Raw genomic sequence first — 57,671 nt, forward strand, 5'->3', positions numbered from 1 at the left:
TTAGGTGTATCTTGCTGCAAAACAAGTATTAAATAGCTACATAAATAGCATTTCCCAATAATAATTAAGACATTGATTGGAGTAAGCTGAAATTCTTAAATTCAACAAGTTGAATTTAATTACAAAATTACGGCTAAACTAACTACAGAAATATAAAATAATACTATTAAAGTATATTTTTAAATAAAATAGTTGACAATATGTACTTGGAAAATGCTAATTTTAGCTGGAGAATAATAATTTTGTAGTAAGTAGATGTACAAAGTTAATAGAAATGCTAAGATGGTAGAAATAGTAAAAAGCTATTGCTACCATTTTCTTTTGTAGCTACAATTTTATTTCTAAGGAAGCGGGTAAACCTAATAATATAGATTTATCTAGACTTAACAGAGCAAGCAGTACTAAACTACCAAAGAGACCATGGGTTGTTGGTGGATGGAGTAGTAGGAAAGCAGACCTGGGATGAGCTTGGAAGTAAGAGTAGATCACAGAGTTCGAGTATGTGCGAGGGCTTACCAGAAATAGGTAGTCAAGAGATGGGTACAACTGTGACTCCAACAACTATTATGTATAACTTTTTTAAAGGTATAGTAGAAGCTGGTAAAGAAAATATAGATGGGATATGGAATTTTATTAAAAATCCAATAAAATCAGCTATAGAAATGGCACAAGGCATTGCATTTTTAAAAAGGGCAGCTACTGCTGGAACAGAAGAAAATATAGCTTTTATGTCTGGAATTGCAAGGGAAATTGCTAATTTTGCAATTGGAGATGGTAATGAGAAAGCAAGAATAATAGGAAAAATTGCTGGTGAAATATTAATAACAGTCCTTGCTACCAAGGGAATGAGCGCATTAAAAAATATAATACAGGATTCAGCAAAAGCAGGAAATTTAGCAGAACTGATAGAAATAGGAAAGAATCGGAAGATAGGTTCTGCAGAGGTTGGCTCCATATTTGAGAGGGTGGGTAATGCTGTTGGTAAGAGTACTGAAATTACCAATCTATTAGACAATATGCCTGAATTAACTGGCTCTACTAGAGATAAGTTGTTATCTATTACGCAAAATTCAAAATTAAGAAATATAGTGGATCAACTTTATAGACCAGGTGCAACAGTTGGAGATGGTGGAACTGCCTCTATGCTAGAGGAGGAGTTTTCCCAAGGTTCTTCAAAACATCTACAAAAAGCACAAGAGAGACTAACACAGTTAAACAATCTAGCAAAGTCTGAAAAGTTAAGTCTTAATGACTCGGATATTCTTGATGCTTTAAGAAATGACTTAAATGATGCAATAAATTTGTTTAAATAGAGGAGTTTGTAGATATGAGCAAAAGATCAGAAGAATTTTTTGGAGTAATGCTAGACTTTTTTCCTTCTTTGAATAGTGCGTATAGAAAATCAATAGAAGATAACGGGGAGGTGTTAGAAACAGTCATAATAGAGGACATCTTTATGCCAGAAATAATTAGGTTATTAAGAGAGGATAAAAATATCAAGTTATTAAAGGATATCTTTAATTATTTTGAAGAAATATCTGAATGTGAAGATAAGCACTTGATTAAAATCTTATCTATTACAGTACTTGAAATATTAGGCAATGATAAAACGGTTCTAAGTGTGGCACAAAAGTATATGGGACCTAAAATCATACAACTACAAAGAGAGGCTGATATAGGATTGGGTAGAATCTAATCAATTTAATGATTAAAATTTGCGCGAGCTTGACAACATTGGTTTTATTAGTGTCGATTTAGTGAAGAAAAGTTCAGAAGCTATTTGAGATATGTACAAGTCATGCATCTGGTGGTAAAAGGATGGTTGCCGCTAAAAATGAAACTACAGTTTCGGCCTAAGGGGGTTGCAAGGGGGCGGGTGATGCTAACTTATTAGATGAATTGGCAAGTTAGGTTCTGCAGAGGTTGGCTCCATATTTGAGGGGTCTACACAAGCTGGAAAGTTGACAGGTTCTTTAACAGGCTTAACCCAAGCAGAAAGAACTGTTGTAAATGATTTATTAAGTAGTGGTAAGAATGTTGAAATTATACCACGTTCAGCAGCACAAGGAGTTAAAACACCAGATTTCTTAATAAATGGTGTTAAAACAGAACTGAAGACATTAACTGGAACAAGCTTAAATACTCCTGTAACTAGAATTCAAGAGGCCTTTAAACAAGGTGCAGAAGCTGTTATTATAGATGGAAGAGGTGTGGGAATTACAGCTGAACCAAGCCAATACCATATTAAATAGGGCTACAGGAGTATACAAGGTAAATTTACCAGGGAATGTACAAATATGGACAGTAGATGGAATTATAGGGAGGTAAAAACTATGGCTAAAATGACATGTAGATGTGGAGAATTGTTATCAAACAATGATGCACCAAATGATATTGAATTAAAAGTGTACACTGATAAAGAATGGGATGATATTTTAAATGTAGATTCCATTGACCCAATTATGATTCCATCTCCAAAATATAATGTATGGAGATGTCCAAAATGCGAGAGATTGTACTTTTTTGAAGATGGAAAGGATACTGCTATAAAGATATACAGCATTGAGGAATAAATAATTATGAAAGAATCTGATGTATACAAATTTATTTAAAATCCACATAAATTTCTGGATGCAATATAGTCTCGCTACAATATTAAGATACGATTAACTTCATAAAAATGAGATAATAGAAAATATAGTTGAACCAATAAAACTAAAGATAAAATACACTGCATAATTGTAATAATGCAGTGAGAAAAAGACTAAATGAACTAGCTGAAAAATGAGTAAGCTAGTTCATTAATTTTTATAGTGATAAAATAGCAGTAGATGTTGAAAATGCTAAACTATGCCGATGAAAAATAATAAGACAGACTCTGCCCCAGGGAACGGGTAATCCTAAGGTATCAATGGCTTTTGGTTCTGTGGAATTAGGTACTGGAAACGTTGGAGATTTCTCCAACCTTGAAGGGGCATCAATTAAAGAGATTTTTTCAAGAATACCAGCGGATGCAGTCGATGTAGGATTTAAACCTGAGCCAGGTAGGATAGAGGCAGGATATAAATTTAGATGGACGGATGCTTCAGGGATAAAGTATGAGATTCATGGACATAGTGCTGATGCAAATGCACCAACTGGTAGCAATGGTGCAAATGGATGGACTGTTAGAATTCAAAAGTCTGGAGGTGGTATAGGCGGAAAATGGTGGCTAAGCAAGGATGGTACAACATGGTATAAGGATAATGTAGGCAATGAAAGAAGTCCAGCTTATAATTCTAGCGCCTGGAATGATACACATATTCCAACACAAGACCTAGATGATGATGATTTTAATGGAGGTGGTTCAGGTGGCGGAGGTTCTAAAGGAAAATTTGAACCTAACACCTTTCTTGAAGAAACGCTAAATAAAATAGTTCCGATGAAAGAATGGTGGCAGAGACCAAGGGGAGAAGTAATATCTGTAAGTAATTGGTATGAATATGGTACAAGGGTTTCATTTCTTGAGAAAAATGGCACGATAAGTAACTATATGATGCGGGGAAAGATGTTTAAACCCATGGGAAATGAAAATGGAGTTTATATAATGCCGGTTAATCCATCAGGACTACCATCAATTGTTCCTTATCCTAGTGTATCACCAGCATTAGTATATTAATTAGTGAGGAGGTTTATTATGTGTGAAATTTTTAATAAATTGAATGAGGAGTTGACTGCTAAAAACATAGATGATTTTAGAATTATAGGGTTTTCAGACAATGATACACTAATAATTGCTGGCAGTCTTGATTTCGGATACTATCATGATATCGAGATATATTTTCATGAAACGACTTATATTTCATGTCCAACTAGCTTTAATTACGCAAAATTTAGATTTGCAACAGGTGAGGAGCGGAAAGAGTTATTACCTAAACTTTTTGATGGATTTGAAGATTTAGTTATTTGTATAGTTTTGGATGAGGGGTTTGATAAAAATCCAGTTAAGCACTATATTGTTGCAAAAAATATAGAGTTTAGAGTAGGGACGGTATTTTATTATAAAAGAGATGGTCTTAAAGAAGGGGAACGAATAGCAGAATGGGTAAAATAGAATTATATTAATCAATGAACCTAACTGCATAATATTTGGAAAATTGACTCCAAAATAAGTTACAGATATATACATTACAACCTAATAAGCAAATCAAATATAGTTGTAATACAGCAATTTTAAAAGTGAATGCATAATTTGAATTCTGCAGTAAGTGCAACAAAACAAGTTAAAATTTAAAGGTTAACCTGGGATAAAAACTCCTGTGTTAGCCTTTTTTCTATGCCTAAAATAGTGAAAGGAGAGAAAGTATGATAAAGATATTAGAAGGCTTCAAAGTGAATCTAATGGAGGATGGCAAAAGTCCTAAGATAATTCAAAGTTACGTTGGAGACTACAGGAATTCAATCTTTCAATAGATACCTGGTGGACAATGGCTGTACACAAGATATTGTAGTAGATAATACTATAGATAGAGTTAAGCTGGCATACAGTGCTGAAAGGTAGATTAAGGTGCTAATAGATAGGCATGTAGATAAGATTCAGTTCTACATTTAGGAGGATGAGAAGGAAAGTAAAAAGGATAGGATGATAGTTCTCATGTCATGCTTCACTGGACAACGTAAGCAGTTATGAGATAATAAATTATGTAAATGATGTGTCCTTAAATAATGCAGAGGTACTAATGACATCGGATAAGGATGGAAATTACACTCAGGCATATACTTATGGACTAGATAGAATATCTGCTGATAGTCTTGCATCGGACGAAACAACAAAGAGAGATCCGCTGTACTATATGTATGATGGACGTGGAAGTGTAGCTCAATTAACTAACAGTTTAGGACAGGTAAAAGATAAGTATAGCTACGATCCATTTGGAAATACAAATCATGGAGGACCACTAGGAAACAGTGAGGCTCATTTCCAAAGCTTCTTTGGCTTCAATGGAGAAGAGTATAATAACATCAGTGGACTTCAATATCTAAGAGCGAGATATTATGAAGCAGACACAGGAAGATTCCTAACTAGGGACAGCTACTTAGGAAGTTTAGACGAACCATTAAGCTTAAATAGATATGCATACACAAGCAACAACCCAGTAATGAACATAGACCCAAGCGGACACAGAAGGTTATCTATGACAGGTGATGAGGAGTATGACTTAGCTTCAAGCTCAAGCAGTTATGGAATGCTAAGGAATGGTGCCAGTGGCAGCGATGTAACAAAGTTACAGCAGCTTTTATCAGGTGCGGGCTTTAATCCTGGAACGATAGACGGTATATTCGGAACTAACACCGAGAAAGCAGTACGAGCATATCAGTCAAGGAAAGGCTTAGCAGTAGATGGTATTGTAGGAAATCAAACCTGGGGTTCGCTATTATCCGGTGGAACATCCAGCTCTTCAAGCTCAAGCAGCAGCTCACTGCCAAGTGAAATATTAAGAAAGGGCTCCAGTGGTTCAGCTGTTCAACAGTTGCAACAAAGACTTATAGCACTACATTATGATTTAGGTTCATCAGGTGCAGATGGTATATTCGGAAACAAGACAGAGCAAGCAGTACTAAACTACCAAAGAGACCATGGGTTGCTGGTGGATGGAGTAGTAGGAAAGCAGACCTGGGCTGAGCTTGGAAGTAAGAGTAGATCACAGAGTTCGAGTATGTGCGATGACTTACCAGAAATAGGTAGTCAGGAAACGAGTGACTCTAATTACGGTGGAGCATTAAAAGACTTTGGTCTTGGAGTACTTGCAGCATTTTTAGATAACGGCATAGATAATTTTAATGTTGTAAATACAATTCTTTATGGGTTTTTTGGTCAAAATGCAGCAACAAGATCATATTTACAGACCGCACAAGCAAAAGGAAATTTAGAATCCAGTATAATGGGACTTGTAAATTCAAAAACTGCTTATTATGCAGGTAAAGTAGTAACAGACGCAGTGTTTATGCTTGGTGGAATTGCGAGCGCAATTCGTGGAGTTAGTGATTTCATGAGCGGTGCGGGTATCGGCCTAGGATCAATATTGGGTGCAGGTCCATCAGGTGGTACTTCATTGCTAGCCTTTGGAGTGGGAATAGCAACAGCAGCTGTAGGTGTTGGCGAGATAGGTATAGGGCTATCGTTGATTGCAAGTGGCTGGAGCAATGGACGAGAAGATATGGCTAACCTTAAGAGGGCTATAAGTCAGAGGACGGCTAAAGCTCCAGATTATATAAAGGATAATCGTGTACCAATAGATAAGGAGACCGTATTAAGCAGTAAAGATTATATAAAGACTAATATTAAGGTTAAAGGTGCTCAAGTTTACAAAAAAGGTGATAATTATTATTACCGTGATACTTTCCACACAGGAGAGGCATCACATTTGGAGGTATTTGATAAGAGGGGAAATCATATTGGTGAAGCTAATCCACAAACTGGAGAGCTAATACCAGGAACTGCAGACCCAACAAAAAAGATTAATGTAAAATAATATCTTCAGTAGAAAGGTATTGTGTTGTACACATGCCTTTCTACTAAATATTTATTTTGGAGGTGCGTCAAGTGCTTATAAAGACAAAAGAATTTAAGCAGAACGATATATATTTTATGGAGGTTTTATCGGATAAAATAATCATTAATGATAACTATGATGGTATACTAATACTTGATAACAATCTTGATTTAATAAAAAGATTAAATATTTTTGAAGGCATAACAGTATACTCCTCTTTCATTAATAATAGTGAAGAAATGTTACTATTTTGCCCAGATAACGAGTGTATGGTGTATATTGATATTGCAAACTATGAATATAAAGTAATTTATCTAAATAATGGATTAGAGAGTTTAGTTTTTTCAAATTTATATGAATGGAATGAGAAGGGCTTAGTTTTAACAACATATAAGGGTGAGTTCTATAGGGTTTGTGCATATGAAAAGACAATACAAAAAATTGATTATAAAGAAATTGAAAAGTTATATCCTGATTTATGTAAATTTCATCAGGAGTCAATAAAACACAAGGTTATTAGAGCATTTCCACATGAGTACATTGCAATTATAGATGATGAGAAACGTAATATTAATTTGCTCAACGTTAAGGACCAAACTAAATATGTCCTTAATAATGCCACTATTAATTTTCTTGATATCGAATTTCGAGGGGGAACATTTGCTATAGTAAATGAAAATATGATAGAAATAATTACAACTCAAGATAAAAGCGTACTGCATCCGAATAAAAACTATATATTTCTAAAGGCAAGATTTCTAAGCATACCAAATGATATTTGCCTTGTTACATTGAGTAGCAGTCAATCAAATGTTAATTACTCTAATATTGATATGTTTCAACTAAGTACCTTATAGTATAATAAAAAGCTATCTTCAAAGTGGTGAGCTCTGACTTCAAAATTAGAAAAGTATTGGCTGCAAAAGAATGGAGATTGCTAATAGAAATATAAAAGTAAACTATTATCATATACCCTTGGTTCAATAAGTAACGTCAAGGTTGCTTAGTGAGCTGTAACAAAAGTAAAAATGAAATATATATTATAGTAATAACAAGAGCTAATGCTGATGAAAGGCATTAGCTCTTGTTATAATGCCTAAAAATTGAAAGGAGTAGAGAGCAATGATAAATGAACTTATACAAAGATTCAAGAAACATCTAGAGGAAGACGGAAAGAGTGTAAAAACAATAGAAAGCTATGTCGGAGGTACTTCTGCCTTTGTAATATTCTTTGAAGAAAATGGAGTTGACTTTAACGGAGAAATGAAAAGATTCTACATTCCCAGCTATAGGAACTATCTCATTGAATATCAGTATGAGCTATCAACCATCAATAAGAAGGTCAACGGTATTCATTCCTTTAACAGGTACTTGGTGGACAATGGCTATACAAAAGATACTGTTGTAGATATTGCCAAGGATAGAGTAAAGCTGGCATATGGTTCTGAAAGACAGGTTGAGGTATTAACAGATATGCAAGTAGAGGAGATCCTGTTCTACATTGAGAATGATATTGAATAGAAGGTAAGTAAAAAGAATAGGATTATAGTCCTATTGCCAAGACGCACTAGACAACGTAAGCAGTTATGAGATAATAAATTATGTAAATGATGTGTCCTTAAATAATGCAGAGGTGCTAATGACATCAGATAAGGATGGAAATTACACTGAAGCATACACATATGGACTGGACAGAATATCTGCAGATAATCTTGCATCGGACGAAACAACAAAGAGAGATCCGCTGTACTATATGTATGATGGACGTGGAAGTGTAGCTCAATTAACTAACAGTTTAGGACAGGTAAAAGATAAGTATGGCTACGATACATTTGGAAATACAAATCATGGAGGACCACTAGGAAACAGTGAGGCTCATTTCCAAAGCTTCTCTAAACAATACCTTGGATTTTTTGCAAAAGAATCGGTTGTAAAAGTATTCAAATGGAACAGAATTATATTAACAAGCATTTAAAACATGTGTTGTAAGCAATTGAAATATGTGGTATTATGTAAACGTTATTAGAAAAAACAACATAATATTCATTAATTTAACAAAATCCATAGAAAATAGCAAATTTATTGAAAGATAAAGACGCAAAGCCACGGGTCTAAGGGATAAGTACTATGATAGCCGGGTTGCCTAAATAGGGTTATTTTTTGTTTTTTGCTTTTCTATGGGAAAAGTAAGGGGGATAAAAATGAAAACACAGAAGAAAAAAAGTTTTGCAATTCTATTAGTACTTTTATTTTGTACTATGCTGCTGAAGCCCTTTGACTTGAAAGTCAAGGCTGAAGAACCTAGTGTGCCAAAGTTTATGGACAGATTACCTGAATCTACTGGATTTTTCGCACAATATAAGAATAAAACAATAATTAATAATACAGTATGGGATAGTTATAATTTAAATTATTCAGTATATGAAAATGGTGTAAAACATGTAATAACAAATGATTTTGATAAGTTAAGATGGATGAGGTTTATTGGAACCTATAATGACAGTGCTTATAGCATATGTACCGAATTACCAGGAAAGCCTATATATAGAGCAGATTTAAATACTTATAAATTCGAGTTTGTAAAAAATGTTCCGGAATATACGAAAGGTTCTTTTTATTATAAAGATTGTTCAGTGGATAATAATGGTGCTCTTTGGTTTTTAGGAACAGATTGTAGTACTTCTGTTATAAGGGTAAATGAAGGTGAAAAAAAGTATATAAAATATATTCTTTTTACTGATAATGGTTTTTCATATGAGGTACCAACATTATATCAATTTGATGATCATGCATACTTTGGAAAACCAGAGGTGGGCTATGATGGTAATGTGTGGTTTTATAAATCATTTAATAATGGAGCTGATAATAAGATATATAGAGTAACTAGCGACAAACAGGTAAGTGAGTTTGATGTTGAAGCTGGTTATATTATTAATGATATGAAGATTGGTGCAAATGGGAATATATATATTGATGGGGCTACTTATACTGCAGGCAAATACAATAATTTTGTAAAGCAATATAAAAATGTTAATGGTAAGTTAGAATTAGTAAAAAAGTATGATAATCTTGCTGGGGAAATAGATGTTGATGTAAATGGAAACCTTTGGTTTAATAAAGATACTATAGGGGAAATTTATAAGCTGGAAGGTGATACATTCGTAAAAAAATATATTGTAAATCCATGGATGGGTGGATTAAAAGTATATGATGATAATCATATGGTTGTGGGAGGCGAAGGTGGTTATGGTCTTACAATCATTTCTATAGACGACAAGAACACTACCACTAATCCTGTTGGGGATAAGAATACCACTACTCAGCCTAGTACACCAGAAACAAAAGAAAAATTTGCTGTTAAAATTGATAATAATACTAAATCAGCAACCGTATCATTAGATTCAGCACAAATATCAAAGAACGGGATTAATGAAATAACCCCAACAATAAGTAATGATGTACAAGCAGTTGAAACAAGAGTGGATGCATCAGCTGTTAATGGAGGGACAGGAAGCTTAAAGATGAATGCAAGTAATGTTACCATGGAGCTTCCTTTCTCAGCAGTAGACTATGAGGGAACAACTGAAGGTTCCTATATAAGTGTAAAGCAGAACATTATAGCTAATGATCCTTTACTAAGCGCAATTAAAGATATAGGCAAGGTATTTGATTTTAGCTTAGCAACCTATAAGCAGGATGGAACAAAGATAAAAGATATCCATAACTTTAAAAGTGGTAAGGCTAAGATTTCAATTAAATTGACAAATGAGGATATAAAGAATTTAGATACTACGAAATTAAGTGCCTTCTATTATAATGAAGAAACTAAGATGTGGGAGTCTGTAGGTGGAAGCTTTGATAAAAACGCTATGACATTTACCTTTGAAACCTCACACTTTAGTAAATATACTATAGCTCAAATTAATGGAGCTCTTCCTCAAACAGGAACTGTACTCAATAATTTGGATTTAATAGTTTTAGGGTTTATGTTTATAGTATTTGGAGCATTATTTTTGGGTAAAAAATTTAGTTTTAAACATATGTCAAAATAGTATAAAGACTAAAAGTATACAATAAATAAAATTATAAAAAACTGTCATTCTGGAAATTTATTCTCGGTGACAGTTTTTCTTATAGTAAAAAATTAAGGCAAAAGATAGCTTTCTTTTTTAAGGTGCCATTGTATGCAAAAGGCTTATATGGTAATATATATATGTTGGTACAAAAAACAACATAATATTCATTAATTTTACAAAAAATCCATAGAAAATAGCAAATTTATCGAAAGATAAAGACGCAAAGCCACGGGTCTAAGGGATAAGTTCTATGATAGCCGGGTTGCCTAAATAGGGTTATTTTTTGTTTTTTGCTTTTCTATGGGAAAAGTAAGGGGGATAACAATGAAAACACAGAAGAAAAAAAGTCTTGCAATTCTATTAGTGCTTTTATTTTGTACTATGCTGCTGAAGCCCTTTGACTTGAAAGTCAAGGCTGAGGAAAGTAATGCTCCACAATATTTAGATTATACAAAAGGCTATGTTGGCTTTGTATATCAGTGGAAAAATAAATCTTTCTTAGTTGTTCAAGATAACACAAGAAAAAATACTAGTATGAGTCAATACCCAAACAATTTAAAATTTATCGTGGTAGAAAATGGAAAAGAAAAAGTAATAACTACAGACAATAAATTCATGCCTACAGAGGGAAATGCATATCAAGTTTATAAGGACGAAATGTATTTTAGAGTTTATTCTGATAATAAAAATTATATATATAAATACAATTTGGATACGTTACAACTAAGTTTAGTTCAAGAAATAAATCCTCAATCAAAGAAATTTGTTCTTCCACAATATGAGTTTGAATATACACATGTGTTAATGAACAGTAATGGTAAAATAACATTTATGTCAAACTACAGAGATTTATATTCATTAAATAACCCAGATAGAAATAATGCTTTCCCTAACTATAGCATGGTTTTATCAGATGGAGATAAGGAAACTAGCATTGAATTTAATTATAGTGCAGAAAGACCAGAATTCTTTAAAAGGTATGATATATACAATTATGTTTCTGATAAAGATGATAATACTTGGTTTTCTGTAAAAAAGATATACGAGGTATCTATTCCAAAGGGAGCAACTATAGATGTAATTAGGGAAAGAGAAAATATACTCAAATCTTCCTTAGCTAGTGAAACAGTACATCCAGAGGTATTTATTTATAAAATGGATAGTAAGCAAAATGTAATTAAGATAGATGCAAAAGAGCTAACTTATTACGATGGATATATAAGAGATTTAAAGGTTGATTTGCAGGGCAATCTTTGGATTAGCGGAAACTATTGCAATAATAAAACTAATGTTGATCAGGCTTTTATAGCTAAAGCAAGCGTAGCACAAGATAATACTCTTAAAGTATTGCAAAAGTTTACTTTAGATACTCAATATCCTGTACCTATAGAATTAGATGTGAATGGCGGACTATGGGCGCTTGACAATGGAAAGATAAAAAAATATGAAAATGGAAATTTAGTAACGAAATATGAGGTTTATAATGCTTTTCATAATGACAGATTCCATATATATGATGATAATAATTTAGTAGTTTATGGTGATGCTGGATATAAGATTATTGCATCCAATGTTTCAGAGACAAATAACAATACTACTACAAATCCATCTACTACAAATAATTCGGTAGTGGCAAATTTAGATACAAATAAATTAAATAAGAACGGAGTAAATGAGATAAGTCCAGTTCTAAACAGTGAGTCACAAGCAGTTGAAGCAAGAGTGGATGCATCAGCTGTTAATGGAGGAACAGGAAGTTTAAAAATGAATGCAAGTAATGTTACCATTGAACTTCCTTTTTCAGCAGTAGACTATGAGGGAGCAACTGAAGGTTCCTATATAAGTGTAAAGCAGAACATTATAGCTAATGACCCTTTACTAAGAGCAATTAAAGATATAGGCAAGGTATTTGATTTTAGCTTAGCAACCTATAAGCAGGATGGAACAAAGATAAAAGATATCCATAACTTTAAAAGTGGTAAAGCTAAGATTTCTGTAAAACTAACAAATGATGATATAAAGAATTTAGATACTACAAAATTAAGTGCCTTCTATTATAATGAAGAAACTAAGATGTGGGAGTCTGTAGGTGGAAGCTTTGATAAAAACGCTATGACATTTACCTTTGAAACCTCACACTTTAGTAAATATACTATAGCTCAAATTAATGGAGCTCTTCCTCAAACAGGAACTGTACTCAATAATTTGGATTTAATAGTTTTAGGGTTTATGTTTATAGTATTTGGAGCATTATTTTTGGGTAAAAAATTTAGTTTTAAACATATGCCAAAATAGTATAAAGACTAAAAGTATACAATAAATAAAATTATAAAAAGCTGTCACTCTAGAAATTTATTTTCGGTGACAGTTTTTTTTATAGTAAAAAATATTAACGCAAAAGATAACTTGTATTAAAAGCACACAAAGTTTTTCCTGGTTTTTAGAAGGAAATATCTTTTAAGTGAAGAATAGATAAATATTGTGCAGAATTTTAGAAAACGTAGGAGGTAAATGTCCTAAATGGACATTTACGGGTAACTTGCCGGTGGGAACCGGCACGAATAAGTTACCCAGTGTTTCGAGTGAAAGGAGAAATATAATGAGTGATTCAAGTTCTTTAAAAAGTAAAATAATGATTTTTATAGTTATAATTTTGACTCTGGCATCAGGAGCTGGAACAGGTGCATTTTTAGCTTCAAAATCTAGTTCTTCAAAAGAACCGGTTGCAGCAGCAAAAACTAACAGTACAGCAACAGATGATAAGGCCACTGCTGAAGATGCTAAGACTACAGAAGAACCAAAGCAGACAGATGAAGATGCTAAAGCTGAAGAACAGAAAAAAGCAGATGATGCAAAAGCTGCTGAAGATGCAAAAGCAGCAGAACAGGCAAAGCAAGCTGAAACGGCTAAAACTCAAGAAGCTGAAAATAAAACCACAAGCACTACTCAAACAGCAGTATATCCAAAGGCAATAGCTTTTGCTACAGGAGTTAGAATTGTAGAAAGTAAACAGCAGGAGGATGCTAAGACTGGCGTTAATATAACTTCTAGTAGTTTAGCCTATGATACTAAAGCTAGCAGCATTACTTTTAAAGTATCAACTATAGGTACTACTTTATCAGTGCCTTATAAGGCAACTATTCATTTGAAGAGCGGAGATGTTACTTACAAAGGAACGGCTTCTAGTCAGTTACAATCTATAGCTGTAGCAGCAACTAAGGTGCCAGTTGGAAGCAAAATTGTAGTAGATTATGAAGCAACTTATAAAGGAAAAGTATATAAGTTCTCAAATTCCTTTGTTAGGGCAAAATAAAACTTAATAAATTTTATAAAATTAAGCATTCTAATTTTAGAATGCTTTTATTTTTTACCAATATAGTCTTGACTAAATCAGAGTGAAATAGTAGGATATAAGTATAGGAAATCAGAGTGAAATACTCTGAAATAATTTGATTTAAATCACAGAAACATGTGGTATTTTTTTATATACTTAAATCATAGTAAAACAGTCGGGTATGTTTTTGCAAAAGCAACACCAGATTTGTATAGTATGAAGATTTAAAAAGGAGATGTCTTAAATGGCTGATAGGCTTTTAAAAATTGAAAATTTGATAACCGAAATTGAAGGAAAGAAAATATTAAAGGGTTTAAATTTGGAAATAGGAAAAGGAGAAGTTCATGCTATTATGGGTCCCAATGGAGCAGGTAAATCTACACTTGCAAATACATTAATGGGGCACCCAAAGTACCAGATAGTTGATGGTAGGATAGTTCTCGAAGGTGATATTATAAACGAACTTAAGGCAGATGAACGAGCAAAAAAAGGAATGTTTTTATCCTTCCAGTATCCTGAAGAAATACCTGGAGTTACAGTAGAAAACTTTTTAAGAACTGCAAAAGGTGCTGTAACTGGTCAGCCTGTGAGAATAATGGCTTTTAAAAAACTGCTAAAGGAAAAAATGGAGCTCCTGGAGATGAAAGAAGAATACGCTTCAAGATATCTAAATCAAGGCTTCTCCGGTGGGGAAAAGAAGAAAAATGAAATTCTTCAAATGGCTATTTTGGAACCAAAGCTTGCTATTCTTGATGAAACAGATTCAGGTCTTGATGTAGATGCTATAAGAATTGTAGCTGAAGGTGTAAATGCTCTAAGAAATAGTGAAAACTCAATACTTATAATTACCCATCACAATAAAATATTAGATTATCTACAGCCTGATTATGTACACATACTTGTGGATGGAAAGATAGTTAGGACTGGTGATTTTTCACTAGCAAAAGAAATAGAAGCAAATGGCTATGAAGCTTTCAAAAATGAGGAGGCTTAATCATGGAAGAAAAAATTAGAAAGAAGACCTATATAGAAGACGTAGACAGGGGAATTTATGATGTTAAAAATGAATTTAGTTATAGCTACAAAACTGAAGAGGGTTTAACTCCTGATGTGGTGCGTAAGATATCCATGGAGAAGAATGAACCTCAGTGGATGACGGACTTTAGATTAAAATCACTTGAAATATATAATAATATTCAGCTTCCAAATTGGGGGCCAGACATAAGCGATTTGCATATTGAAAATATTATTGCCTATGTTAAACCTAATACAGATATGAAGGGTAAATGGGAAGAGGTACCTGAGGATATTAAGAAAACCTTTGACCTACTTGGCATACCAAAGGCTGAGCAGACCTCACTTGCTGGCGTAGGTGCTCAGTATGATTCTGAGGTAGTTTACCACAGCATTAAAGAGGATTTAGTTAAAAAGGGCGTAGTTTATACAGATATGGAGACAGCAGTAAGGGAGTATGAGGATATAGTAAAGCAGTACTTCATGACCTGTGTGCCCCCAAGTGATCATAAATTTGCAGCTCTTCATGGAGCAGTTTGGTCTGGTGGCTCCTTTGTATATGTTCCAGAAGGCGTAGACGTGGATATTCCTCTGCAGTCCTATTTTAGATTGAATGCCCCTGGAGCAGGCCAATTCGAGCACACTCTTATAATAGTAGAAAAAGGCGCCAAGCTTCATTTCATAGAAGGCTGTTCAGCACCAAAGTATTCTGTTAATAATCTGCATGCTGGATGTGTTGAATTGTTTGTTAAGGAAGGTGCAAGGCTTAGATACAGCACTATTGAAAATTGGTCTAGAAATATGTATAACCTTAATACTAAAAGAGCAATAGTTGAAAAGGATGGAATTATTGAGTGGGTATCAGGCTCCTTCGGCTCTAAGGTTTCAATGCTGTATCCAATGAGTATACTTAAGGGCGAAAGAGCAAGAGCAGAGTTTACAGGCGTTACCTTTGCAGGAAGAGGACAGCATTTAGATACTGGAGCAAAGATTGTTCATGCAGCTCCCTATACTACTTCAACTATTAATTCAAAGTCCATCTCAAAGGACGGTGGGGTAGCATTATATAGAGGTGCTGTAAGAGTAAGTCATAATGCTCACCATGTTAAATCTACTGTTTCCTGCGAATCTCTCATGCTGGATAATAAATCAAAATCAGATACTATTCCAGTTATTGATTTGATGAATGATGAAGTAGATATTGGGCACGAAGCTAAAATTGGAAGAATTAGTGATGATGCTATATTTTATTTAATGAGCAGAGGAATAAGTGAAGCAGAAGCTAAGGCAATGATAGTTAGAGGCTTTGTAGAGCCAATTGCTAAGGAGCTGCCATTAGAATATGCAGTAGAAATGAACAATCTTATCAAGCTTGAGCTTGAAGGTTCTATTGGATAGGAGGGGTATAATGAATTCTAATATATTAACAAAATTGAATGAAAAAGAAACTAATACCTTAAATACTCTTCCAGTAACAACCTGGAGATGGCTTAATGTAAATGATTTAAAAATAAAGGGATTTAAGCTTGAAAGAGTATTAGATTATAATAAAGAATTTCTAGTAGGTGACAATTTTAAGGATATAATTGTAAAAAAGATGAACAGTAAAATAGATGTTAAAGAAAATCTAAAATATTATGCTAACAAGGAAGAGAGTTATGGAGTATCTAAAGAATTCGTAGCATTGGGAGAGAAGCTATATAATTCTGGTGTATTTATTCATGCTTCAAAAAATGTACAATGCAGCGAACCTATTGTGCTTCAATATATTTTAGATGAAGAAAATCCTATGGCTATTGACAATAATATAATAATAGCTGAAGAAAACAGTGAGATAACTGTGGTTATAGATTATGCTTCTGCAGATGATGTAGCTGGCTTTCACAACGGTGTCACTAAGATTTATGCAAAGGATGGGGCAGTAGTAAATATTATTAAGGTGCAGAGGCTTAACGATAAGTCCTACCATTTTGATTCACATTTAGCCTTTAGTGGATATGGTGCAAAAATAAATTGGATTCAAGTAGAGCTGGGTTCAAAAAATAGTGTAACAAATTATATAAATAATTTAGATGAGGAAAATAGCCAGGGAAATATAAGCTCAGTATATCTAGCAGATGGTGATAGAAATATAGATTTAAACTATCTTATAAACCACAAAGGAAGAAGGAGCACAAGTAATATTGAAGTGAGAGGTGCCTTAAAGGATAGAGCAAAGAAGGTATTTAAAGGAACTCTTGATTTTAAACTTGGTGCAAGTAAATCAAAGGGAAGCGAAGAGGAGTATGTTATACTTCTTGATAAAACAGTGAAATCTGATGCAGTTCCACTTCTTTTATGCTCTGAGGACGATGTAGATGGACAGCATGCTGCCAGTGCAGGGCAGATTGATGCAGATAAATTATTCTACCTAATGAGCCGAGGACTAGATGAGAAACAGGCTAAAAAGCTTATAGTAGAAGCTTCCTTTAACCCTATTATAGATAAAATACCAATAGAGGGGTTGAGAACTTTAATAACTGAAGAAATACAAAGGAGGCTTGTAAATGCGTGATTTTAATGTGGCAGAACTTCGCAAGGACTTTCCGATTCTTTCACAAAAGGTACAGAATAAGGCTCTAGTATATTTAGATAATGCAGCAACTACCCATAAGCCAAATGAAGTATTAGATGCTATGAGGAATTATCATCATATGAACAATGGCAATCCGCATAGAGGGGTTCACTATTTATCAGTAATGGCTACTGCGGCTTATGAGGGTGCACGTGAAAAGGTAAAAGGTTTTATAAACGCTAGATCATCTAGTGAGATAATTTTCACTAAAAATGCAACAGAATCTTTAAATTTAATAGCTTACTCCTATGGAATGAACTTCATAGAAAAAGGTGATGAAATAGTTTTATGCATTTCAGAACACCATAGCGATATAGTGCCTTGGCAGCAGGTAGCAAAAGCTAAAGGTGCAGTGTTAAAGTTTATGTACTTAGATTCTGACTATAGACTGACTATGGAGGAAGTAAAACAAAAGGTAACTAATAGAACAAAGCTTGTTGGCATAGCTCAAATGTCCAATGTACTTGGTACTATTTATCCCGTTAAGGAAATTGCAGCTTATGCTCATTCAAAAGGAGCAGTAGTACTGGTAGATGGCGCGCAGAGCGTACCTCATATTAAAGTTGATGTAAGAGATATGGATGCAGACTTTTTCGCATTTTCAGGGCATAAGATGCTGGGACCTATGGGTATAGGAGTACTATATGGAAAACAGGAGCTGCTAGAAAAAATGCCACCTTTCTTAACTGGCGGTGACATGATTGAATTTGTTGAAGAGCAAAATACAACCTTCGCTGAGCTTCCATTTAAATTTGAAGCAGGAACTCAAAATGTTGAAGGAGCAGTAGGACTTTCTGCTGCTATTGATTACTTAGAGGACATAGGACTTAACAATATTCATGCTTATGAAATGGAGTTAACAGCCTATGCTATAAAAAGAATGAGTGAAAATCCTCATATAACTATATACGGACCCAAGGACTTAGAAAATCGTGGTGGTGTAATATCCTTTAGCATAGAGGGCTGTCATCCTCATGATGTTTCAAGTATTTTAGACAGCTACGGTGTTGCCATAAGAGCAGGTCATCACTGTGCGCAGCCCCTTATGAAATTCCTTGGTGCACCAGCAACCTCAAGAGCTAGTTTTTACTTTTACAATACAAAAGAGGAAGTTGATGTATTCATCGAAAGTTTAAATACTGTAAGGAGGTGGCTAGGCTATGGAGCTTAATTCGATATATACTGAATTAATTATGGAGCACAGTCAAAGCAGCCATAATAGAAGGCATTTAGATCATGCAGACTGTATGGAAAGAGGTCATAATCCAAGTTGTGGAGATGATATAGTTTTAGAACTAAAGTTAAATGGAGATATTATTGAAGAAGCTTCCTTTACAGGCTCAGGCTGCGCTATTTCTCAAGCTTCTACCTCTATGATGATTGATCTTATTACAGGAAAGTCTAAAAGTGAGGCTTTGGAACTTATAAATACCTTTATAGGTATGATTAAAAGGGAGATAACAGATGAAGAGGAACTGGAAAAGCTTGAGGATGCTATAGTTCTTAAAAATATATCAAATATGCCTGCTAGGGTAAAATGTGCAGTATTAGCTTGGCATACCCTTAATGAGGTTATAAGCAAGAAATAGGCATAAAAAAATATTGAAAATGGCATTATAAGGCAGTTCAAAATACTTAGAACTGTCTATTTTTTTTACCGCTATTTACTAGGGAATATACACCTGAAAACTACTAAAAAAATACGTATATTCATATTGGATACAGCTTATAGAATTAAGTTTAAATAGGGAGAATGAATATGGAAATAATTGAGCTTAGAAAGAGAATAGGTTTTATAAATAGTTTTATTGAAAAACTAGACCGTGAAACACTGCCAAGCAGTGATAAAAAAGTTATGTTAAGACTTTATGCAAGTACGCTTAAAATTAATCTTACAGATAACTTGATAAATAACATTATAAAGGTTTCTCATTAAATGAAGATATTAAAAAAGAAGGATTTTTATAGCAGATATAGAATTAATAGTATAATAGATATTTTAAGGTGGTGACATTTTTGGCCGCACTCTTAAAAAAAAGTGAAATCATAAAATACATATTTATTATTAATATTCTATCTGTACTAATTATAATTAGCAATTATAATTATCTGCTCTTTCATCTTCTTGTAGAAGGTCTTACTGTTCTCGTTAGTTATATCATGATTATTGTTCTAATTAATACAAGAAAATTTAATAATAACAGTACATATACCTTTATTGGAATTGCCTATGCATTTATTAGCAGCTTGGACCTGATGCATGCTATAACCTATAAGGGGATGAACATAATTCCCAATATTACTACTAATACACCTACTCAGTTATGGATAATTGCAAGGATGGTCCAAAGTATAACCTTTTTATTAATATTTAAAAATGTAGATAAGACATTTAAAAATGCAAAGGCAGCTATTATCTTTTTCTTAGTTTTTATTTATTCAATGCTAGTAATTAAAGATGGGAGGTTGTTCCCTAGCTGTTACATGGATGGCAGCGGATTAACACCCTTTAAAATATATAGTGAATATAGCATTTGTTTGATTTTAACTATATCTGCTTTTTACTTAATTAAAAATAGAAGCAAAAATATTTTAATCAATGACGAATATAAATATTTGCTGTTTGCTGTAATATTAACAATTGTATCAGAATTATGTTTCACCATTTATATAGGAGTTTATGAGGCCTCAAATATTATGGGGCATATATTTAAGCTTCTTTCCTTTTATTTTATTTATGAGTCTATAATAAAAAAGACACTTCAAGAGCCTTATGAAATAATATTTAATAATCTTAATACAACTTTAAATCAACTCCAAAAATCAAATTACAAGCTTCATTATAAAAACCTAGAATTGATGGAAATAAAAAAGTGGCTTGAAAGAAGTCTTAGAATATATAGGGACTTTTTTGAGATTCTTCCTTTCCCAGTTATTGTTATAGAAAACGGAAAGATTTTTTATGCAAATAACAAATCTAAGGAGCTTTTGAAGCTAAAAGATAAGAAAGAGTTAATAGGTAAAACTTTTATTGAATTAGTGGCCGACGAGTATAAGGAAATGGCTAAGGAAAGGATAAGTGAGTTAGCCCGCGAAAAAGTTGTACCGCCTACAGAAGAAACTCTAATTTGTAAAGATGGAAGTAGGGTGGATGTAGAAGTAACCTCAACTTCAATATTTATTGAAGATAAAGAATATTATATGACAATTTTAAGGGATATTACTGATGCTAAAAAGTTAAAGGTAGTAGAAGATAAGCTTGAGGAAAAGCTGCAATATGAGAAAGTTCGAAATGAATTCTTTACTAATTTATCTCACGAATTAAAGACCCCTATCAATGTAATTTATAGTGCTCTTCAGCTCCAAGATATTTATTTTGATAAAGAAGATTTCAATAATGTTAGAAAAAATAACAAAATAGTAAAGCAAAATTGCATGAGACTCTTAAAGTTAATAAATAACCTTATTGATATTACAAAAATTGATGATGGTTTTTTTAAGCCAGTATTTAAGTATAATAATATAGTAGAGGTAATCGAAAATATTGTTATGTCAGTAGCTCCTTATGTAGAAAGTAGAAAAATGAACATTATATTTGATACTGAAATTGAAGAACAATATATTGAATTTGATTCGGATTTGATGGAGAGAATTATGCTCAATTTAATATCAAATTCAATGAAATATGGAAAAATTGACGGTACTATACTTGTATACATAGATGTTGAAGGGGATTATGTTTGCATAAAAATTAAGGATGATGGAATTGGAATTAAAAAGGATAAGCAGGAAAGCGTTTTTGAAAGATTTATAAGAGGAGATAGGAGTCTTGCAAGAAGTTCTGAAGGCAGTGGAATAGGTCTTTCCTTAGTAAAATCCTTTGTTGAAATTCAAAATGGCAGTGTATATCTATCTAGCGAGGAAAACAAAGGGACGGAAATAATAATAAAATTGCCAAAAGCAGATATAAGTGAAGAGATTGCAGCAACTTTAGAAAGCGATATTGAAGCTAGTAATATCATTAAAAAAGTGGACTTGGAATTTTCGGATATTTATGATCTATAATAAAAAAATCATCTATGTACGGTATTAACTGTACATAGATGATTTTTTTTATTTAACCCCTTTTTAACCTTATCTTATCATTCATATAAAGAAATTAATCTAAGCTTTAGATGTAGCGTTAATTTAGAAGATAAAGCAGTAATCGAACTATAGGGGGATACAATGAGAAAACTAAAATTTAAATTGAAAAGACCCGGAAACATTAAATTCAATTTTAAGCTTAAGGAAAAGCTTCTAGTAGTATATGTACTTTTAGTTTGTATTTTTAGCATGCTTGTTTTTATAGTTTCAAACACTGAGACAAGAAAGCTAGTAATGAATACTGAAAATGAGCAATTAAATGTTGCAGCAAAAACCGGCATATCTTTTTTAAATCAATCCTTTTCAGGGGAGTTTACTATTGTGAACAATAAGCTGTATAGAGGAGATATACCACTGGAAACTGATACCGTTATTGTGGATAAGATATCCAAAGAAACCGGAGCAGAAGCAGCCATTTTTAATGGCAGCAAAGTTATTTCAAGCAGTATAAAAGATAAAAATAAAAAAATGATAAACAGTATTGATGTAAATAATGAAATAAAGAATACAGTACTTGTAAAAGGTAAGGAATATTTAGGAGAGATAAATATTGAAGGTAAAAGTTATAAGTGTAAATTCATACCTTTAACTGATAGTAATGGGAAAAATATTGGGATGTGGTTCACTGGGGTGGATCAGAGCAGCTCTAAAAAGGCTATTTTTAACGTAAACTTAACTATAGGAATAACAACAATAGTGTTTGTTATATTAGGAGCAGTTATTATAAAAATATTCCTTAATAATTTAATAAAGAATGTTCAAAAGGTGTCAGATTCTCTAAGAGAACTGGGAGAAGGAAATCTAAATATAGTTTGCGAAGTGCACACTAAGGATGAAATAAAAGACATTGCAGATAGTTTAAATTTAACGGCTGCAAAGATTAAGGAATTGATTACAGGTATAAATAGTATGATGAATATATTAGAACATACTACTTTGTCTATTTCATCTACCTCAAGTGAGATGGGATTTTCAAGCAGCGAAATTGCTAGTGCAGTAAATAATGTTTCAGATGGGGCTGTGGCACAAACAAGAGAAATACAGGATTGTAAAAGTGTAATACATATTTTGGCAAGCAAGACTAGTGAAATGGGAGAGGTTTCTAATGAAGCTATGTTAGCTACAAAAGTAATGCAGACAAGCACTGAAAAAGGTATAGGATCAATTGATAAACTTAAAGAAAAATTACAAGAAAACACTAAATGTACTATGTTAATTGCAAATGGTATAGAAGAGCTTTATAAAAATTCTAAAAATATAGGGGATATAGTTAATACTATTCAAAGTATAGCTAATAAAACCAATTTATTGGCACTAAATGCATCTATTGAAGCAGCAAGAGCAGGAGAAGCTGGTAGAGGATTTACTGTAGTAGCTGATGAGATTCGTAAGCTTGCAGAGCAATCTAAATCTGCCACTGAAGAAATATACAGTATAATTATGAAAGTAATTGATACTATATTAAAAACACAAGCTAAGATGGATGAAGGTAAAAAAACTGTCAGCTTGGCAAATGAGTCTATGAGCGAAACGGAAGAAGCTTTTAAAGAAATTAAGGTTTCTTCAGATAAATTGGTTAGAGAAGTAGTAGTTTTGAAAGATAATTTAGAAGAAGTAAGTACTGTAGAAGGCAAAGTAGTAAGCTACATAGATCATATTTCGGTAATAACTGAAGAGTCAGCTTCGATAACCGCAAAAGTTAATACTTCCATAGGACAGCAAAGTGGCGCTATACAGGAAATAGCAGCAGCAATTCAGGAACAAAATTCAATGGTAAAGGAATTATCAAATTCAATATCGGTATTTAATATATAATTAGTAAAGTGCTGTAGTAAATGTTAAAAATATTACTTACTACAGCACTTTTATTTTACAAGTTAAAATTAGGAAACTAAGCTGTTTTTCTGCTGAAGGACTAGGGGGAACCACATCCTCCAGCAGCTGGTGTAAACACCATAGGAAGTGTTATGAGGGTTCTATTGTAGTGTTTGCTATTATAATGTTTTTTATGAATAGTTTTTACAAATATTTTCGTTTGTTCAGTAAAGTTGCAAGGAATATTGTGCAAATGGAATATATTGTAGTTTGAATTATTTTAATGGTAAAACTATAATCGTATATAACGGGTATATGAAGCTAATAAGTTTTATGGGTTCGTTAAAAGTAGATAGGGCCATTAAATTTAATTATTTTGACCTTATAAAAAATTTAGGAGGTAAGTATGATTAATTTTTTTACACAGCACACTGACCGCCAAAAGTTTTTCAAGGAAATCAAGGAAGACGAAATATTTATGTATTCTTACAGTGATTATGATTATGATGCTCTAATTAAAATTACTGAAGAGTATGAAGTAGAGGTGGAACCTCTACAAAAGGGAACTGAGGAATATAAATTATATGGAGCATGTGCTGTGAAAGTTACAAAAAAAGGGGAAAAACTACAGGTATATGAATTTAAAATAGATTCAAATATTATTGAAATTAAGGCTGAAAGCGAAGAAGTAGCAAAACGAAGATTAATAGAAGTGCTATTTGACAAGGGCATTATTAAAGCAAGTCAAAAAGCTATATAATTGAAAAAGAATTTAATTAGCTCTGGGTTACTATGAACCCAGAGCTTTTATGTAAAAAACTATTTATGAAATATATAGCAGCATAATTAGATTTATTATTTGTCTTAAATAAAAATAGAGAGCAACCTGATTTTTAATAGATTGCTCTCTATTATATTACAATATACTATTTATTTAAGTCCCACTTTGGATTATGTTCACTAACAGAGTTGTTTCTTCTAGATTTAATTACTTTTAAAATAACAAAGGGAATAATAAATGATATACATCCACTAGCTAGGTAAATAGGTAATTTACTATTGGTTTTGCTAATGATCTCCTGTAATGCTTCTTTTTCAAAATCCGTTAGGACTTGATTACTATTAAGTAGCGACATAGCCTGCCCTACTTGATTTACTCCAATTATACATGCAAATGCAAATAGAATAGAAGTTACCATAAGAACTATAATTAATACATTTACCAATAAATTTTCACTAGCATTAAAGTTTGATAAAAAATTTCGGAATAGAGTAACTGCAGCTAAGATTATAAGAACTATACTTAAAAGAACATAAAAGTACAGCATAAATACACCTACCTATTCAATAGTTGGAAAGTACCAATTGCTAAGAGAAGCTACAAGTAAAACAAACTCTTTTATGATAAAGTCCTCTCTTTTCTAAGAACTACAATTATATAATACCATATATTTACATAGGTGTAAATGTACAATTTTACATTGAAAAATATCTAGTTAATCCTTTTAAATATGAGCTTAAATAAAAAACAAGACTGTTTTTTGAAGACAGTCTTGTGCTGGGGGTAAAATATGTTATATGTAAATATAACTATTTAAGACTATAAAGCTTTTACATTAATAGCCTGGTCTCCCTTTTGACCTTGGGTTACATCAAACTCAACTTTTTCGCCCTCTTGAAGAGTTTTAAATCCGTTGGTTGTTATACCTGAAAAATGAACAAATACATCTTTACCTTCAGATGTTGTTATGAACCCAAAACCTTTTTGTGGATTGAACCATTTAACTGTACCTTGCATGAAAAAACCTCCTGTTACTTTTGCGCCTATATGAATTTTTCATAGGCAATATTATATTTTATTTATTAAAATACACATTCATAATTTTTTCCATAATTCTATGTTTTATACACGATAAACTTAATTGAAAAATAATAATTTTTAATGATATACTATAATAGTGAAAGAAAGTTAGGATGGTGAATAATATGGAAAAATCAAAGGTATATTTTACTGATTTAAGAACAAAGCCAGGTTTGAATTTATTAGATAAGCTTGAAAGGCTTATGAAAAAGGCTGGAATAGAAAATATTGATTTTAAGAATAAGTTTGTAGCTGTTAAGATTCACTTTGGTGAACCAGGAAATTTAGCGTACATAAGACCAAACTATGCAGCAGTAGTTGTTAAACTTATCAAGGAACTTGGGGGTATACCATTTTTAACAGATTCAAATACTCTTTATACCGGAAGACGTTCTAATGCTGTAGACCATCTAGAAGCTGCTATGGAAAACGGCTTTAATCCGCTTGCAGTAGGTTGTAATGTAATAATAGCTGATGGTCTTAAGGGTACTGATTATAGAGAAATCCCAATAGATATGAAACACTGTAAAACCGCTAAAATAGGAACTGCTATTGCTGATGCTGATATAATAATATCTATGAACCATTTTAAGGGCCATGAAATGACTGGATTTGGCGGAGCTCTTAAAAATTTAGGTATGGGATCAGGATCAAGAGGTGGAAAGCTTGAAATGCACTCAGCTTCCCAGCCAATAATAGAGCTTAAAAACTGTATAGGCTGCAGACAATGCTTCAAGAATTGTGCTCAAGAAGCTATTAGCTTTAACGAGGATAAAAAGGCAGTGATTGATTATTCTAAATGCGTGGGCTGTGGTCAGTGCGTAGCTGTATGCCAATTTGACTCTGCTCAAGTTTCCTGGAATGAATCAGCGGACACAGCAAATGAAAAAATAGCTGAGTATGCATATGCTGTTATAAAGGATAAACCTAATTTCCATATAAACTTTATTATGAATGTTTCTCCAAATTGTGACTGCTGGAATAGTAATGATGCAGCTATTATACCAGACCTTGGAATAGCTGCTTCTTATGATCCAGTAGCTCTAGATAAGGCTTCTATAGATATGGTAAACAAAGCACCAGTATTAAGGAATACACTTCTTGATGATAAACTAGACTGCGGATGCAATCATGAGGAAGAAATGGATAAGTTCCATCATATTCATCCAAATACTGATTGGAGAGCTGGACTTAGCCATGCTGAAAGTATTGGGCTAGGAACTAACGAATATGAACTAGTAGTTGTAAAATAAAACGTCCAAATCGTATAGGTTTTAAAATTGATTAATGGGTAATTAGTGTGCTGTAAAGTGAAAATTTTATTTTACAACATTCTAATTACCTTCTTTATTTATCGTTTACATATAACCACATTGGTAAAATATATGAAATAAGGACTTGACAAATAGTGTTTGGTTTATAATAATTATTATTGGCTTGTTATTCCACCTAGGATAAATCCTAAATGGACTACCCAGTGTTTCGAGTGAAAGGAGGTTAAAGTCCTAAATGGACTTTAACGGGTAACCTGTCGGTGGGAACCGACAAGATAGGTTACCCCGTGCTCCGAGTGTTAAGGAGGAGACTATGTATATTTTTGATACTCATGCACATTATGATGATGAATCTTTTAATGAAGATAGAGAAAATGTAATAAAAGAATTAAGAGAAAATGGTGTAATAGGGGTGCTTAATTGTGGGGCTTCTTTAGATGGCGCTAGAAGTTCATTAGAGCTAGCAAGAAAATATGACTTTTTTTATGCTGCTGTTGGACTTCATCCAGAGTATGCACATATGGTAAATGAAGCTGTAATTGATGAATTAAAAAGCATGGCTAAAGATGAAAAAGTAAAAGCAATTGGAGAGATAGGGCTGGATTATTATTATGAGGAAAATCCAGAAAGAGAAATTCAAAGGCAAGCCTTTAGAAAACAAATGGAACTTGCAAAGGAATTAAAACTACCCGTGATAATTCATGATAGAGATGCACATATGGATACTTTAAACATAATGAAGGAGTTTCCAGAAGTCAGGGGAGTTGTTCATTGTTTTTCAGGAAGTGTAGAGTTTGCTAGGGAATGTTTAAAACTTGGTTATTACATAGGTTTTACAGGGGTATTGACTTTTAAAAATGCTAGAAAACTAGTAGAGGTAGCAAAGGAAGTACCTTTAGATAGGTTTTTATTAGAAACTGACTGCCCTTATATGGCTCCAACCCCTTTTAGAGGAAAGAGAAATAGATCAGATTATATAAAGTATGTGATAGAAAAAATGTCACAAGTAAAGGAAATACCTGAAGAATTAGTAAGTGAAATGAATATAAAAAATATAAAAAACTTACTTTTAATTTGATTAAATAAGTAAAAACTGGATATAATTTTCAAAAAAGGGTGATAATAAGTAAAAAAGCAGGCATATAATTTAAATGTACTTGAGTACAGGGCATTAGGTATCTTTTAAAATTTAAAGATTTAAATTTAAAATTGAAAATTCAATAGGTGCTGTTTTCCTTAGTAAGTGCCTTCACAGACTGTTTAATTTAATTTTATTATTCGCAATTATATTATAATTTTTTATGCAAATTTTGCATTTAGACAGTCGAATTCTAAGAGAGCAAGGCGAAATTTGACAAAATAGGATAGATAGGCTAAAATATACAAATCGCTCTTGCCTAGAGGAGGTAGTTTTTTATGAAGGAAAATTTGAAGAATAGCATAAGTAACTATTTTTCAAACGGTCCTAAGGTAGTAATGATTTTTATGCTAGTACTTATGAGTGCTACATTGGTGATTTCTGCCACGAGAAAGACAGTTACAGTCTCCATAGATGGGAAGGAAATTAATATAACAACCTTCAGAAGGACCTTTAAAACAGCATTGGAGGCCAACGACATAGCCGTAGGACCAAAGGACAAAACAACACCTAGTCTAGACACCAGGGTAAATAAGAAAGACAAAATATATATCAAAAGGGCAGTTAATGTTGAAGTCGCTGTGGATGGAAAAGACTTGAATATTCAAACTGCAGAAGACAACATAGAGAAAATGCTTGATGCTGAAAGAATAGATGTAGCTGACTATGATAAGGTAGTTCCTTCAGTGAAGGAACCTATTACCGAAGGACTTAAAGTCTCTGTAACAAGAGTTGAAGCAAAAATGATCAAGGAAACTAAAACCTTGGATTATGCAACTGTTATTAAGAATGACGATAACTCTGAAAAGGGAAACACAAAGGTTCTCCAAGATGGAGAACAAGGTGAAAAGGTAGTAGCTACAAGAGTTATTTACGAAAATGGAAAAGAAATATCAAGGCAAGTAGTGAATGAAACCGTGACTAAGCAGCCAGTTCAAAAGGTTGTAGCAGTTGGAACCTTAAGTTCCTACACTCCTTCTCGTGGTAGCACGAAGATATTGTATAATAAATCAATGAGAGTAAAGGCTACAGCTTATAGCGCTGGTTATGAAGATACAGGAAAGAATCCTGGAGATCCCGGCTATGAGAGAACTGCTACAGGTACTATAGCAAAAAGAAATCCTAATGGATATAGTACAATTGCAGTTGATCCATCAGTTATTCCACTTGGTACTAAATTATACGTAGAAGGCTACGGTTATGCAATTGCTGAAGATACAGGTGGAGCCATAAAGGGCAACATCATAGATGTATACTTTAGCGCTGGTAGCCAAGTTAATAACTGGGGAGTTAGATGGGTTAACATATATTTTGTCAGATAGCATGGTTTATAAAAATAGAGGCATAAAGCCTCTATTTTTATTTTGTAAATAAGGATTATGTTATAGAAAAAGCAATATTTATGTAAAAAAATTTGAATATTGCTTGACAGTATACAAAATATAAATGTATGTTATATAAAGATATATTTATTGGTGGTGTAAAAATGATTAAAGAAGTTATTGTAGTTGAAGGAAGAGACGATGTTACAGCTGTAAAAAGAGCAGTAGATGCAGAAGTTATTGCAGTTGGCGGATTTGGCATAAATAAGAGAGTCATAGATAGAATAAAAGAAGCTCAAAAGAGACAAGGAGTTATTGTGCTTACTGATCCAGATTTTGCTGGGGACAAAATAAGAAAAATAATATCTAAACGAGTTCCAGATGCAAAACATGCATATATATCACAAAAGGATGGTACAAAAGAAGGAGATATAGGAGTGGAAAATGCTTCTCCTGAAACTATTTTAAGGGCATTAGAAAATGCAAAGGTTGAAGTTAAAGAAAAGAGAGACGAATTTGATATTCAGGATATGATATTCTTTAAGCTTACAGGGGATACTAATTCAAAGGAAAGAAGAGATGCCTTAGGTAAGGAACTAGGCATTGGGTACTGCAATTCATCACAATTTATAGGAAGATTAAATAACTATGGCATAGGTAGAGAAGAGTTCATTGAAGCTCTCAAAAGAATAGATGCTGAAATAGAGAAGAGGAATGGGTAGTATGGAAGGTTTTTCAACAAAGGATATAGTAAAAAAATATGGTTTCAAATTTACCAAGAGTTTAGGTCAGAATTTTTTAATAGATGATACAGTTCTTATGGATATTGTTGAAGGAGCTAAGGTAAACAAAGAGGACTTAGTTATTGAAATAGGTCCGGGAGTTGGTACTTTAACAAGGGAGTTATTAAAAAAAGCAAAGAGAGTAGTTTCTATTGAACTTGATTCTGATTTAATTCCTATTTTAGAGGAAGAGTTGAAGGAGTTTGATAATTTTCAGCTTATTCATAAAGATGCTTTAAAAGTAGATTTTAATGAAATTATAGGAGAAGAAAAGTCAGTAAAAGTAGTTGCAAACTTGCCTTACTATGTAACTACACCTATAATAGCTAAGCTTCTTACAGGAAATTATAAATTTGATTCTCTTACAATAATGATACAAAAGGAAGTGGCAGAGAGAATTGCTGCAGCTCCAGACACAAAGGAATATGGTGCATTATCTATTTTAGTTCAATATTATTGTGATACTGAAATAATAAGAAAGGTTTCACCTTCTAGCTTTATTCCACAGCCAAAGGTAGAATCAATAGTTATAAAACTACGCAGACTTTTAGAGCCAAGAGTTAAGGTTCAGGATGAAAAACTTTATTTTACAATATCAAGAGATGCTTTTAATATGAGAAGAAAAACTCTATGGAATGCATTAAAGCCTTTGAAGCTTGAAAAAGAAAAGCTAGAACAAGGATTTGCTGATGCAGGAATTGATCCAAAAAGAAGAGGAGAAACATTATCACTACAGGAATTTGCTAATTTAACAAACAGTATACACAAGCTAATGGAGTAAAAGATAAGAAGGCAATATTTTGCCTTCTTTTTATTTGAATTTTTTTGAAGGTTTAAGTATTAGTTTGTTAATGTTGTTCACTTTTTAAAGTGTCCCTCATATACTATAATGAATAAATTTTATGGAGGGACAAGAAGTTGACACAAAAAAAGAGTTACAGTAGATATTTTATAATATTACAAGAAGACGAAAAAGGCTATGCTTTGGCTTCTGACAAATTACCTTCTGGATACGCTAAGTTGGAAATAAAAAATGATAAATGTAAAATATCCTATTATGTGCAAAATCTAAAGAAGGAAGCAACGCCCTATTATATGATTCTTGTTTGCAGCAAGAAGGATGAAAAGAGAGTTATAAAAATAGGAGAGCTGAACATAGACGATCATGGAAGGGCAGAGGTATGCTATGAATATCCATCAGATAATATAGTTAACAGCAAAATATCAGTTGATAAAGTAACTGGTGCCGCAATAGTTAAGATGTTTAATTCCAATATAGTATCTGTTATGAGTGGATTTGCTACAACAGAAATACCTGAATGGAAAACATATCCTATGATAGAAGATGAAGCAAAGGCTAATGAGATGAAGGAACAACAGCAGGAAGCTCCGATTGAAGAGAAGGTTGATGAAAAACCTGAAGAAAGTAATGGAAGTATATTTGATGAATATGAAAAAGGAATTGAACAGGTAAAGGAATCAGAAGAAGTACCACAAGAAAACACTGAAATAATGGGTACAGAAAAAGTGGAACAGGGAAATAATGAAGCTCCTATGGAAGAGAGCAGCCAGGAAAATGAAAATATAGATACTGTTCCAGAGAGCAATGTGGAAGAAGAAGTAGATGGAAATATGCAAGAGGATGAAGCAAGACATAAAAAGAATAAACATAAGGAACACTGCGAAATTGAAATAGAAGAAGTTAAGATGGAATGTGGCAAAAAGGAACATGATAAAAAAGAACATGAGTGTAAGGAATATCCAAAAGGAAAAGTAGGAGATTTCTTTAAAAACTTGGCGGAGAATTTAGAAGAGATGGAGGATATTTGTACTGAAATAAAGAGATGCAGATGGTACAAGGTTCCAGTATGTGATTTAGAAGACATGTCACATATAAATGATTATAATAAGTATGCAGTAGTTTATTATCCAATGACTAGCTATTATCAATATATAAAGAGACATGATCATTATATGCTTGGATACAAATGCGATAAAGAAGGAAAGATGAAATATTTAGTATATGCTATACCAGGCACTAAACATATAATGGATCAGCCTTATGGAGGAAAGTCTGGGTTTGTAACCTGGGTTCCACAAGTAGAAGGAGACGAAGAGGAAGATAGCTTTGGATATTGGCTGATGTTCTATGACTTCAGAAACTCAACAATAGTGATACCAGTTAAAAAGTAAATATAGTGTATATTGTGATACAGCATGCAAATATTACATTGTATTATTTATGAAATGATATGTTTATGCTAAAATTCATAGCACTTAGCTGCTATGAATTTTAGCTGAAAATTTGTAATTGTGCATGCTTTTTTTATTTGTTATGATATGTTGTAGTGTAAAAATAGCTATTAGCACTAACTTTTATTTTACATTCATAAAAAAAGAGACTAACTCATATATTTTTAACAACAGAAATATATGGAGGAATACTATGAAAGTTATTGTTATAAACAGAAAAAGACTAGGTGTAACAATTGTTATTATTGGACTTATGTTTGTATTATTTGGATTGGAAAAAAAGTTTGATGGAAGACTAAAATATGTTGCCTTAATGCAGAATAACATAAATTCACTGAAGGCTTATGAAGGGCTTAATAGAACTTTTAGCTATAAATTACCTTCACAGTGGACAACCAAAGAAGAAAAGTATGAAGGGAACGAGGTAATTTATCATAATAGTTTTTTATCAGAAGATGCTATAACCCATGGGATAGTTCAGGTTTGGAATATTAAAGAAGACTTAAAGACTTTTCTTGATAAAAGTAAGATGCTAAATGAGCAATATTCATCTGCTAAAAATTATAATATTAATCCAATTACAATAAATAAGCATGAAGGCTATTTAGTAACTTATACAACTAAGACTGAAAGTGGAAATGTTTATAAGGCTTATGAGTATTTTATAGAGAACAAGAACAAATTTATAAGATTTTCTTTTTTTGTAAGAGAAGAAAATTTTAAAGAAAATATGCCTACAATCTTTAAAACTATTGTAGAAACCTTTAATTTGAAGGAATGATAAATTGTTTGCTTTGTACTTTTTAAAGTATTATAATTTATTTACAAGCTATAAAAGAGAAGTTTAATGCTTCTCTTATTTAATTTTGATGTAGGGGCATGGATTTATTTTTTAGGAATGATGAGGGGGAATTACACTTGAAACCTATATTATTTAAATTTTTTGGTATCAATATCTATGGTTATGGAACTATGATTGCTATTGGAATATTAGCAGCTATCTTACTTATAAACTATAGAGCCGAAAAGCAGGGGTATGATGAAGATAGTATATTGAATATGGCTATAATTGCAATTATAGGTGGAGTTATAGGTGGAAAACTGTTATATATAATTACAGATATAAAGAATATAATTGCAGACCCATCATTATTAAAAGATTTTGGTTCAGGTTTTGTAATATATGGCTCAATTATAGGTGGAGTTATAGGTGTGTATATATATTCCCGAAGAAAAAAGTGGAGGCTTTTGAAAATCTTTGACCTTGTTATACCTAGTGTTGCTTTAGCTCAGGGTTTTGGAAGAATAGGATGCTTTTTAGCCGGCTGCTGCTATGGAAGAGCAACTACTTCTCCTTTTGGTGTAAAATTTAGAGAGGGTTCTCTAGCACCTGCAGATGCATGCTTACTTCCAACTCAAATATATTCCTCTATCTTTGATTTTGCACTGGCAGCTTTTTTACTTTGGTATAGTAAAAAGGAAAAAAGTGAAGGAAGAGTTTTTTCCATGTATTTAATACTGTACAGCATAGGTAGATTTGCGGTAGAATTTTTAAGGGATGATCCAAGGGGAAGTGTAGGACCTCTTTCAACTTCACAATTTATAAGCATATTTACATTTATTTTGGGTATTGTCATTTTTAATATTCACAGGTTAAAGGAAGGACATACTAAAAAAGAAGCTATGAAAGACTAGATGACTCGAAGGATTGGAGGAGTGCGTTTTGACACATAAGAAGAAGTTATTTTTCTTAAGCTTTTTGCTTTTGATTGGAGTTATATTTTCTGGCTGCGCTAAAATAGATCAGGCAAAAGTAAAGCTTGGACTTAAAAATAACGATTTTGAATATATAAAGCAGGGTAAAATTCAAAAAATTGTTATTCAGAATACAAGAGACCCCGGTTTCAGATTTGTAGTATCTGATAAAAAGGCTATAAGTGATTTATATGATATTTTATCAGGGGCTAAGGAGGTAAAAGCTAAAACTTCACTAGAGCCTGATTATGTCTTTGAAATGCAGGAAGGTCCTAATAAGGTATATAAATTCAACTATGTAACAGGACTTGGTAAGTCTGACGGAGGAAATTTTTATAGTGATGGCAAAATATATCAGGTTTCAAAGCAATTGGACAGTGATATTATAAGCAGCTTATGGACTATAAGAAAACCAAAAGAATTTCAGAAGATATACTATGGAATGATACTTGATGAAGTGGAGAAGTACTCAAAGGGGGATGGCAAAGGCAAATCTATAGGAATAAACATTTATGATGATACGGATGTTGCAAAATTTGTTTTTTCCCAGGACTTGGAGAATTTAAAATATGACCTTAAAGATAAGGCTCCTAATGCTGAAATTAAACAGGTGATTAAAGACAAGAACACTAAAGAAAAAGAATATGATATAGATATGAATATAAAGACCCAAGGATATAAGACATTTTTATATAAAGCTGAAATTACCTTTTACAATAGGAAGGATAAGACAGAAAAGAAGCATTATATAAAAGTATCTGATGATGAGAAGATTGGTAACTGGCAAACTCAGGTGTTTGATAAAAAGCCAGATGGATTCTAAAATTTAATAAGGAAAATTAATTGCCTTAGGTACAACCTAGGGCTTTTAATTATATTTATTATTTAGTGGTTTATAACCTAGTAAAAAGGTAAATAATTGTAGGTAGTTAAGTAAATCTTAAAAATATATTAATTAATCATTAAGTTGTAGCAAAGCAATTTGCATATCTGTATAATTGAAATTATTACGGACTTAGGAGTATAACGGGAGGGTTATATATGAAAAAGAAGATTATCATTTGGGCAGTTATTATAGCTATTATAGGGGGAGTTGTCTTTTTAAGAATTTCAGCCAGTAATAAAGGCAAATATCAAGCAGTCAAGGCTGCTGAAGTCACTCAAGGGGATATTAAGTCCTATTTATCTACAACTGCAATTATAAAATCAAAAAACAGTAAGGATTATTATGGACTGCAAGGAAAAGTAAAAAGTGTTAATGTAAAGGTTGGAGACAGCGTAAAGAAGGGACAAGTCTTAGTAGCATACGAGGTACAGGATTTAGGGTCCCAGGTTAAACAGGCTCAAATTCAATATGACAATGCAAAATTATCAAAACAAATTTTAGTTAATAACAATAATGATATAACAAGTAAGATAGCAGATTTTGATAAACAAATAGCAGATTTAGATAGTCAAATAAGTGCTGCGCAAAAGAGCACAAATCCTGCAGAACAAAGTCAGTTACTAAATTTGACTAATAAAAGAGAACAATTAAAGAGTACTAGAGATAATTTAAAACCAGCTTCCAGTGAACAATTAAAGCAGGCAGATAACCAAATTCAGCTTGCAAAGATTGGTTTAGATACTGCACAGACAGCTCTTTCAAAAAATCAGGATAGCATAGTAGCTGATATGGATGGAGTGGTTACTGCGGTGAATGTTGTAGAAGGAGCAACTTCTATGGCATCAGCACAGCCTGCTGTATCTGTAATGGATTTGTCAAATCTTAAGGCGGAAGTTTCGGTAGGTAAGTTTGATGCAAATAAAATACAGCTTGGCCAAGAAGCAGTTATTAAAAGTGGAGATAAAGAATTTAAGGGAAAGGTATCATTCATAGACCCTGCTGCTAAAAAAACTGTATCTGCAACTGGTGGAGACAGCACATTAGGAGTTGAAATAGATATAGTTGACAATCCACAAGGTTTAAAGGTAGATTTTGATGCTGATGTAGATATACTATTAGGTCAGGTAAATAATGTAGTCAAAGTGCCAGCAGAGTGTATAAAGACAACTAAGGATAATAAGAGTTATGTGTATTCAATTGAAGGAAATAAAGCCGTTGAAAAACAAGTAAAGACAGGTATTCAATCTGATATGGAAATAGAAATTGTAGATGGTGTTAAAAAAGGAGACAAGGTTATTTCAAATCCTGCTAATAACATTGCTAATGGAACACTTGTAAAGGATTCGGCAGGGAGTGGTAAGTAATGGTTATAGACGTTAAAGGTATTGTTAAGAAGTATGTAACTGGAACTATAGACTTTACAGCCCTTAAAGGAATTGATCTTACTATAGATAAAGGTGAATTTACTTCAATAATGGGGCCTTCTGGTTCGGGTAAGTCTACATTTATGAATATATTAGGCTGCCTTGATAGGTTTGACAGCGGAACTTTTATTTTAAATGGAAAAAATGTTTCAAATTTGAATGATAATGAGCTTGCATATATAAGGAATAAGGAAATAGGATTTGTATTTCAGGCTTTTAATCTATTACCGAGAATGACCATACTAGAAAATGTGGAATTGCCAATGGCATATGCAGGTCTTCCAATAAAAGAGAGAAGGGAAAAAGCACTAATTGCTTTAGAGAAGGTAGGATTATCTGATAGAGTTAAGCATAGACCTAATGAAATATCTGGTGGGCAAAAGCAAAGAGTTGCTATAGCAAGAGCTATAGTTAATTCTCCTGCGGTTATTATGGCAGATGAGCCTACAGGAAATTTAGATACTAAATCTTCAGTTGAGATAATGAAGATATTTCAGCAGCTGAACAATGAAGGTGCAACAGTTATTATGGTTACCCATGAACCAGAAATAGCAAAGCATACAAAGAGAGTTGTGAGATTTAGAGATGGTGAAATAGTTTCTGATGAAGAAGTAAAAGATAGAATAATTTTATAGGAAGGAGTAAGCTATGAATTTTATATCTAATTTTATAGAAAACTTTAAAATGGCACTAGATAGTATTAAGTCAAATAAGATGCGCTCTTTCCTTACTATGCTTGGAATAATTATAGGTATTAGCTCTGTTATTACCATTGTTTCACTTGGACAGGGGGGGCAGAATACCATAACCGGTGAATTTGAAAAGATAGGTGCGGCCACAGTAAGTATAAATGTTGATGCTACAAAAGCAAAACAAAGTGATTATATAACTTTTGATGATATTAAGCAGATTAGGGATAAAGTAGATACAGTAAAATATATCTCACCTTCTATGTCAAAAAGTGGAGTGGCCCAGTCTGAAACAAGCAATAAAAGAGCCAACATTTCTGGGGTAAGCATTGATGCTTTTAATATTGATAATACGGAATTTTTATATGGAAGAGCCTTTAATGAAAGGGAGTACCAAGAGGGAAAAGCTGTAATTGTAATCGATGAATATGCAGCTAGATCACTTTTCGGATATACAGATGTAACTGGCAAAAGCATTAAAGTGGGCCCAAAAACTTCTCCTGTAAAGATGACTATCATTGGGGTTAGTAAGCTTGACATGGGACCTTTTGGTGGTGCAGAGAATACTAACATGCCTGCGTTTGTAACAATGCCAGCTACTACTATGAAAAATATATTTTCTGGTGAGGTTACAATTGATTCAATTACTGTAATGGCTACCAGCAAAAATGACGGAGAGGCAGCAGGCAACGGAGCGAAAAATATATTGGAAAGCAGGCACAATAATCGTGGTCAGGATGTATACAAGGCACAAAGCCTTTTAAAGCAGCTTGACCAAGTTAATAAAGTATTGGGTATATTTACTGCTTTTATTAGTGCAGTTGCTGCTATTTCACTGTTAGTTGGTGGAATAGGAGTTATGAATATAATGCTGGTTTCTGTAACTGAAAGGACCAGAGAAATAGGTATTAGAAAAGCTATTGGCGCTACTACTAATGCTATATTACTTCAGTTTTTAACAGAATCAGTTATCATATCACTTATAGGTGGAATAATTGGAATGCTCTTCGGTATAGGTGGTGCTTATATAATAGGAGTTTTTGCTAAGATTACTCCTTCCCTATCGCCAGCAGCTGTAATAGGAGCCATATTATTCTCATCAGCTGTAGGAATATTCTTTGGAATATATCCGGCTAAAAAAGCAGCAAATCTAAACCCAATTGATGCTTTAAGATATGAGTAATATAAAAGTGAATATTAATAATAAATATTGAAGAAGAAACAGGCCGATTCATGTTGGAATTGGCCTGTTTTTATACTATGTCCCATTTGTAACTGTTTTGTAACCAATTTTTATGTATTTGTAACTTCTAAATTAAGTATAGAACATATAATAGTGGTATAAAGAGTAATGATGGGGGTAAAATATATGGCAGTATCAAAAAAATCAAAGGCAAGAAAAAAAAGGCACAAGAAAATAAAAGCAATTTGTCTTACTTTTTGCCTATTATTAGTATTTTCTATATCAATTTTTAGTGGATTTAAAATTGGGACGAACGTAAATAATAAGAATGTTAAAATATTAGGTTCTTTAATGAATGATAATAAATCAACAAATAACACAGTAGATAAAAATAGTAAACCTAAGGAAGCTAATATTAATAATAAGCCTGAGGAAAATAACAAGGCTGAAAATACAAAGGACATACCTAAGACAGAAAATCCAGGTAATAATAATGAATCATCATATAATGGAGAAAAGGAACCTTCAAAGCCAGCAATTTCTAATGTTTCATATGCAGTAAATGTGGAAGAAGTATTTAAAAAAGATGGGAAGAAGACTGCCTTTTTAACTTTTGACGATGGACCTTCAAGAGACGTAACCCCAAAAATTCTAAGTATATTAGATAAAAATAATATAAAAGCTACTTTTTTTGTAACAGGGCAAATGGCTGAAGAGAATAAGGAGCTTTTGATTCAAGAGTATAAGAGTGGCAATGCAATAGGAAACCATAGTTATAGCCATAACTATAAAAAGGTATATTCTGGTATTGAAGGATTTAAACAGGAGTTTGATACTACAAATAGTATTTTAAAAAATATTTTAGGCGAGAACTTTAACTCCAGATTATTCAGGTTTCCAGGGGGAAGCTTTGAGAAATATAAAAATCCATACAAGGATTATTTAAGAGGAAAAGGATATGTATATATAGATTGGAATGCCTTAAATGGAGATGCTGAAGGAGTAGGTTTTTCAGCAGAAAGATTGATTAATAGGCTGAAGAGTACTGCTGGGGGTCAGGAGGATTTAGTTATTCTAATGCATGATGCTGGAGGTAAAAAAAGCACAGCTGAGGCACTTCCAACTATAATAGAATATTTAAAGGCTCAGGGTTATGAATTTAAAATACTTAAATAGCTTGTTTTAGAAATTATTCTTATTTTATAATATATTTATACCTTTTAAATAACAAATTAGGGGGAAAATATGCAAGAGAAAATAATAATTATTGAGGATGAAGATAGCATTAGGGGATTTTTGAGAATTAACTTTCAAAGAAATGATTTTCATGTGTTGGAGGCTGCAACAGGAGAAGAAGGACTTAGAATTATTCGGATTGAAAAGCCCGCACTTGTTATTTTGGATTTAATGCTTCCTGGCATGGATGGGTATCAAGTTTGTAAGATTCTGCGCCAGGAGTTTTCAGATATAGGGATAATTATGCTTACAGCAAGAGGACAGGATATGGACAAGATAATGGGGCTTGAATTTGGTGCAGATGATTATATGGTGAAGCCTTTTAACCCCATGGAATTAATACTTCGAGCAAAAGCACTTTTGAGAAGAATTAAAAAAGATGAGGATGAGGAAAATCAGGATATAATAAAGAACGGTATATTTATTATTGAAGTATACTCGCAAAGGGTGTATAAAAATGGTATAGAACTGTTTCTTACCCCAAAGGAATTTCTCTTGCTTAAATTATTTGTGGAGAATCCAGGAAAGGCATTTTCTAGAGATGAACTCTTGGATTTAGTTTGGGGATATAACTTTGTAGGTGACGGTAAAATTGTGGATGTTAATATTAGAAGGCTTAGAGCTAAAATTGAGGATACTTCATCAAGTCCAGAGTACATAGAAACAGTTTGGGGTATTGGCTATAGATGGAGAAAGGATTAAAACTTATGGATAAAAAGCTGACAAAAGAAGTTAGAGGAAAAGGCTTAAAAAAAAGATTAGTAGGCAGCTTTATGATAGTTATTTTTATTAGCGTGGCAGCTTTTGAAGGGCTTCTAATTTATTTTACACGCTATTATTTTTATAATAATATGGAGAGTATTCTTACAAATCAAATAAAGATTTCTTCGGATTTTTATTCTAGGTATTTTTCAAATGTGCCTTTACAGGATAATATTTTGGATAATGTAGATATATTTTGGAAACAAACTTCGGCAGAAGTGCAAATAGTGAACACAAATGGCGAGATACTTATGGATTCTATAGGAGCTGAGATTACAAACAAAGCTGAAGGGAATGACTTTCAGGATGCTCTAAAGGGCGGAAGAGGGACAAGGGTTGGAACTATTGAAGGTAGAAAGTCAAGAGTTATGATCATATCCTATCCTCTAAAATCTGGAGACAAGGTTGTAGGTGTTCTGAGATTCATATCTTCATTAGAAGGTGTGGATAAAATAGTAAATAGGATTTCGAGTATATTTATAATCATTGGAGCTATTGCCGTTTTTGGCGCTACTATTGTAAGTGTTTTTCTAGCACAGAGTATTGTATCACCTATCAGAAAAATAACTAGTGCTGCAGAGGAAATGGCAGGAGGAAACCTAAGGGTTAGGGTAAGGGAAAATTCTTATGATGAAATAGGAAAACTAGGAAGAACCCTGAATTTTATGGCGGGTGAAATTCAGAATAGAGATCAAATAAAAAATGAATTTATCTCCTCAATCTCTCATGAACTTAGAACCCCTCTTACGGCTATAAAAGGATGGGCTATTACACTTAATGATGGGGAACTTCAAGATAAAGAAATTTTAAGTGATGGATTAAGGATAATTGAAAAGGAAAGCGAAAGGCTAAGCTCTATGGTTGAAGAACTTTTAGACTTTTCTAAATTTGTTTCTGGTAAAGTTACACTGAACAAAGAAAAGATTCAAATGAATTCAATTGTTGAATATATTGGCAAGTATCTATCGCCTCGTGCTGAGAGAGAAGGCATTAAGTTTGAAGTTCTCTGTGAAGAAGCTATGCCATTAGTCGAAGTCGATCCAAGTAGAATAAAACAGCTTTTGATTAATGTAATAGATAATGCTTTTAAATTTACAGGTGCTGGTGGAACGGTAACTGTTAATTCATATAGAGAAGAAGATAATATTGTAGTTACCATAAAGGATACAGGATGCGGCATAAGCGAAGAAGAACTTCCCAGGGTTAAGGAAAAGTTTTATAAAGGAAAGAATAGTAAGTCTCAAAATGGAATTGGACTTTCCATCTGTGATGAAATTGCCAGTTTACATGGTGGAAGTCTAGTAATTACAAGTGCCGTAAACATAGGAACTACAGTGAGAATTACTTTGCCATTAAAATAGCTTTAACGGTTAGATTACCCAGTGTTTTTCGACTGGAAGGAGGTAAATGTCCTAAATGGACATTTACGGGAAACTTGCCGGTGGGAACCGGCACGAATAAGTTACCCAGTGTTTTTCGACTGGAAGGAGAAAATATATGAAAAAAAAGTCTTGGATTGTTTTCATACCAGTATTCTTTATGTTATTTTTACAGGGATGTAAGCAAATTGATGCTGATGTAGAAGGTAAAATAGCTGCTCCAAAAGTGAATACACTATACTTAAATGGCAGCTATAATATTGAGAGCTATAAGTCGGTAAAAGACAGTGAAAAGGAAATAAAAGAATTAAGAAATTATATAGGAAAAAAAGTTTTTATATCTGAAGAAAGTGCCATATTTGGCGATGAGGTTCGTGAAGATCCTCAGTATAAGGTTAAGAATGTTTCAGCCCGAGATTTTTTTCTCAATAAGTATAAAACTAGTCCCAATGTTTTAGGGATAAGTGCAGACAAGATAGAAATTATTTCTATAACTTCTAATGATCAGCTTTTTTATGATTTTATAAGGATAGATGATAAAAATCTTATAGTACATATTGATGCAGGATTTTTATATTTAAAAAAGTATTCAAACGTAGTAGACTCAAAGGATATTAATAAAAGTGAATTGAAAAGTGAAGTTAGTTTAAGCAATGCAGCAAATAAGGAAGATAAACTATTAAGGTCTGGTGTGCTTATTGGACTGAGGTCTGATGATGCTGCTAATAATGGATTACCAAGCTATAGAACTTTATGGATTGCATCTAGCAATAGGGAGCTTAAACCAGTATTAGAAATGCCTCAGCTATTTGTTCCAAGAACTACAGGATTTTGGGAAGTAGGATCGGAGCAAAAATCTTTAGGAGGTAAAAGCATTACATCTATTTATGCTAAGTCAGTTATAAATCTTACTAAAGGAGAGTCCCTTGTTAAGACAAATGAATTGCCGCTAGTAAATGGAATAAGGAGCATATTATTTGTTGGAAATGATTATATAGGTACTGAGTTTAACATTAAAGATAAAAAAATAGATAAGCTTCAAGTGCTTCCAGTTGACAACATTAAAAGTGGTAAAGGAATTAATATTTCCGATGTTGTTAGTGGGAATGCTAAAGAACTGCTACTTAGATCCAGTGAAGTTTATCTCTTATCACAGAGTAAAGATAAGGTGGAAAAGTTAGAAAAAGAGCCTAAGATGGATAACTTTACGCTAATTAGAAAAAACGGACACTGGGCTATGGTTGGACGATTAAACTATAGTAAGCCTGAAGAAAACTCAATTTATGATGAATTTAGTATTAATATAGCTACACCGGCAAAATTAATAAGCTATGATGAACTATGCGTTCCATGGAATCAAATAAAGACTAGATTGCCCGAAGCAATTGATGCATATACTTCTCCGAATAAGGATATAGCTATTTTATATGCACAAAACTACATTTATATTTACAGTATTCAAAGTGGTGTACTTTCTGATAAACCTCTTAGAAAGCTTAAAATTCAGGAGGGTGAGAAAGTGATTATGGCTGAATGGGCAATTGGAGAATATAGCGAAAAGTGGGATGAGACAGTAAAAAATAGAGCTGTTAAATTTAGAGATGAATAGAAGATTAATAAAATTAGAACTGCTAAAAATGTTTTTTTAATTTCTATTGTGATATAATATTTGTAGATTTGGCTTATTAAGGAGGAGTTGCTATGGGTAAATGTGAAAGCTGTGCTAGCAAAGGAAAATGCGGAACTAATGAAGCAAGTTGTTCTGCACTGCTTCCAAAGTACGGTAGCTTTAAAAATATAATTGCTGTAATGAGTGGAAAAGGTGGCGTAGGTAAATCTACAGTAACAGGTATTCTTGCTACAAAGCTTAGACACTTAGGATATAGTGTAGGAGTTTTAGATGGGGATATAACAGGACCATCTATGCCTAGATTTTTCGGAATTAATGAGAAGAGAGCTGAAATAATTCCTGTGGGTGAAGGACAAGAAGTTAAGTTTTTACCAGTAGAAACTTCAACTGGAATTAGGGTTAATTCTCTAAATTTATTAACAGAAGTGGAAGAACAGCCAGTAATCTGGAGAGGACCAGTTATTACTAGTGTACTTACACAGATGTATACAGACACTGAGTGGGGAGATTTAGATTATCTGTTAATAGATATGCCTCCAGGTACAGGAGATGTGGCTCTTACTGTTCTTCAAAGTGTTCCTGTAACTGGTATTGTAGTCGCTGCTACGCCACAGGATATGGTTACTATGATAGTTAAAAAGGTAGTAATTATGGCTCAAAAGATGAATAAAAAGGTTATCGGCGTAGTTGAAAACATGTCTTATGTTAAATGCCATAATTGTGATGAAAGAATAAGGGTATTTAGCAAGAAGACAGGGGCTGAACAGGCGGAGGCGCTAGGAATACCACTTCTTTCTGAATTGCCTATTAATTTAGATCTAGTTGAAAAGATGGAGCAAGGTGAAGCAGAGGCTTATATTAATATTATTCAAGAATACAATGAATTAGTTGATAGATTTATAGAATTAAAATAATTTATAATTTTCAGCTAGCTTAAAAGAGTTAAATTACTTGTGAATTTAACTCTTTTTTTACTCCGCACATTTTTATATAAGTACTAAAAAGGTCATAAAAATGTTTAATTATAGTCATAATTAGTTAATCTTTGGGAAACATATAAATGATCATAGTAGGTTGTTTAAAAGAATATTGTAAAAAGGCGTATATAGAGAGGAGGAGTGTAATTATGAAGGCTTATGTAGATAAGGATGCTTGCATATCCTGTGGGTTATGTCCATCAATATGTCCAGAAGTATTTGAAATGGAAGATGACGGTAAAGCAGGGGTAGTAACTGATGAAGTTCCAGAATCAGAAAAGGATAGTGCTAAGGAAGCAGAAGAATCTTGTCCGGTTAACGCTATTTCCGTATCTTAGATTTAAAAGCACATCCTCAAAAAAGTAAGCAGACAGGTTTCAATACCTATCTGCTTACTTTTTTTATTTTAATTACTTAATCGTGTTTTTGAAAGAATTGTGTTTATCTGCTTCATAGGTAACACTGCAAGAATTACAAGACAAAGCAGCCCATCAGGTCCAAGGTAGGTTATGTTATATACAAAAGAGTATAGCGCTGCAGACATTCCTGCTGGAGCATAGCTTCCATAGAAAACAACTCCAGATATAAAGTGACATAAGAATCTAGCCACTATAGCCAAAGCTACTCCTACCATCATAGAGACCTTACCCTTATCTTTAAAGTATCCTGCTATTCCAATAGCTATGAATGGCAAAGGGTAATCAAATAGTACTTGAACTGGATGAAGTATATAAGGTGCTAGAATAAAATCAATTATTCCAAATAGCAGACCTGTTAAAAAACCAACCTCTGGTCCATAGAATAGTGCTATTAAAAATATAGGAACCATGCTTCCTAAGGTAGCACTTCCTCCCATTGGAGCCTGATAAAATTTAACCATCTTAAGTACTGTACCAAGAGCAAGAGCTATACCAATATGGGTCATCATTGTTGTAGTCAGTTTAACCTTCTTCATCTTAAAGATAGCAGCTACTAAAATGATTATCCCTATCAGTGCAATAATTGCAAAAGGATGTTTTGGAGCGTCGGCAAAGCCTTGCTTAATATCCTCTAAACTTATACCTTTAAATTTAAGATTAAAGGAAGCTACTGTTAAAAGTAAATTCATAAAAATCCCCCCATTTCTTGTGCTATAAGCATTTATAGGCATTGAGATGTTAACATAAAAAGAAAGACCGTAATCCAACAAGGGATACGGTCATGTTACTACGTAATAACTAAAACAGCTTCCCTACGCTGGTACTAACCAGATCAGGTTTAAGGGTTAATGAACAATCATCTCTCAGCCTTAAGGCACCCCTAGCACAATATTTTATTATATTATTATTATATATCACTAGTGTTTTATATGCAAGTTAATGTGCTGAGGCTATAACAATCCATTTATTCTATAGTTCTCCATAATTGAATTGCTAGGATTTAAGTGTACTTTTTTTCCAACTTTAACGTTAGTAGGGAGACGTGTTATTGCAATATTTACATTAGTACCGTCAGGTAGAGAAAGATAGGCATCTGCCTGATTTAAATCTATTACTATAGCTTGCATTAATGTTCATTCCTTCTCTTTTTAAATTCTTTTGCAATTTCTGGACCACTGGTAGTATTTTCGTCTACAAAATCTATGCCAGGTCCTACATTACCTTTTCTCTTACTTGCCATAGGAACCTTTCCAACTATACCTTGCTTACTTTTTCCACTTCCCATACATTATCACTCCTTTTACGATTTATCTACATAAACATTTATATTTTTTGCTTTTTAACATTAAATATTCAGTAAAATTAAAGTAAGTTTTAAAAATGGAAACTTCTTTACTTTACAATTGTATTAAATAGATGTAAACTCAGAATATATAATAAAATTCCATTAAATGTATACGTTTGTAGAGGGGTTTATAATAATGTGGGTTTTATATTTAATAATTGTAATATTACTTATTATTGTAGTTATTCAGCACCTTAATGCTAAAAAAGTTAAAGGGCAGATGGAGCTGATTGAGCATATAAAAAATAATATCTATCATGTATCAGAAGAAATTTCAAAGATGGAGAAAGAAAGTCAGGTTTATTCAATAGTTTTGGAAGCAGCAATAGCGCTAATTCCAAATGCGTCAAAAGGCAGTATTTTAATACTGCAGGAGGATGGTTATTTTCATTATAAAGCTATTAAAGGCTATTCAGAACAATTATTAAACATTACCTTAAAAAAAGAAGAATCTTTTTTATATAGCATAAATAATTTTAAAGAAACAGCAATAATTGAAAATCCAGTAAGTTTTGATGAAAATGTAGTGACTAAGGAAAAAATGGCCTTTTTAATAGGTACTGAGGCATTAGATATAAAATGTACTTTAAGTTCACCTATTTATATTGATGATGCTTTTGTTGGAATGATAAATGTGGATAGTACAGAGCACGAAGGTAGGTTTACTAAAGACGATATTAGATTAATGAATCATATAAAAAGTGAAATGGAGCTTGCTCTGAAGAATTTCGAAATTCAGAAAAAACTACGATATATGGCTCACTATGATGAGCTTACCGGACTATTTAATAGAAGATTTTTCAAGAAGATATTTAGTGAAGAGCTAAACAAAATTAAAAGGTACAAGCATAAGTGCTGCTTTGCGCTAATTGATTTAGATGATTTTAAAATGGTCAATGATAACTATGGGCATAATACAGGAGACAAAGTTCTAAGGATTTTTGCAGATGTACTTCGGAATAACCTGAAAAAAACTGATGTATATGCTAGAATGTCTGGGGACGAATTTGTTATATTATTTGTAAACTGTAGTATAGAAGAAGCTAAAAATAAATTGCAGCATATAAGAGATATGCTTATAAAGGAAAAGGTTCAGGATATCACTATAGGTTTTAGCTATGGAATTTGCAGTATTGATCCTTATGGAGAGTTAGACACAGATAGTATATTTGGCTGTGCAGATAGAGCAATGTATTGCGATAAAAATGATAAAAATATAAGATATAAATAAATGGCTTTGAATTTAACTTCAAAGCCATTTATTTTAAAACTATTTAAATTACTTTTATTATTTAATATAACAATCTACAATTTCACCATAATAGGTGGTATGATAATCACCATTCTTATAGCTTGCATTTTTCACTTCATCACTTAGAAGTTCTGGATTTATAGCTTCCTTGTAAACTATTTTACATTCAAATTGAAGTTCACAGTTACCTATTATTGGAGTTGAAGTAGTTTTGCCAGGTTCAAGGGTTAAATTACACTCTTTAAATTTGTCGTAATCTCTTCCCGATTTAGAACCGCAAAAGGCAAGAGCTGCCTTTAAATCATCATTTAAAGGTATACTTACAGTAAATTCGCTAGCTTTTTCAATTAGCTCGTAGGTATATCTTGATTCTCTAACAAGAACAGTAAAAATTGGACGATTCCATTGATAACCTATAGCTCCCCAACCGATGGTCATAGTATTGACTTTATCACCATCTATAACTGTTAAAAATGCACCTCTCTTATGTAAATTATCCACTGCTGCTTTAATATTTTCTGTAAAATTTATAGACATTTTTAACCTCCTAATTCTTTGTATTCTATTGATAGACAATATAAATACTATAATCCTAATTTGATTATAACATAATAATTGTATTCTGGAATATGCAATATTATTACCGCGCTCCATCAAAAATATTTCAAATAACCATAAAAAAAGTTTCAATTTATATATTGACAACGTTATATAAAAAGGTTATCATAATATTGAGCAAACGATTGCATAAGCAATTAAAATTTATAGATAATATATGGGGGGAATTAAAATGAAAAACACTAAAAGAGTAGTTGCCCTAGCATGCACAGTTATACTAGCTGCTGGTGTTCTAGCTGGATGTGGAAAAAAAGACGATGCAAGCACAACAACAACAGGAGATTCAAAAAAGGTTACAATTAACTTCTGGGAACAAGACGATGCTAATGCTCAAAAGACTCTAGATGGTTTAATAAAGGATTTCCAAGACAAGAATCCTAATATAACAGTTAAGAGAACTCACTATGAAACAGAAGATTTAAGAAAGAATTATACATCAGCATCACTTGGAACAACAGGTCCTGACGTAGTTCTTGGACCAAATGATAACATAGGTGTATTCGTAACTGGAAGCTTAATTCAACCAGTTGATGAAGTAATTGGTGCAGATGCACTTAAAAACTATGATTCAAAGGCATTAGAAGCTGCAAAATATCAAGGAAAGCAATATATGCTTCCAGATAGAAATGGTAATGAATTATTACTTATGTACAATAAAAAATTAGTTCCAACAGCTCCAAAGACTTTTGAAGAATTAATTGAAACTAGCAAGAAGCTACAAGCAGATAAGAAGGTTCAATATGGATTAGTATTTAATGAAGTAGAACCATTCTTCTCAATTCCTTTCTTAGCTGCATTTGGTGGAAGTTCTTTTGATGATGTAAATTCAAAGACTCCAAAGCCAACTCTTAATACTCAAGCTGTAAAGGATTGGATGACATTCCTATTAAAGCTTAAGACAGATGGAATAATACCAAAAGAAGCAGACGGAACTGTAGCAGACAGCTTATTTAAAGATGGAAAAGTTGCATTCGTTATAAATGGACCATGGGGTTTTGCTGATTACCAAAAGGCTGGTATAGATTTCGGAATTATGCCAATACCAACTGTAAATGGAAAGTCTCCAGCACCACTTTCAGCTGTAAAGGGTTATACAGTATCTGCATCAGTTAAAGATAAAGACAAGAAAGATGCAGTTAAGAAGTTCTTAGAATTTGTTAATACTAAAGAAGCTCAATTAAAGATGGTTGATGCACACAAACAAATACCTACTAACCTAGAAGCAATGAAAGACGATAAAATAACTAAAGACCCACTAATACTTGGACAAAAAGATGCTTTAGATAAAGCAGTACCAATGCCAATCATTCCTCAAATGAGAGCTATTTGGGATGCTATGAAACCAGTTCAACAAGAAGTTTTATCAGGAAAAACTAAACCAGAAGATTCAGCTGCTAAGATGCAAAAAACTGCTGAAGATGGTATAAAAGCATTAGGATTCTAATATATTAGAAATATTGGTTTATAAAAAAAGGGGGATTATATCCCCTTTTTTTAGAAAGGAGACATTTGATGCGAAATGATGCAAAACCCACAAAAAAATCTAAGGTACAAGCACGCAGTTACAATTTAGCCCAGACTAGATGGACCCCATTGTGGTTTCTTTTACCCGCATTAGTAGTAGTGTTAGTAGTTGTTTTGTATCCATTATGTTATGAAGTATGGCTTTCATTTAGAAATGTTACTCTACTTAATTTAAAAAGTAAGAATTACCCCTTTGTCGCACTAGATAATTATATTAATATTTTTAAAGATGCATTATTTTATTCAACTTTAGTTAGAACAATAGTATGGACAGCTATAAACTTAATTTTCCACGTAGGACTTGGAATGTTCCTAGCAATTTTATTGAATAGAAAACTCCCTGGAAAAACAGTTATCAGGGCATTACTTATATTACCATGGGCAGTGCCACAGTATATTGCAGCAACTGCTTGGAAGAACATGTTTAATGTAGAATATGGAGCTGTAAACATATTGCTGACAAATATTTTTGGCAAAGGTGCAGCTATTCCATGGTTATCAGATCCAAAATGGTCATTTGTAGCCGCTATTATAACTAATATTTGGCTTGGAGTACCATTTATGATGATGATAGCTCTTGGAGGGCTCCAAAGTATACCTCAAGAGCTTTATGAAGCAGCCGACGTTGACGGAGCAACAGGATGGCAAAAAGTTAAGAATATTACTCTACCTCTATTAAAACCGGTTATGACACCTGCAATAATATTAGGAACTGTATGGACCTTCAATATGGTTAATGTTATTTACATTATTACAAGTGGTGCAGCTTCAGAAGATGCTCAAATCCTTGTAACTCTTGTTTATAAGAAGGCATTTGAATACTACAGATATGGATATGCTGCAGCATTCTCAGTAATTATCTTCTTAATATTACTAGCATTTAGTTCAATGTTTATAAAAGCACAAAAATTGGAGGATTAGAGGTGAATAAAATGAAAGTGAAATTTAGTGAGAGATTCGAAAGAAATGATTCTCCTTTAAAGATAATACTTATATATGCTATATTGATATTATTTTGTTTAATTTCAATATATCCTATTTCCTTTATATTTACTGTATCATTAAGACCAGCAAATAATTTGTTTTCAACCTCTTTAAGCTTAATTCCTAAGGGGGCAACTTTTGAAAACTATAGGCAAGCATTTATTCAATATGACTTACTATCATGGTTAAAGAATAGTACAATAATAGCATCATTAGCAACATTGTTTAGTGTACTTTTGTCAATAAGTGCAGGTTACGCTTTCTCTAGATTTGAATTTAGAGGAAGAAGTACTGGTATGACTATGCTGCTAGTAACTCAAATGTTTCCTGCAACAATGACCCTTTTACCACTTTATTTAATGCTTATAAAGCTGGGTTTTGCTAATAAAATGGCAGGCTTGGTTATAGTTTATATATCTACAAATATTCCTTTTAATGTATGGATGATGAAGGGATACTTTGATACTATACCAAAGTCACTTGAAGAAAGTGCTTATGTAGATGGTGCTGGAATTTTTAAGACTTTCTATCAAATAATATTACCACTAGTTACTCCAGCAATAGCTTTGAGCGCATTAAACTCATTTATGGGTGCTTGGTCAGAATATATTGTAGCTAGAGTTATGATTACTGATGCTGGCAAGCTTACCCTTCCTGTAGGACTTACTAATATGCAAGGACAATTCTCTACAGCTTGGGGTATATATTCAGCGGCAGCATTAATGACAGCTCTTCCAGTTATAATAATATTTATATCATTATCTAAGTACCTAGTTGGAGGATTAACTTTAGGTAGTGTTAAAGGCTAACAGCATAAGTTAAAAGTTAAAATAGCCAGCTTTTATTCAGAAAAGTTGGCTATTTTTATATGCATAATATTATAGTTAGTAAAGCAAAAACATAGATTTAAAAGGAGCCTAGTAATATGGATAAAAAATGGTGGAAGGAAGCTGTAGCATATCAAGTTTATGTACGAAGTTTTAAGGATTCTAATGGAGATGGCGTGGGAGACTTAAAAGGATTAATAAGTAAATTAGATTATTTAAAAAATTTAGGGATAGATGTTCTTTATCTGAATCCAATAAATACATCACCTAATTATGATAATGGCTATGATATAAGCAATTTTGAAGATATTATGCAGGAGTTTGGAACCCTTGATGATTTTGATGAGCTTATCAGAGAATTGCATAAAAAAAATATGAAATTGATTATGGATATTGTAATAAATCATACTTCACATGAACATCCATGGTTCATTGAGAGTAGAAAATCAAAAGACAATCCCTACAGAGATTATTATATTTGGCATCCAGGATATAATGGAGGTCCTCCTAATAATTGGGGCTCATTTTTTGGAGGAAGTGCCTGGGAATATGATGAAAACAGTGGTGAATACTATCTTCACTTATTTTCTAAGCAGCAGCCGGATTTGAATTGGAAAAGTATAAAGCTTAGGGAAGATATAAAGAAAATGATAAAGTTTTGGATAAATAGAGGTGTTGATGGCTTTAGAATGGATGCAATAAATCATCTAGCTAAAGACTTTACATTTCCTGATGCTGAAATTGAAGAGGGTAAAGCATACGGTAACTTTATTAAGTATGTTCAGAATCTTCCCGAAGTCCATGAATATATAAGAGAAATTAGAGAAGATGTATTTAAGGATGGTTATCATGTTGTTATTGGAGAAACTGGCGGCATAAGCTATCATAATGCTAGTATTTATACAGGTACTAGCCGTAAGGAATTAGATATGACCTTTCATTTTGATATGAATGGAATTGGCTTTGGCAAAAATTCTTGGGAAAAAAGACCTATCGATTTAATTGCTGATATTAAGGAAAAAATGAGTGGATGGCAGAGGAGAGATGAAAGCGAGGGCTGGTGCCCGTTATTTTATTCTAATCATGACAGTACAAGAACAGTATCCCGTTTGGGAAGTGATAATGAATACTTAAATGAATCAGCAAAGATGCTGGCACTTCTCCAGCTTACTCAAAAGGGAACACCATTTATTTATTATGGCGATGAAATAGGGATGACTAATGCCAAGGAATTTTCCCTTGAAGATTTTAGGGATATTGCAATAGCTACTCGTTATAGGGAGCTAGTTGAAACAAAACTTGTGAGCGAAGAGAATTTTCTGAAGGGTTTGCATATTACCTCCAGAGATAATTCAAGAACTCCAATGCAGTGGGATAGCTCAGATAATTCAGGCTTTAGCTGCACAAAGCCATGGATTAAAGTAAACTCCAATTATAAATATATAAATGTAGAGCAGCAGCTTCAGGATAAGGATTCTATACTGAATTTTTATAAGAACTTAATTTCTATTAGAAAAGCACATCCGGCATTTATTTATGGAAGCTTTAAAGAGCTTAACCATGAGCATAAAGAAGTATATTCTTATTTAAGAGAATTAGAAGGAAAGTGTTTCCTTGTTATAGCCAATTTTTTTGGAAAGACTACAACATATAAAATTCCCCATAACATTGTAATGAAAGAAGCTGAATTACTAATATCTAATTATGAGATAGGGGAAGATGTAGAGTTTGATTATACAGGTGACCTTGAATTAAAATTAGAGCCTTATGAAAGCAGGGCATATTTATTAAAGAATCAACCTTAGGGTTGATTCTTTTAAATTTTTAAACATTATAATTAACTAGAAGAATGTATCATAATAGGTAGCTGCATTATAATATATAATTATATATAAGTTATAAGAGTACATAATATTTGTAATAGTATTTATTTAGAGGATATACGGAGGGAAATTGATGAATTGGTACGAAGTATTAATTAGACTAATTTTAGCAGTAGTTGTTGGCGGATTAATAGGCTACGAAAGAGAATTTAAGAATAGACCTGCAGGCTTTAGAACTCACATTTTAGTTTGTGTTGGGGCTGCAGTAACATCTATGATTCAGCTCTATGCAATCCAAGATACTACTAATATGATTCTTCATAACCCGGTATTGTCTAGTGCTCTTAAAGCTGATATAGGAAGGCTTGGGGCCCAAGTAATAACTGGAGTAGGTTTTTTAGGAGCAGGGACAATAATACATGAAAAAGGATCTATTAAGGGGCTTACTACAGCAGCTACAATATGGGTGGTAGCTTGTATAGGTCTGGCAGTAGGGCTTGGATATTACTTTCTAAGTGTATCAGCAGCTGTAGGTGTATATATTGTGTTGGTATCCTTAAAGGGATTTGAAACTAAATTTATAGACAGAGGGAAAATTGTAAAGCTTGAAATACAATATAAAAATAAGACTGGACTTGTTAAAAAACTTGAGGATTATTTTGATGAAAGCAATGTAAAGATAAAAAATATTGAATTTTTAATAGATGAGGATGAAGATGAACAGGTGCCGCATAAAAGCTGTCTATATACAATATTGGTTCCAAGAAATCTTGCTGCTAGTGAAATAGTTCAAGAAATTTGCTGTAATGATGAGATAATAAAAGTAACATTAGTCTAAGGATTAATGTTACTTTTATATTTATGAAGTTTTTTGAAATAATAATAAATTTATACCCACCATATTGACAAGAATATTTAAAATATTATATTATACTAATATAAAGTAAGTTAATTATTAAAAGTAATATAAATTATATTTTTAAGGAGGCCAAATTATGGTACCAGCTTTATTTATCGGTCATGGTTCACCAACACTGGCAATAGAACAAAATGAATATACAAAATTCTTAAAGGAATTAGGAATAAGTATTAAACCTAAAGCTATTGTGATTTTCACAGCACATTGGGAAAATGATATTACTTCAATTTCAGCAAGAGATAATACTTATGAAATGATATATGATTTTGGAGGCTTTTCAGAAGAGCTATATTCAATAAAATACGCGGCTAAAGGTTCTGCTACACTAGCAGCTAATATACAGGATAAACTTGCAGGTAGAGGCATAGAAAGCAAGATAGACACTAAAAGGGGATTAGACCATGGTTCTTGGGTTATATTAAGTCTTATGTATCCTAAAGCTGATATTCCTGTAGTGCAAATATCCATTAATCCTAATCTAGCTCCAGAGCAGCAGTATAAAATTGGGCAGGCAATAAAGAGCTTTGGTAAAGAGGATATATTAGTGATTGGAAGTGGAGGAACGGTTCACAATTTATGGACTATCAATTGGGAGGAAGAAAAACCAGAGAAGTGGGCAGTAGAATTTGATGATTGGATTGTTGATAGAATAGAAGAGAAGGATTTGAAGTCTTTATTTTCTTATAAACAGCTAGCTCCTAACTCTAAGAGAGCAGTGCCTAGAGAAGAACACCTTATGCCTCTATTTATAGCTATGGGGAGCGGCGGTGAAGAAAAAGCACCTAAGGTGCTGCATCGAAGCTATGCTTATGGAACCTTAAGTCAAATATGCTTTGAGTTTTAATACTAAGATGTCAAATTAAAATTGTAAAATTGATAAAATAAAAAGGATGTGAGTAGATTCTTACATCCTTTTATTCTTCATATGCTGTTAGGTTTTAGTAGTCCGTTCAATTGTAAAAAGTTAGCAGTTTCCCGATCGCTTTCGCCTATGGCCGAATTGATATCCGAATAGTCCACCGCTAAGCCCTCCAATAATATGTGCCATATGTGATATATTATCCTTCACTAGGAAGCCTGTTAAAACTTCCTTTCCTATAAAAAAGCCTGCAATAAGTATGAAGGTTATAGGAATTCTTCCTGATTCTGCATTTCCAAAGGAGCTAAGTACAATAAACATAAAAGCAATGCCGCTAGCGCCAATTAAAGCGGTGCTAAAAAATGTGATATTTATAATACCTGTTAATAAGGCAGTACCAAACATCATTTTTAATAGACTCCTTGAGCCATACTTTTCTTCTAAAATAGGACCTACTAATAGTATAATGGTAAAGTTACTAAAGAAGTGATCCCAGCTTACATGCCCTAGTGCATAACTAAAAAGTCTAAAGTAAAAAAGTGGATCTGCAAAAGAACTTCTAAAGTTAGTGAATAAGAGCTTTGTTGAAGCATTATTAGTAGCTGATCCTAACGCCATAATAGCAGCACATAAAAAGGTATAGGTTAATACTACTGGAGAATTATATTGAAATTTTTTTAACATAATATCACATCCTTTAAAAAACTATAAAATCAAAATAAGGCGTTATTTATATATATTATAAATAATTATTGTATGAGTTTTCCACCTTTTTTCATTATTATTTTATAAAAAGTCATATATTGATATATTGTCCAAAGTATTAAATATTTTACCTATAAGCTTAATATTTTGTTTCTAACAAAGGGTTATATTAAAAGGAGCATAGCATATCTCCAAATTTGAATTTATGGAAAACATATAGTTTAAGAAAAAAATTATAAGATCTTTATTTTTTTTTAAGAATTATGTATTATAATGAATAACATACACTTTAAATAATTTGGGGAGATTGAATAGTGAAATATGGATTATAGGTATATATATATAGTTTTTTCAAAGACAGGAACGTGGCTTTCAAGGGCTATAAAGGTTTTTAGTGATAGCAAATATGTACATGCTTCCATTAGCTTTGATTTAAGTTTTAAAGCAATGTATTCTTTTGGTAGGACAAACCCTGATAATCCTTTCTCTGGGGGCTTTGTTGAAGAAAATTTATTTGGTGGTGTCTATAAGAAATACAGCAGCAGTGAATGCCTTATTTACAAGGTAAGAGTTACAGAAGAACAATATAAATTTTTATTAAAAGAGATTGAGGAATTTATAAAAGAAAAGCAAAAGTATAGGTATAATTTCTTAGGACTATTTGGGGTGCTTGTAAATAAGCCTGTAAAGAGAAAATACTATTATTTTTGTTCTCAGTTTGTATCAGAGCTTTTGATGAAATGTGATATATATGATTCTAGCAAAATGCCAGAACTTATAAGGCCAAATGAATTATTTTCTATTAGTAATAAAGAAATTATTTATGAGGGACTTATTAATGAATATGATATACTTAGAGAAATTTATAGTTTTAATTAAGGTTTTAAAGTAAAAAGGCTTCAATTCTAAATTGTTTAGAGTTGAAGCTTTTCTTACTAGTGGTCTAGTATTATTTAATTTCTACTTTATTACTGTTATCAATTATATGCCACCAGGTGTTTCCTGGATTTAAGGAGATATCTTTTCCATTTTCATCTTTAAGAATAGTTTGAGAGTTTATGTCTTTTTTGGACCATTTCATTTTTATTGCTTTTCCATTACTTATAACATATCCATCTCCTTGTCCAACTAAGGTTATTGTCAAATGCTGCATATCGCTTTGAAGTTTAATATTTGTATTTTGAATTACTATATTAGTTACTGCTATAGGCTTTTTATCCTCCCTATTAGTAGAAGCTGTTCCGTCCATAGTCTTATAGTATTTTCCATCCTTAAAAGTGTATGAAGTAGTATAGAATTTATTTAGGCTTAACAATACATTAGCAGCCGGTAGAAAGCTAGAGTTGTTCCAGTAGTCCTTATTAAAGCTTAATTTCACGTTAGAAGGCTTAACATAGCTTTTAGAGGTAATTAACTCTCTCAGCTTATCTGCAGAGGTATAAAGGTTGTGAGGGGCCTTTCTAGAGTTATCCCTCCAGTAGTTTTTGCCATAGGAAAATTCATTAAGGGTCATCAAATTTTCTTTTTCAATCATATTTCTTGCCTCTTCACTATAACCACAGTGAGCAAAAGGAAGATTATATTCTTTTGATATATCTACAAAGTATGCCCTAGCACTTCTTATAGGCCCAATTATCTTAGGCGAGTTCTTTTGAAAAACAGCGATAAATCTAGGTATTCCACCTTCTGCCATAGTCTCATATACTATATCGGCTTCATTTAAACCTGATTGTGGTCTAGCATCTTTTGAGTTTTCTACAATTGCCATAAAGGCCGCTTGATTTTTTATTTCCTTGGAAACTTCTTCACCAGTAAAAGGAGCAATATTTTTGTTTTCTTCTTGTTTTGTATTAGATGCTGGAAGTGACTGCTCTGAGTTTGTATTAGAAGCATTTTTCCCAATAGTATCAATAGTCTTGTCCACTTTGCAAGCAACCAGCAGTGAGCAGCTTAGGCAAAGGGTTATTAATATTTTAATCTTGGTTTTCAAGCCATACATCTCCTTATAATTTTGTAAATCTCTTTATTTATATTACATTTTTTGTATTTTTATTACCCAAATTTCGATTATTGCCTGAATAGATAAGCTCATTAATAAATCGCAACAGTACAAATGCTATAAAAAACATAATAAATAGGAGGGATTTAAAACTAGAGAAGTATAATATGGATTTAAGCTTAATTTAAAAATTGCTAGAAAAATTTTCGGAGGGTATAATTGATGAGTACAATATATGGTGCACGGAGGGGTTATAAATGCTACATGTTGTGAAGAGGGACGGGAGAAGAGTGGAATTTGATCCTGTCAAAATA

Annotated in this window: 58 protein-coding genes and 3 riboswitches (2 of these 61 running past the window's edge); of the genes, 50 read left to right on the forward strand and 8 right to left on the reverse strand. The window is 32.6% G+C overall.

Annotated elements, in window-relative coordinates:
• The 23 genes from bsdE14_RS12345 to bsdE14_RS12455 all read left to right on the forward strand — a co-directional run.
• A protein-coding gene (locus tag bsdE14_RS12345; protein WP_264850243.1) for a hypothetical protein crosses the window boundary here: on the forward strand, nt 1–4 show its end. 302 nt of this gene lie to the left of the window's left edge; only the last 4 of its 306 coding nucleotides appear in the window; the start codon falls outside the window, past its left edge; it ends in the stop codon at nt 2–4.
• Nucleotides 5–371: 367 nt separating this feature from the next.
• Nucleotides 372–1,313: a peptidoglycan-binding domain-containing protein gene (locus bsdE14_RS12350; RefSeq protein WP_264852264.1), complete on the forward strand. Its 942-nt coding sequence runs from the start codon at nt 372–374 to the stop codon at nt 1,311–1,313.
• 14 nt (nt 1,314–1,327) lie between these two features.
• Nucleotides 1,328–1,696: a DUF7674 family protein gene (locus tag bsdE14_RS12355; protein ID WP_264850244.1), complete on the forward strand. Its 369-nt coding sequence runs from the start codon at nt 1,328–1,330 to the stop codon at nt 1,694–1,696.
• 265 nt (nt 1,697–1,961) lie between these two features.
• A complete protein-coding gene (locus bsdE14_RS12360; protein ID WP_264850245.1) occupies nt 1,962–2,252 on the forward strand; it encodes a CdiA C-terminal domain-containing protein in 291 nt (96 codons plus the stop codon).
• Nucleotides 2,253–2,333: 81 nt separating this feature from the next.
• Nucleotides 2,334–2,573 carry a DUF8617 domain-containing protein gene (locus tag bsdE14_RS12365; protein WP_264850246.1) on the forward strand — a complete coding sequence of 80 codons (240 nt, stop codon included), beginning with the start codon at nt 2,334–2,336 and terminating at the stop codon, nt 2,571–2,573.
• Between the two features lie 338 nt (nt 2,574–2,911).
• Complete coding sequence (locus tag bsdE14_RS12370) at nt 2,912–3,658, forward strand: polymorphic toxin type 30 domain-containing protein (protein WP_264850247.1); 747 nt, start codon at nt 2,912–2,914, stop codon at nt 3,656–3,658.
• An 18-nt stretch (nt 3,659–3,676) separates the two neighbouring features.
• Nucleotides 3,677–4,093 carry a hypothetical protein gene (locus tag bsdE14_RS12375; RefSeq protein ID WP_264850248.1) on the forward strand — a complete coding sequence of 139 codons (417 nt, stop codon included), beginning with the start codon at nt 3,677–3,679 and terminating at the stop codon, nt 4,091–4,093.
• A gap of 598 nt (nt 4,094–4,691) precedes the next feature.
• The gene (locus bsdE14_RS12380) at nt 4,692–6,512 is read left to right on the forward strand and encodes a peptidoglycan-binding protein (protein WP_264850250.1); all 1,821 of its coding nucleotides are present in this window, start codon (nt 4,692–4,694) and stop codon (nt 6,510–6,512) included.
• A gap of 71 nt (nt 6,513–6,583) precedes the next feature.
• On the forward strand, nt 6,584–7,390 hold the full coding sequence (locus tag bsdE14_RS12385; RefSeq protein WP_264850252.1) for a hypothetical protein: 807 nt from the start codon (nt 6,584–6,586) through the stop codon (nt 7,388–7,390).
• Nucleotides 7,391–7,655: 265 nt separating this feature from the next.
• The gene (locus tag bsdE14_RS12390) at nt 7,656–8,054 is read left to right on the forward strand and encodes a phage integrase N-terminal SAM-like domain-containing protein (RefSeq protein WP_264850253.1); all 399 of its coding nucleotides are present in this window, start codon (nt 7,656–7,658) and stop codon (nt 8,052–8,054) included.
• A gap of 91 nt (nt 8,055–8,145) precedes the next feature.
• Nucleotides 8,146–8,508, forward strand: a complete 363-nt coding sequence (locus tag bsdE14_RS12395; protein WP_264850254.1) for a hypothetical protein — start codon at nt 8,146–8,148, stop codon at nt 8,506–8,508.
• A gap of 87 nt (nt 8,509–8,595) precedes the next feature.
• Nucleotides 8,596–8,680, forward strand: a riboswitch (cyclic di-GMP riboswitch).
• A gap of 54 nt (nt 8,681–8,734) precedes the next feature.
• Nucleotides 8,735–10,585 (forward strand): LPXTG cell wall anchor domain-containing protein, encoded by a 1,851-nt coding sequence (locus tag bsdE14_RS12400; RefSeq protein WP_264850255.1) that lies wholly within the window; start codon nt 8,735–8,737, stop codon nt 10,583–10,585.
• Between the two features lie 209 nt (nt 10,586–10,794).
• A riboswitch (cyclic di-GMP riboswitch) is annotated at nt 10,795–10,879 on the forward strand.
• 54 nt (nt 10,880–10,933) lie between these two features.
• Nucleotides 10,934–12,904: an LPXTG cell wall anchor domain-containing protein gene (locus bsdE14_RS12405; RefSeq protein ID WP_264850257.1), complete on the forward strand. Its 1,971-nt coding sequence runs from the start codon at nt 10,934–10,936 to the stop codon at nt 12,902–12,904.
• A gap of 304 nt (nt 12,905–13,208) precedes the next feature.
• Nucleotides 13,209–13,922 (forward strand): flagellar basal body-associated FliL family protein, encoded by a 714-nt coding sequence (locus bsdE14_RS12410; protein ID WP_264850258.1) that lies wholly within the window; start codon nt 13,209–13,211, stop codon nt 13,920–13,922.
• Between the two features lie 265 nt (nt 13,923–14,187).
• Nucleotides 14,188–14,937: a Fe-S cluster assembly ATPase SufC gene (gene sufC / locus bsdE14_RS12415; protein WP_264850259.1), complete on the forward strand. Its 750-nt coding sequence runs from the start codon at nt 14,188–14,190 to the stop codon at nt 14,935–14,937.
• Nucleotides 14,938–14,939: 2 nt separating this feature from the next.
• Nucleotides 14,940–16,355, forward strand: coding sequence for a Fe-S cluster assembly protein SufB (gene sufB / locus bsdE14_RS12420; protein ID WP_264850260.1), 1,416 nt, complete (start codon nt 14,940–14,942; stop codon nt 16,353–16,355).
• A 10-nt stretch (nt 16,356–16,365) separates the two neighbouring features.
• Nucleotides 16,366–17,511 carry a Fe-S cluster assembly protein SufD gene (gene sufD, locus bsdE14_RS12425; RefSeq protein WP_264850261.1) on the forward strand — a complete coding sequence of 382 codons (1,146 nt, stop codon included), beginning with the start codon at nt 16,366–16,368 and terminating at the stop codon, nt 17,509–17,511.
• Entirely contained in the window at nt 17,504–18,742 is a 1,239-nt protein-coding gene (locus bsdE14_RS12430; protein ID WP_264850262.1) for a cysteine desulfurase, read from the forward strand. Before sufD ends, bsdE14_RS12430 begins: the two co-directional genes overlap by 8 nt.
• Complete coding sequence (gene sufU / locus bsdE14_RS12435; RefSeq protein ID WP_264850263.1) at nt 18,732–19,160, forward strand: Fe-S cluster assembly sulfur transfer protein SufU; 429 nt, start codon at nt 18,732–18,734, stop codon at nt 19,158–19,160. The genes bsdE14_RS12430 and sufU overlap by 11 nt, the downstream gene beginning before the upstream one ends.
• A gap of 170 nt (nt 19,161–19,330) precedes the next feature.
• Nucleotides 19,331–19,507, forward strand: a complete 177-nt coding sequence (locus tag bsdE14_RS12440) for a hypothetical protein (protein ID WP_264850264.1) — start codon at nt 19,331–19,333, stop codon at nt 19,505–19,507.
• 80 nt (nt 19,508–19,587) lie between these two features.
• Nucleotides 19,588–21,636 carry a sensor histidine kinase gene (locus bsdE14_RS12445; RefSeq protein WP_264850265.1) on the forward strand — a complete coding sequence of 683 codons (2,049 nt, stop codon included), beginning with the start codon at nt 19,588–19,590 and terminating at the stop codon, nt 21,634–21,636.
• Nucleotides 21,637–21,798: 162 nt separating this feature from the next.
• Nucleotides 21,799–23,532: a methyl-accepting chemotaxis protein gene (locus tag bsdE14_RS12450; RefSeq protein WP_264850266.1), complete on the forward strand. Its 1,734-nt coding sequence runs from the start codon at nt 21,799–21,801 to the stop codon at nt 23,530–23,532.
• A 406-nt stretch (nt 23,533–23,938) separates the two neighbouring features.
• Nucleotides 23,939–24,292: a hypothetical protein gene (locus tag bsdE14_RS12455; protein WP_264850267.1), complete on the forward strand. Its 354-nt coding sequence runs from the start codon at nt 23,939–23,941 to the stop codon at nt 24,290–24,292.
• 166 nt (nt 24,293–24,458) lie between these two features.
• On the opposite strand, the gene bsdE14_RS12460 is transcribed toward bsdE14_RS12455, so the two are convergent.
• Nucleotides 24,459–24,860, reverse strand: a complete 402-nt coding sequence (locus tag bsdE14_RS12460; protein ID WP_264850268.1) for a hypothetical protein — start codon at nt 24,858–24,860, stop codon at nt 24,459–24,461.
• A 272-nt stretch (nt 24,861–25,132) separates the two neighbouring features.
• Nucleotides 25,133–25,330: a cold-shock protein gene (locus bsdE14_RS12465; RefSeq protein WP_264850269.1), complete on the reverse strand. Its 198-nt coding sequence runs from the start codon at nt 25,328–25,330 to the stop codon at nt 25,133–25,135.
• A gap of 188 nt (nt 25,331–25,518) precedes the next feature.
• On the opposite strand from bsdE14_RS12465, the gene bsdE14_RS12470 reads away from it, so the two are divergent.
• The 18 genes from bsdE14_RS12470 (at nt 25,519) to bsdE14_RS12555 (ending at nt 44,421) form a co-directional block, all read left to right on the forward strand.
• On the forward strand, nt 25,519–26,646 hold the full coding sequence (locus bsdE14_RS12470; RefSeq protein WP_264850270.1) for a DUF362 domain-containing protein: 1,128 nt from the start codon (nt 25,519–25,521) through the stop codon (nt 26,644–26,646).
• Between the two features lie 334 nt (nt 26,647–26,980).
• Nucleotides 26,981–27,745, forward strand: coding sequence for a TatD family hydrolase (locus bsdE14_RS12475; RefSeq protein ID WP_264850271.1), 765 nt, complete (start codon nt 26,981–26,983; stop codon nt 27,743–27,745).
• A gap of 338 nt (nt 27,746–28,083) precedes the next feature.
• Nucleotides 28,084–29,127, forward strand: a complete 1,044-nt coding sequence (locus tag bsdE14_RS12480; RefSeq protein WP_264850272.1) for a resuscitation-promoting factor — start codon at nt 28,084–28,086, stop codon at nt 29,125–29,127.
• Between the two features lie 164 nt (nt 29,128–29,291).
• Nucleotides 29,292–29,849, forward strand: a complete 558-nt coding sequence (gene rnmV, locus bsdE14_RS12485; RefSeq protein WP_264850273.1) for a ribonuclease M5 — start codon at nt 29,292–29,294, stop codon at nt 29,847–29,849.
• A 1-nt stretch (nt 29,850) separates the two neighbouring features.
• On the forward strand, nt 29,851–30,690 hold the full coding sequence (rsmA, locus tag bsdE14_RS12490) for a 16S rRNA (adenine(1518)-N(6)/adenine(1519)-N(6))-dimethyltransferase RsmA (RefSeq protein WP_264850274.1): 840 nt from the start codon (nt 29,851–29,853) through the stop codon (nt 30,688–30,690).
• A gap of 137 nt (nt 30,691–30,827) precedes the next feature.
• Nucleotides 30,828–32,102 (forward strand): DUF7922 domain-containing protein, encoded by a 1,275-nt coding sequence (locus bsdE14_RS12495; protein WP_264850275.1) that lies wholly within the window; start codon nt 30,828–30,830, stop codon nt 32,100–32,102.
• A 253-nt stretch (nt 32,103–32,355) separates the two neighbouring features.
• On the forward strand, nt 32,356–32,943 hold the full coding sequence (locus bsdE14_RS12500) for a PsbP-related protein (protein WP_264850276.1): 588 nt from the start codon (nt 32,356–32,358) through the stop codon (nt 32,941–32,943).
• A 137-nt stretch (nt 32,944–33,080) separates the two neighbouring features.
• Complete coding sequence (locus bsdE14_RS12505) at nt 33,081–33,857, forward strand: prolipoprotein diacylglyceryl transferase (RefSeq protein ID WP_264850277.1); 777 nt, start codon at nt 33,081–33,083, stop codon at nt 33,855–33,857.
• A gap of 28 nt (nt 33,858–33,885) precedes the next feature.
• Nucleotides 33,886–34,740 (forward strand): YhfM domain-containing protein, encoded by an 855-nt coding sequence (locus bsdE14_RS12510; RefSeq protein WP_264850278.1) that lies wholly within the window; start codon nt 33,886–33,888, stop codon nt 34,738–34,740.
• A 218-nt stretch (nt 34,741–34,958) separates the two neighbouring features.
• A complete protein-coding gene (locus tag bsdE14_RS12515) occupies nt 34,959–36,167 on the forward strand; it encodes an efflux RND transporter periplasmic adaptor subunit (protein WP_264850279.1) in 1,209 nt (402 codons plus the stop codon).
• On the forward strand, nt 36,167–36,862 hold the full coding sequence (locus bsdE14_RS12520; protein WP_264850280.1) for an ABC transporter ATP-binding protein: 696 nt from the start codon (nt 36,167–36,169) through the stop codon (nt 36,860–36,862). Before bsdE14_RS12515 ends, bsdE14_RS12520 begins: the two co-directional genes overlap by 1 nt.
• Nucleotides 36,863–36,875: 13 nt before the next feature.
• Nucleotides 36,876–38,099: an ABC transporter permease gene (locus bsdE14_RS12525; protein ID WP_264850281.1), complete on the forward strand. Its 1,224-nt coding sequence runs from the start codon at nt 36,876–36,878 to the stop codon at nt 38,097–38,099.
• 186 nt (nt 38,100–38,285) lie between these two features.
• A complete protein-coding gene (locus bsdE14_RS12530; RefSeq protein WP_264850282.1) occupies nt 38,286–39,275 on the forward strand; it encodes a polysaccharide deacetylase family protein in 990 nt (329 codons plus the stop codon).
• Nucleotides 39,276–39,344: 69 nt separating this feature from the next.
• A complete protein-coding gene (locus bsdE14_RS12535) occupies nt 39,345–40,037 on the forward strand; it encodes a response regulator transcription factor (RefSeq protein ID WP_264850283.1) in 693 nt (230 codons plus the stop codon).
• Entirely contained in the window at nt 40,022–41,458 is a 1,437-nt protein-coding gene (locus bsdE14_RS12540) for a sensor histidine kinase (RefSeq protein WP_264850284.1), read from the forward strand. The genes bsdE14_RS12535 and bsdE14_RS12540 overlap by 16 nt, the downstream gene beginning before the upstream one ends.
• Before the next feature lie 136 nt (nt 41,459–41,594).
• On the forward strand, nt 41,595–43,085 hold the full coding sequence (locus tag bsdE14_RS12545; RefSeq protein WP_264850285.1) for a hypothetical protein: 1,491 nt from the start codon (nt 41,595–41,597) through the stop codon (nt 43,083–43,085).
• 92 nt (nt 43,086–43,177) lie between these two features.
• Nucleotides 43,178–44,020 carry an Mrp/NBP35 family ATP-binding protein gene (locus tag bsdE14_RS12550; protein ID WP_264850286.1) on the forward strand — a complete coding sequence of 281 codons (843 nt, stop codon included), beginning with the start codon at nt 43,178–43,180 and terminating at the stop codon, nt 44,018–44,020.
• A 212-nt stretch (nt 44,021–44,232) separates the two neighbouring features.
• On the forward strand, nt 44,233–44,421 hold the full coding sequence (locus bsdE14_RS12555; RefSeq protein ID WP_264850287.1) for a ferredoxin: 189 nt from the start codon (nt 44,233–44,235) through the stop codon (nt 44,419–44,421).
• A 68-nt stretch (nt 44,422–44,489) separates the two neighbouring features.
• Here bsdE14_RS12555 and thiT read toward each other — a convergent pair whose 3' ends face one another.
• The 3 genes from thiT to bsdE14_RS12570 all read right to left on the reverse strand — a co-directional run bounded on the left by thiT (nt 44,490) and on the right by bsdE14_RS12570 (nt 45,787).
• Nucleotides 44,490–45,191 (reverse strand): energy-coupled thiamine transporter ThiT, encoded by a 702-nt coding sequence (thiT, locus tag bsdE14_RS12560; RefSeq protein ID WP_264850288.1) that lies wholly within the window; start codon nt 45,189–45,191, stop codon nt 44,490–44,492.
• Nucleotides 45,192–45,294: 103 nt separating this feature from the next.
• Nucleotides 45,295–45,394, reverse strand: a riboswitch (TPP riboswitch).
• 58 nt (nt 45,395–45,452) lie between these two features.
• The gene (locus tag bsdE14_RS12565; RefSeq protein ID WP_264850289.1) at nt 45,453–45,629 is read right to left on the reverse strand and encodes a hypothetical protein; all 177 of its coding nucleotides are present in this window, start codon (nt 45,627–45,629) and stop codon (nt 45,453–45,455) included.
• Nucleotides 45,629–45,787, reverse strand: coding sequence for a hypothetical protein (locus tag bsdE14_RS12570; RefSeq protein WP_264850290.1), 159 nt, complete (start codon nt 45,785–45,787; stop codon nt 45,629–45,631). Before bsdE14_RS12570 ends, bsdE14_RS12565 begins: the two co-directional genes overlap by 1 nt.
• Before the next feature lie 196 nt (nt 45,788–45,983).
• Between bsdE14_RS12570 and bsdE14_RS12575 the strand changes: the two genes are divergently transcribed.
• Nucleotides 45,984–47,078, forward strand: coding sequence for a sensor domain-containing diguanylate cyclase (locus bsdE14_RS12575; RefSeq protein WP_264850291.1), 1,095 nt, complete (start codon nt 45,984–45,986; stop codon nt 47,076–47,078).
• Nucleotides 47,079–47,135: 57 nt separating this feature from the next.
• On the opposite strand, the gene bsdE14_RS12580 is transcribed toward bsdE14_RS12575, so the two are convergent.
• Nucleotides 47,136–47,636: a flavin reductase family protein gene (locus bsdE14_RS12580; RefSeq protein WP_264850292.1), complete on the reverse strand. Its 501-nt coding sequence runs from the start codon at nt 47,634–47,636 to the stop codon at nt 47,136–47,138.
• Between the two features lie 253 nt (nt 47,637–47,889).
• Between bsdE14_RS12580 and bsdE14_RS12585 the strand changes: the two genes are divergently transcribed.
• The 6 genes from bsdE14_RS12585 (at nt 47,890) to bsdE14_RS12610 (ending at nt 54,638) form a co-directional block, all read left to right on the forward strand.
• Nucleotides 47,890–49,161: a sugar ABC transporter substrate-binding protein gene (locus bsdE14_RS12585; protein WP_264850293.1), complete on the forward strand. Its 1,272-nt coding sequence runs from the start codon at nt 47,890–47,892 to the stop codon at nt 49,159–49,161.
• Nucleotides 49,162–49,229: 68 nt separating this feature from the next.
• A complete protein-coding gene (locus bsdE14_RS12590) occupies nt 49,230–50,162 on the forward strand; it encodes a carbohydrate ABC transporter permease (protein ID WP_264850294.1) in 933 nt (310 codons plus the stop codon).
• An 11-nt stretch (nt 50,163–50,173) separates the two neighbouring features.
• Entirely contained in the window at nt 50,174–51,034 is an 861-nt protein-coding gene (locus bsdE14_RS12595; RefSeq protein ID WP_264852266.1) for a sugar ABC transporter permease, read from the forward strand.
• Between the two features lie 116 nt (nt 51,035–51,150).
• Nucleotides 51,151–52,857 carry a glycoside hydrolase family 13 protein gene (locus tag bsdE14_RS12600; RefSeq protein ID WP_264850295.1) on the forward strand — a complete coding sequence of 569 codons (1,707 nt, stop codon included), beginning with the start codon at nt 51,151–51,153 and terminating at the stop codon, nt 52,855–52,857.
• A 151-nt stretch (nt 52,858–53,008) separates the two neighbouring features.
• Nucleotides 53,009–53,713 carry an MgtC/SapB family protein gene (locus bsdE14_RS12605; RefSeq protein ID WP_264850296.1) on the forward strand — a complete coding sequence of 235 codons (705 nt, stop codon included), beginning with the start codon at nt 53,009–53,011 and terminating at the stop codon, nt 53,711–53,713.
• 157 nt (nt 53,714–53,870) lie between these two features.
• Nucleotides 53,871–54,638 (forward strand): DODA-type extradiol aromatic ring-opening family dioxygenase, encoded by a 768-nt coding sequence (locus bsdE14_RS12610; RefSeq protein WP_264850297.1) that lies wholly within the window; start codon nt 53,871–53,873, stop codon nt 54,636–54,638.
• Nucleotides 54,639–54,758: 120 nt separating this feature from the next.
• Here the strand turns inward: bsdE14_RS12610 and bsdE14_RS12615 are convergent, their stop codons facing one another.
• Nucleotides 54,759–55,337: a rhomboid family intramembrane serine protease gene (locus bsdE14_RS12615; protein ID WP_264850298.1), complete on the reverse strand. Its 579-nt coding sequence runs from the start codon at nt 55,335–55,337 to the stop codon at nt 54,759–54,761.
• A 342-nt stretch (nt 55,338–55,679) separates the two neighbouring features.
• Here bsdE14_RS12615 and bsdE14_RS12620 point away from each other — a divergent pair, with 342 nt between their 5' ends.
• Nucleotides 55,680–56,237 carry a hypothetical protein gene (locus bsdE14_RS12620; RefSeq protein ID WP_264850299.1) on the forward strand — a complete coding sequence of 186 codons (558 nt, stop codon included), beginning with the start codon at nt 55,680–55,682 and terminating at the stop codon, nt 56,235–56,237.
• 70 nt (nt 56,238–56,307) lie between these two features.
• On the opposite strand, the gene bsdE14_RS12625 is transcribed toward bsdE14_RS12620, so the two are convergent.
• Nucleotides 56,308–57,348: a DUF3048 domain-containing protein gene (locus bsdE14_RS12625; RefSeq protein ID WP_264850300.1), complete on the reverse strand. Its 1,041-nt coding sequence runs from the start codon at nt 57,346–57,348 to the stop codon at nt 56,308–56,310.
• Between the two features lie 266 nt (nt 57,349–57,614).
• Between bsdE14_RS12625 and nrdD the strand changes: the two genes are divergently transcribed.
• Nucleotides 57,615–57,671, forward strand: the 5' end (the start) of a protein-coding gene (nrdD, locus tag bsdE14_RS12630; protein ID WP_264850301.1) for an anaerobic ribonucleoside-triphosphate reductase. Its footprint extends 2,064 nt past the window's final position; the window shows 57 of its 2,121 coding nt (coding positions 1–57); its start codon is at nt 57,615–57,617; the stop codon falls past the right edge of the window.

The organism is Clostridium omnivorum (assembly GCF_026012015.1).
Taxonomy (GTDB): domain Bacteria; phylum Bacillota; class Clostridia; order Clostridiales; family Clostridiaceae; genus Clostridium_AX; species Clostridium_AX omnivorum.

Excerpts from the sequence above, each read along its gene's own strand:
- bsdE14_RS12355 (WP_264850244.1), top strand. The coding sequence starts at position 1,328 with ATGAGCAAAAGATCAGAAGAATTTTTTGGAGTAATGCTAGACTTTTTT.
- bsdE14_RS12365 (WP_264850246.1), top strand. The coding sequence starts at position 2,334 with ATGGCTAAAATGACATGTAGATGTGGAGAATTGTTATCAAACAATGAT.
- bsdE14_RS12370 (WP_264850247.1), top strand. The coding sequence starts at position 2,912 with ATGGCTTTTGGTTCTGTGGAATTAGGTACTGGAAACGTTGGAGATTTC.
- bsdE14_RS12375 (WP_264850248.1), top strand. The coding sequence starts at position 3,677 with ATGTGTGAAATTTTTAATAAATTGAATGAGGAGTTGACTGCTAAAAAC.
- bsdE14_RS12390 (WP_264850253.1), top strand. The coding sequence starts at position 7,656 with ATGATAAATGAACTTATACAAAGATTCAAGAAACATCTAGAGGAAGAC.
- bsdE14_RS12400 (WP_264850255.1), top strand. The coding sequence starts at position 8,735 with ATGAAAACACAGAAGAAAAAAAGTTTTGCAATTCTATTAGTACTTTTA.
- bsdE14_RS12405 (WP_264850257.1), top strand. The coding sequence starts at position 10,934 with ATGAAAACACAGAAGAAAAAAAGTCTTGCAATTCTATTAGTGCTTTTA.
- bsdE14_RS12410 (WP_264850258.1), top strand. The coding sequence starts at position 13,209 with ATGAGTGATTCAAGTTCTTTAAAAAGTAAAATAATGATTTTTATAGTT.
- sufC (WP_264850259.1), top strand. The coding sequence starts at position 14,188 with ATGGCTGATAGGCTTTTAAAAATTGAAAATTTGATAACCGAAATTGAA.
- sufB (WP_264850260.1), top strand. The coding sequence starts at position 14,940 with ATGGAAGAAAAAATTAGAAAGAAGACCTATATAGAAGACGTAGACAGG.
- sufD (WP_264850261.1), top strand. The coding sequence starts at position 16,366 with ATGAATTCTAATATATTAACAAAATTGAATGAAAAAGAAACTAATACC.
- bsdE14_RS12430 (WP_264850262.1), top strand. The coding sequence starts at position 17,504 with ATGCGTGATTTTAATGTGGCAGAACTTCGCAAGGACTTTCCGATTCTT.
- sufU (WP_264850263.1), top strand. The coding sequence starts at position 18,732 with ATGGAGCTTAATTCGATATATACTGAATTAATTATGGAGCACAGTCAA.
- bsdE14_RS12440 (WP_264850264.1), top strand. The coding sequence starts at position 19,331 with ATGGAAATAATTGAGCTTAGAAAGAGAATAGGTTTTATAAATAGTTTT.
- bsdE14_RS12450 (WP_264850266.1), top strand. The coding sequence starts at position 21,799 with ATGAGAAAACTAAAATTTAAATTGAAAAGACCCGGAAACATTAAATTC.
- bsdE14_RS12455 (WP_264850267.1), top strand. The coding sequence starts at position 23,939 with ATGATTAATTTTTTTACACAGCACACTGACCGCCAAAAGTTTTTCAAG.
- bsdE14_RS12460 (WP_264850268.1), bottom strand. The coding sequence starts at position 24,860 with ATGCTGTACTTTTATGTTCTTTTAAGTATAGTTCTTATAATCTTAGCT.
- bsdE14_RS12465 (WP_264850269.1), bottom strand. The coding sequence starts at position 25,330 with ATGCAAGGTACAGTTAAATGGTTCAATCCACAAAAAGGTTTTGGGTTC.
- bsdE14_RS12470 (WP_264850270.1), top strand. The coding sequence starts at position 25,519 with ATGGAAAAATCAAAGGTATATTTTACTGATTTAAGAACAAAGCCAGGT.
- bsdE14_RS12475 (WP_264850271.1), top strand. The coding sequence starts at position 26,981 with ATGTATATTTTTGATACTCATGCACATTATGATGATGAATCTTTTAAT.
- bsdE14_RS12480 (WP_264850272.1), top strand. The coding sequence starts at position 28,084 with ATGAAGGAAAATTTGAAGAATAGCATAAGTAACTATTTTTCAAACGGT.
- rnmV (WP_264850273.1), top strand. The coding sequence starts at position 29,292 with ATGATTAAAGAAGTTATTGTAGTTGAAGGAAGAGACGATGTTACAGCT.
- rsmA (WP_264850274.1), top strand. The coding sequence starts at position 29,851 with ATGGAAGGTTTTTCAACAAAGGATATAGTAAAAAAATATGGTTTCAAA.
- bsdE14_RS12500 (WP_264850276.1), top strand. The coding sequence starts at position 32,356 with ATGAAAGTTATTGTTATAAACAGAAAAAGACTAGGTGTAACAATTGTT.
- bsdE14_RS12515 (WP_264850279.1), top strand. The coding sequence starts at position 34,959 with ATGAAAAAGAAGATTATCATTTGGGCAGTTATTATAGCTATTATAGGG.
- bsdE14_RS12520 (WP_264850280.1), top strand. The coding sequence starts at position 36,167 with ATGGTTATAGACGTTAAAGGTATTGTTAAGAAGTATGTAACTGGAACT.
- bsdE14_RS12525 (WP_264850281.1), top strand. The coding sequence starts at position 36,876 with ATGAATTTTATATCTAATTTTATAGAAAACTTTAAAATGGCACTAGAT.
- bsdE14_RS12530 (WP_264850282.1), top strand. The coding sequence starts at position 38,286 with ATGGCAGTATCAAAAAAATCAAAGGCAAGAAAAAAAAGGCACAAGAAA.
- bsdE14_RS12535 (WP_264850283.1), top strand. The coding sequence starts at position 39,345 with ATGCAAGAGAAAATAATAATTATTGAGGATGAAGATAGCATTAGGGGA.
- bsdE14_RS12540 (WP_264850284.1), top strand. The coding sequence starts at position 40,022 with ATGGAGAAAGGATTAAAACTTATGGATAAAAAGCTGACAAAAGAAGTT.
- bsdE14_RS12545 (WP_264850285.1), top strand. The coding sequence starts at position 41,595 with ATGAAAAAAAAGTCTTGGATTGTTTTCATACCAGTATTCTTTATGTTA.
- bsdE14_RS12550 (WP_264850286.1), top strand. The coding sequence starts at position 43,178 with ATGGGTAAATGTGAAAGCTGTGCTAGCAAAGGAAAATGCGGAACTAAT.
- bsdE14_RS12555 (WP_264850287.1), top strand. The coding sequence starts at position 44,233 with ATGAAGGCTTATGTAGATAAGGATGCTTGCATATCCTGTGGGTTATGT.
- thiT (WP_264850288.1), bottom strand. The coding sequence starts at position 45,191 with ATGAATTTACTTTTAACAGTAGCTTCCTTTAATCTTAAATTTAAAGGT.
- bsdE14_RS12565 (WP_264850289.1), bottom strand. The coding sequence starts at position 45,629 with ATGCAAGCTATAGTAATAGATTTAAATCAGGCAGATGCCTATCTTTCT.
- bsdE14_RS12570 (WP_264850290.1), bottom strand. The coding sequence starts at position 45,787 with ATGGGAAGTGGAAAAAGTAAGCAAGGTATAGTTGGAAAGGTTCCTATG.
- bsdE14_RS12575 (WP_264850291.1), top strand. The coding sequence starts at position 45,984 with ATGTGGGTTTTATATTTAATAATTGTAATATTACTTATTATTGTAGTT.
- bsdE14_RS12580 (WP_264850292.1), bottom strand. The coding sequence starts at position 47,636 with ATGTCTATAAATTTTACAGAAAATATTAAAGCAGCAGTGGATAATTTA.
- bsdE14_RS12585 (WP_264850293.1), top strand. The coding sequence starts at position 47,890 with ATGAAAAACACTAAAAGAGTAGTTGCCCTAGCATGCACAGTTATACTA.
- bsdE14_RS12590 (WP_264850294.1), top strand. The coding sequence starts at position 49,230 with ATGCGAAATGATGCAAAACCCACAAAAAAATCTAAGGTACAAGCACGC.
- bsdE14_RS12595 (WP_264852266.1), top strand. The coding sequence starts at position 50,174 with ATGAAAGTGAAATTTAGTGAGAGATTCGAAAGAAATGATTCTCCTTTA.
- bsdE14_RS12600 (WP_264850295.1), top strand. The coding sequence starts at position 51,151 with ATGGATAAAAAATGGTGGAAGGAAGCTGTAGCATATCAAGTTTATGTA.
- bsdE14_RS12605 (WP_264850296.1), top strand. The coding sequence starts at position 53,009 with ATGAATTGGTACGAAGTATTAATTAGACTAATTTTAGCAGTAGTTGTT.
- bsdE14_RS12610 (WP_264850297.1), top strand. The coding sequence starts at position 53,871 with ATGGTACCAGCTTTATTTATCGGTCATGGTTCACCAACACTGGCAATA.
- bsdE14_RS12615 (WP_264850298.1), bottom strand. The coding sequence starts at position 55,337 with ATGTTAAAAAAATTTCAATATAATTCTCCAGTAGTATTAACCTATACC.
- bsdE14_RS12620 (WP_264850299.1), top strand. The coding sequence starts at position 55,680 with ATGGATTATAGGTATATATATATAGTTTTTTCAAAGACAGGAACGTGG.